This window comes from Schleiferilactobacillus shenzhenensis LY-73, assembly GCF_000469325.1.
Lineage (GTDB): Bacteria > Bacillota > Bacilli > Lactobacillales > Lactobacillaceae > Schleiferilactobacillus > Schleiferilactobacillus shenzhenensis.
Map to the genome: position 1 here is coordinate 1 of NZ_KI271589.1, position 57,671 is coordinate 57,671.

General features: G+C 56.3%; 52 protein-coding genes and 1 pseudogene (1 of these 53 running past the window's edge). 20 read left to right on the plus strand and 33 right to left on the minus strand.

From position 1 onward, the window contains the following. Window positions 1-70: 70 nt before the first annotated feature. The 3 genes from L248_RS07485 to L248_RS07500 form a co-directional block, all read right to left on the minus strand. Window positions 71-364 (minus strand): hypothetical protein, encoded by a 294-nt coding sequence (locus L248_RS07485; RefSeq protein ID WP_022529550.1) that lies wholly within the window; start codon window positions 362-364, stop codon window positions 71-73. Window positions 365-427: 63 nt separating this feature from the next. Beyond that, entirely contained in the window at window positions 428-1,900 is a 1,473-nt protein-coding gene (locus L248_RS15160; protein ID WP_022529551.1) for a TMEM175 family protein, read from the minus strand. 140 nt (window positions 1,901-2,040) lie between these two features. Beyond that, the gene (locus L248_RS07500) at window positions 2,041-3,330 is read right to left on the minus strand and encodes an MFS transporter (RefSeq protein ID WP_022529552.1); all 1,290 of its coding nucleotides are present in this window, start codon (window positions 3,328-3,330) and stop codon (window positions 2,041-2,043) included. A 100-nt stretch (window positions 3,331-3,430) separates the two neighbouring features. On the opposite strand from L248_RS07500, the gene L248_RS07505 reads away from it, so the two are divergent. Beyond that, window positions 3,431-4,432 (plus strand): Rgg/GadR/MutR family transcriptional regulator, encoded by a 1,002-nt coding sequence (locus L248_RS07505; RefSeq protein WP_022529553.1) that lies wholly within the window; start codon window positions 3,431-3,433, stop codon window positions 4,430-4,432. Here the strand turns inward: L248_RS07505 and L248_RS07510 are convergent. After that, window positions 4,429-5,865 (minus strand): alpha-L-fucosidase, encoded by a 1,437-nt coding sequence (locus tag L248_RS07510; protein ID WP_022529554.1) that lies wholly within the window; start codon window positions 5,863-5,865, stop codon window positions 4,429-4,431. The genes L248_RS07505 and L248_RS07510 overlap by 4 nt on opposite strands. 192 nt (window positions 5,866-6,057) lie before the next feature. Continuing rightward, window positions 6,058-8,775 (minus strand): SLAP domain-containing protein, encoded by a 2,718-nt coding sequence (locus L248_RS15600; RefSeq protein WP_155828598.1) that lies wholly within the window; start codon window positions 8,773-8,775, stop codon window positions 6,058-6,060. A gap of 336 nt (window positions 8,776-9,111) precedes the next feature. On the opposite strand from L248_RS15600, the gene L248_RS07520 reads away from it, so the two are divergent. From L248_RS07520 to L248_RS07555, 8 genes and pseudogenes are all read left to right on the plus strand, one after another. Next, window positions 9,112-10,077: a glycosyltransferase family 8 protein gene (locus tag L248_RS07520; RefSeq protein ID WP_022529556.1), complete on the plus strand. Its 966-nt coding sequence runs from the start codon at window positions 9,112-9,114 to the stop codon at window positions 10,075-10,077. Between the two features lie 36 nt (window positions 10,078-10,113). Then, a pseudogene (locus L248_RS07525) lies at window positions 10,114-10,910 on the plus strand (trans-sulfuration enzyme family protein). 220 nt (window positions 10,911-11,130) lie between these two features. Further along, window positions 11,131-12,090 (plus strand): GH25 family lysozyme, encoded by a 960-nt coding sequence (locus L248_RS15165; protein ID WP_022529558.1) that lies wholly within the window; start codon window positions 11,131-11,133, stop codon window positions 12,088-12,090. A 28-nt stretch (window positions 12,091-12,118) separates the two neighbouring features. After that, window positions 12,119-12,586 carry a hypothetical protein gene (locus L248_RS07535; protein ID WP_022529559.1) on the plus strand — a complete coding sequence of 156 codons (468 nt, stop codon included), beginning with the start codon at window positions 12,119-12,121 and terminating at the stop codon, window positions 12,584-12,586. Window positions 12,587-12,987: 401 nt separating this feature from the next. Beyond that, window positions 12,988-14,943, plus strand: a complete 1,956-nt coding sequence (locus L248_RS07540) for a sucrose-specific PTS transporter subunit IIBC (RefSeq protein ID WP_022529561.1) — start codon at window positions 12,988-12,990, stop codon at window positions 14,941-14,943. 21 nt (window positions 14,944-14,964) lie between these two features. Then, entirely contained in the window at window positions 14,965-16,440 is a 1,476-nt protein-coding gene (locus L248_RS07545) for a sucrose-6-phosphate hydrolase (RefSeq protein WP_022529562.1), read from the plus strand. A gap of 8 nt (window positions 16,441-16,448) precedes the next feature. Then, entirely contained in the window at window positions 16,449-17,441 is a 993-nt protein-coding gene (locus tag L248_RS07550; protein WP_022529563.1) for a LacI family DNA-binding transcriptional regulator, read from the plus strand. A 146-nt stretch (window positions 17,442-17,587) separates the two neighbouring features. Next, window positions 17,588-18,604, plus strand: a complete 1,017-nt coding sequence (locus tag L248_RS07555; RefSeq protein ID WP_022529564.1) for a tagatose 1,6-diphosphate aldolase — start codon at window positions 17,588-17,590, stop codon at window positions 18,602-18,604. Between the two features lie 213 nt (window positions 18,605-18,817). Here the strand turns inward: L248_RS07555 and L248_RS07560 are convergent, their stop codons facing one another. The 16 genes from L248_RS07560 to L248_RS07630 form a co-directional block, all read right to left on the minus strand. Continuing rightward, complete coding sequence (locus L248_RS07560; protein WP_022529565.1) at window positions 18,818-19,627, minus strand: Cof-type HAD-IIB family hydrolase; 810 nt, start codon at window positions 19,625-19,627, stop codon at window positions 18,818-18,820. 74 nt (window positions 19,628-19,701) lie between these two features. Next, the gene (locus L248_RS07565) at window positions 19,702-20,550 is read right to left on the minus strand and encodes a CPBP family intramembrane glutamic endopeptidase (protein WP_040535557.1); all 849 of its coding nucleotides are present in this window, start codon (window positions 20,548-20,550) and stop codon (window positions 19,702-19,704) included. A gap of 270 nt (window positions 20,551-20,820) precedes the next feature. After that, window positions 20,821-22,287: a PTS transporter subunit EIIC gene (locus L248_RS07570; protein ID WP_022529567.1), complete on the minus strand. Its 1,467-nt coding sequence runs from the start codon at window positions 22,285-22,287 to the stop codon at window positions 20,821-20,823. A gap of 18 nt (window positions 22,288-22,305) precedes the next feature. After that, window positions 22,306-23,211 (minus strand): alpha/beta hydrolase, encoded by a 906-nt coding sequence (locus L248_RS07575; protein ID WP_022529568.1) that lies wholly within the window; start codon window positions 23,209-23,211, stop codon window positions 22,306-22,308. A 181-nt stretch (window positions 23,212-23,392) separates the two neighbouring features. Further along, on the minus strand, window positions 23,393-24,037 hold the full coding sequence (locus tag L248_RS07580) for a bifunctional 2-keto-4-hydroxyglutarate aldolase/2-keto-3-deoxy-6-phosphogluconate aldolase (protein ID WP_022529569.1): 645 nt from the start codon (window positions 24,035-24,037) through the stop codon (window positions 23,393-23,395). A 55-nt stretch (window positions 24,038-24,092) separates the two neighbouring features. Continuing rightward, complete coding sequence (gene hxlB / locus L248_RS07585; protein ID WP_022529570.1) at window positions 24,093-24,638, minus strand: 6-phospho-3-hexuloisomerase; 546 nt, start codon at window positions 24,636-24,638, stop codon at window positions 24,093-24,095. Then, the gene (locus L248_RS07590) at window positions 24,635-25,261 is read right to left on the minus strand and encodes an orotidine 5'-phosphate decarboxylase / HUMPS family protein (RefSeq protein WP_022529571.1); all 627 of its coding nucleotides are present in this window, start codon (window positions 25,259-25,261) and stop codon (window positions 24,635-24,637) included. The genes hxlB and L248_RS07590 overlap by 4 nt, the downstream gene beginning before the upstream one ends. Window positions 25,262-25,337: 76 nt before the next feature. Then, window positions 25,338-26,294, minus strand: a complete 957-nt coding sequence (locus L248_RS07595; RefSeq protein ID WP_022529572.1) for a sugar kinase — start codon at window positions 26,292-26,294, stop codon at window positions 25,338-25,340. A 42-nt stretch (window positions 26,295-26,336) separates the two neighbouring features. Further along, window positions 26,337-27,605: a hypothetical protein gene (locus L248_RS07600; protein WP_022529573.1), complete on the minus strand. Its 1,269-nt coding sequence runs from the start codon at window positions 27,603-27,605 to the stop codon at window positions 26,337-26,339. A gap of 18 nt (window positions 27,606-27,623) precedes the next feature. Further along, window positions 27,624-27,875, minus strand: a complete 252-nt coding sequence (locus L248_RS07605; protein WP_022529574.1) for a hypothetical protein — start codon at window positions 27,873-27,875, stop codon at window positions 27,624-27,626. A gap of 25 nt (window positions 27,876-27,900) precedes the next feature. Further along, window positions 27,901-28,653 (minus strand): sugar phosphate isomerase/epimerase family protein, encoded by a 753-nt coding sequence (locus L248_RS07610; RefSeq protein ID WP_022529575.1) that lies wholly within the window; start codon window positions 28,651-28,653, stop codon window positions 27,901-27,903. Window positions 28,654-28,844: 191 nt separating this feature from the next. After that, window positions 28,845-29,843 (minus strand): LacI family DNA-binding transcriptional regulator, encoded by a 999-nt coding sequence (locus L248_RS07615; RefSeq protein ID WP_022529576.1) that lies wholly within the window; start codon window positions 29,841-29,843, stop codon window positions 28,845-28,847. A gap of 42 nt (window positions 29,844-29,885) precedes the next feature. Beyond that, on the minus strand, window positions 29,886-31,865 hold the full coding sequence (locus L248_RS07620; protein WP_040535560.1) for a beta-galactosidase: 1,980 nt from the start codon (window positions 31,863-31,865) through the stop codon (window positions 29,886-29,888). A gap of 250 nt (window positions 31,866-32,115) precedes the next feature. After that, the gene (locus L248_RS16525; RefSeq protein ID WP_425423448.1) at window positions 32,116-32,310 is read right to left on the minus strand and encodes a putative holin-like toxin; all 195 of its coding nucleotides are present in this window, start codon (window positions 32,308-32,310) and stop codon (window positions 32,116-32,118) included. Between the two features lie 90 nt (window positions 32,311-32,400). Continuing rightward, window positions 32,401-33,384, minus strand: a complete 984-nt coding sequence (locus L248_RS07625; RefSeq protein ID WP_022529580.1) for an AEC family transporter — start codon at window positions 33,382-33,384, stop codon at window positions 32,401-32,403. Window positions 33,385-33,390: 6 nt separating this feature from the next. Beyond that, window positions 33,391-35,040: a malolactic enzyme gene (locus tag L248_RS07630; RefSeq protein WP_022529581.1), complete on the minus strand. Its 1,650-nt coding sequence runs from the start codon at window positions 35,038-35,040 to the stop codon at window positions 33,391-33,393. Between the two features lie 123 nt (window positions 35,041-35,163). Between L248_RS07630 and L248_RS07635 the strand changes: the two genes are divergently transcribed. From L248_RS07635 to L248_RS07645, 4 genes are all read left to right on the plus strand, one after another. Next, window positions 35,164-36,039 (plus strand): LysR family transcriptional regulator, encoded by an 876-nt coding sequence (locus tag L248_RS07635; RefSeq protein ID WP_022529582.1) that lies wholly within the window; start codon window positions 35,164-35,166, stop codon window positions 36,037-36,039. A 58-nt stretch (window positions 36,040-36,097) separates the two neighbouring features. After that, window positions 36,098-36,787, plus strand: a complete 690-nt coding sequence (locus L248_RS07640; protein WP_022529583.1) for a helix-turn-helix transcriptional regulator — start codon at window positions 36,098-36,100, stop codon at window positions 36,785-36,787. Window positions 36,788-36,914: 127 nt separating this feature from the next. Then, window positions 36,915-37,109 carry a WCX domain-containing protein gene (locus L248_RS16320; RefSeq protein WP_483826411.1) on the plus strand — a complete coding sequence of 65 codons (195 nt, stop codon included), beginning with the start codon at window positions 36,915-36,917 and terminating at the stop codon, window positions 37,107-37,109. A 242-nt stretch (window positions 37,110-37,351) separates the two neighbouring features. Further along, window positions 37,352-37,987, plus strand: a complete 636-nt coding sequence (locus L248_RS07645) for an HAD family hydrolase (RefSeq protein WP_022529585.1) — start codon at window positions 37,352-37,354, stop codon at window positions 37,985-37,987. 1,241 nt (window positions 37,988-39,228) lie between these two features. Here the strand turns inward: L248_RS07645 and L248_RS07660 are convergent. Beyond that, window positions 39,229-40,107 carry a helix-turn-helix domain-containing protein gene (locus tag L248_RS07660; protein WP_040535568.1) on the minus strand — a complete coding sequence of 293 codons (879 nt, stop codon included), beginning with the start codon at window positions 40,105-40,107 and terminating at the stop codon, window positions 39,229-39,231. A 315-nt stretch (window positions 40,108-40,422) separates the two neighbouring features. On the opposite strand from L248_RS07660, the gene L248_RS07670 reads away from it, so the two are divergent. The 6 genes from L248_RS07670 to L248_RS07690 all read left to right on the plus strand — a co-directional run bounded on the left by L248_RS07670 (window position 40,423) and on the right by L248_RS07690 (window position 46,202). Further along, window positions 40,423-41,064: an NUDIX hydrolase N-terminal domain-containing protein gene (locus L248_RS07670; protein WP_040535573.1), complete on the plus strand. Its 642-nt coding sequence runs from the start codon at window positions 40,423-40,425 to the stop codon at window positions 41,062-41,064. Between the two features lie 162 nt (window positions 41,065-41,226). After that, the gene (locus L248_RS07675) at window positions 41,227-42,057 is read left to right on the plus strand and encodes a DegV family protein (protein ID WP_022529589.1); all 831 of its coding nucleotides are present in this window, start codon (window positions 41,227-41,229) and stop codon (window positions 42,055-42,057) included. 70 nt (window positions 42,058-42,127) lie between these two features. After that, a complete protein-coding gene (locus L248_RS16050) occupies window positions 42,128-42,274 on the plus strand; it encodes a putative metal homeostasis protein (protein WP_022529590.1) in 147 nt (48 codons plus the stop codon). Between the two features lie 322 nt (window positions 42,275-42,596). After that, complete coding sequence (kduI, locus tag L248_RS07680) at window positions 42,597-43,442, plus strand: 5-dehydro-4-deoxy-D-glucuronate isomerase (protein WP_022529591.1); 846 nt, start codon at window positions 42,597-42,599, stop codon at window positions 43,440-43,442. 31 nt (window positions 43,443-43,473) lie between these two features. Further along, window positions 43,474-44,295 (plus strand): 2-dehydro-3-deoxy-D-gluconate 5-dehydrogenase KduD, encoded by an 822-nt coding sequence (gene kduD / locus L248_RS07685; RefSeq protein ID WP_022529592.1) that lies wholly within the window; start codon window positions 43,474-43,476, stop codon window positions 44,293-44,295. Between the two features lie 107 nt (window positions 44,296-44,402). Beyond that, window positions 44,403-46,202, plus strand: coding sequence for a DUF2264 domain-containing protein (locus L248_RS07690; RefSeq protein WP_051999914.1), 1,800 nt, complete (start codon window positions 44,403-44,405; stop codon window positions 46,200-46,202). Window positions 46,203-46,252: 50 nt separating this feature from the next. On the opposite strand, the gene L248_RS07695 is transcribed toward L248_RS07690, so the two are convergent. Genes L248_RS07695 through L248_RS07710 form a run of 5 tightly spaced genes read right to left on the minus strand, consistent with a single transcriptional unit; the run spans window position 46,253 to window position 51,827 of the window. Beyond that, window positions 46,253-48,442, minus strand: coding sequence for a glycoside hydrolase family 36 protein (locus L248_RS07695; RefSeq protein WP_022529594.1), 2,190 nt, complete (start codon window positions 48,440-48,442; stop codon window positions 46,253-46,255). 18 nt (window positions 48,443-48,460) lie between these two features. Then, window positions 48,461-50,059, minus strand: a complete 1,599-nt coding sequence (locus tag L248_RS07700; RefSeq protein WP_040535575.1) for a glycoside hydrolase family 43 protein — start codon at window positions 50,057-50,059, stop codon at window positions 48,461-48,463. Window positions 50,060-50,068: 9 nt separating this feature from the next. Then, window positions 50,069-50,641, minus strand: a complete 573-nt coding sequence (locus L248_RS15175) for an RNA polymerase factor sigma-54 (protein ID WP_342665173.1) — start codon at window positions 50,639-50,641, stop codon at window positions 50,069-50,071. Further along, window positions 50,574-51,380, minus strand: coding sequence for an RNA polymerase factor sigma-54 (locus tag L248_RS15180; protein ID WP_022529597.1), 807 nt, complete (start codon window positions 51,378-51,380; stop codon window positions 50,574-50,576). The genes L248_RS15175 and L248_RS15180 overlap by 68 nt, the downstream gene beginning before the upstream one ends. A 39-nt stretch (window positions 51,381-51,419) precedes the next feature. Next, window positions 51,420-51,827: a PTS sugar transporter subunit IIA gene (locus tag L248_RS07710; protein WP_022529598.1), complete on the minus strand. Its 408-nt coding sequence runs from the start codon at window positions 51,825-51,827 to the stop codon at window positions 51,420-51,422. 134 nt (window positions 51,828-51,961) lie between these two features. On the opposite strand from L248_RS07710, the gene L248_RS07715 reads away from it, so the two are divergent. Continuing rightward, window positions 51,962-52,750 carry a hypothetical protein gene (locus L248_RS07715; RefSeq protein ID WP_040535577.1) on the plus strand — a complete coding sequence of 263 codons (789 nt, stop codon included), beginning with the start codon at window positions 51,962-51,964 and terminating at the stop codon, window positions 52,748-52,750. A 62-nt stretch (window positions 52,751-52,812) separates the two neighbouring features. Here the strand turns inward: L248_RS07715 and L248_RS07720 are convergent, their stop codons facing one another. From L248_RS07720 to L248_RS07745, 6 genes are all read right to left on the minus strand, one after another. Beyond that, the gene (locus L248_RS07720) at window positions 52,813-53,577 is read right to left on the minus strand and encodes an HAD hydrolase family protein (protein ID WP_040535580.1); all 765 of its coding nucleotides are present in this window, start codon (window positions 53,575-53,577) and stop codon (window positions 52,813-52,815) included. 79 nt (window positions 53,578-53,656) lie between these two features. Next, window positions 53,657-54,517 (minus strand): PTS system mannose/fructose/sorbose family transporter subunit IID, encoded by an 861-nt coding sequence (locus tag L248_RS07725; protein WP_022529601.1) that lies wholly within the window; start codon window positions 54,515-54,517, stop codon window positions 53,657-53,659. Then, window positions 54,510-55,325: a PTS mannose/fructose/sorbose/N-acetylgalactosamine transporter subunit IIC gene (locus tag L248_RS07730; protein WP_022529602.1), complete on the minus strand. Its 816-nt coding sequence runs from the start codon at window positions 55,323-55,325 to the stop codon at window positions 54,510-54,512. The genes L248_RS07725 and L248_RS07730 overlap by 8 nt, the downstream gene beginning before the upstream one ends. A gap of 2 nt (window positions 55,326-55,327) precedes the next feature. Continuing rightward, window positions 55,328-55,822 (minus strand): PTS sugar transporter subunit IIB, encoded by a 495-nt coding sequence (locus L248_RS07735; protein WP_040535583.1) that lies wholly within the window; start codon window positions 55,820-55,822, stop codon window positions 55,328-55,330. A gap of 75 nt (window positions 55,823-55,897) precedes the next feature. After that, complete coding sequence (locus L248_RS07740; RefSeq protein WP_040535671.1) at window positions 55,898-57,016, minus strand: glycoside hydrolase family protein; 1,119 nt, start codon at window positions 57,014-57,016, stop codon at window positions 55,898-55,900. A gap of 99 nt (window positions 57,017-57,115) precedes the next feature. Further along, window positions 57,116-57,671, minus strand: partial view of a sigma 54-interacting transcriptional regulator gene (locus L248_RS07745; RefSeq protein WP_022529605.1) — the 3' end only. 2,066 nt of this gene lie beyond the right edge of the window; only the last 556 of its 2,622 coding nucleotides appear in the window; the start codon falls outside the window, past its right edge; the stop codon is at window positions 57,116-57,118.

Sequence of the window (57,671 nt, forward strand, 5' to 3'; positions counted from 1 at the left end):
AAGCTGTGCCGGCCACGTTCCACGCCCAGCCAGCCGGAGGGCCCAAATCGCCGGGCCACGCGCAAATTGGCTACTTTCCTAACTGCCGGCTCAATATCCGCACCCAACTGAACGTCGAGATTACCGTGGCGAGGGCTAGCCCGCTGACGGTGTAGATAGTGAGCTGGAGGGGATAGGCGAAGGGATGGAGCAGCGTTAAGACGATGACGACCACGGCGAAGACGAAGTAGGCGGTGCCGATGATGGTGATCAGCTGCTTGCGGCGCAATACCGGAATGGCGGAGATGAAGTAGAGAATCATTTGGCCGACTATCCAGATCATGGTGATGGCTATGAAGACCACCACGAGCGTTTCCACCTCCATTGGCTTTCGTTCCTTTCTTCTCAGGCGCAGCGCATGTGAAGTGCTGCGCCCTTTTTCATGCGGTTAGCTCTGCTTCCCACTATTGCTATCGTCAGATGAGGCATCCGCGGCCGCGGAATTCGGTGTCTGCTCTGCCGCAGCTTGCTCAGCGGGTTGATCGGCAGCATTCTTATCCTGATTCTTGGCTGCCTTTTTCTCTGCCTTGGCTTGGTCGTGGGCAATGTGGGCAGCGGCTTTGGCTTCGCGGCGCTGGCTCTTCAGGTCGATCTTGTGCTGCTTCGCCGCCAGCTTGGCGTCGGCCAGCTGGGCATCGCGTGCTTCCGCCCGGCGGTTGGCTTCCGTCTCGGCCGCAGCAGCGCGGGCGTCTTCTTCGGCTTCCCGCTTCTGCTCGGCGGCCTTGGCTGCGGCTTTAGCCGCTGCCTTTTGCGCCGCTTCATCGTCTTGGCGCTTCTGCTCGGTGGCTTTGGCGGCGGCGCGCTGCTCGGCGGCTTCGGCATCCCGCCGCTGGGCGGCAATTTTGGCCGCATTATCAATGGCGGCTTGCTGCAGCTTCAGTGCCCGTTCAGCGGCATCGGCATCTTGTTTCTGCGTATCCCGAGCGATGTGCCGCTGGTCGTGCTGGGTTTGGCGGGCAGTGTGCTGGGCACTGCGAATCGTCTTTTGCTGCTGCACGAATTGTTCCCACTGCTCCTGCCGTACTTGGCGGATTCGGTCAACGTCTGCCGTACCGGGCGCGCCGGCTTCGGACCGGGCGCCAATCCGAGAATCCAGCCAGTGACTCAGGACGCCTGTCCAGTCCGTGGCGGCCGGTTTGGTCGCGGCTGTTTGGCCATTCGCCGCCGCGGTGGCCGCGGCAGCATTTTGTTCATCCACCATCTTGCGGTAGGCCTTCATCTGCTCCCGGGGCAGCTGCAAGTACTCTTTCCGCTGGGCCGGGGTCAGTTGGGCGACATCATACATCTGCTGACGGTCCCGGCTGCTCAGCAGCAGGTTGGTCACCGGATAAGCCAGGTAGAACCAGACCACGACGGTGGGGAAGAAATACGCCAGCACCAGCAAGCCGATATTGAGAAAGGCATAGAACTGGTTGTGCTCCCCGTATATCTTGCCGTAAACCTGGCGCATTTCTGACTTATCGGTGTACTGGAAGTGCAGCACTGCACGCGCTAACAAGCGGAAAGTGAAGGAGACCACCGCGCTGAGCACGCCATAAGCGATGACCGTGATACGGGTGGTGTTGCCCGCCATCATATTGGTCGCCAGCGGGGTCAGGGAGAGCACCGCCAAGTAGAGAAAATCGTAGAGCATGATCCGGTAGCTCATGTCGTCGATTTCGTTGAACGTGGTGGCGTGCTGGTACCACATGTTGGCCACCAGGGCGAAACTGATGAAATACACGCCGATTTCCTTGGCCAGCATCAAATAGTTCGTCCAGTTGTCCTTCATCACCGGCGTCAGATCCAAGACCATGATGGTCAGGATGATGGCAATGACGGCGTCGCTGAACGCGTCAAGCCGTAACTTGAGTTTCTTCAAATTCCTCGCCCCCCAATTTCTCTCCTGAATTATACCCCGTCTGGAGACGATACTTGACATGAAAAGCCTTGGCTAGTGCAAAAAATCCTCATTGATATGAGGATTTCTCTGCGCTGCCTTTGTTTCACGTGGAACACACTTCATTTAACCGGCTCCGGGACGGTTGCCGCCAAGCGCTTCAAGTAAGCTGCGATGTAGAGACCGAACCCGGATACCGCCAGTGCCGCCCCCGCGAAGAGCTGCCACGCTAAGACGGGTGAGCCGGCGTTGGCAATCGTGAGAAACACGGCCTGACCCACCGGCATACCAATCAAGCTGAGGGTCGAAATGACACTCATGGTGGCGGCGATACGGTCGCCGTCGCTTTCGCCAATCACCAGCGCGCTGATCTTGGGATTGACCTTGCCCACCAGATAAGCCGCTGCGGCCAGGGTACCGACCATCACATAGGGATTCTGGATTGTCACCATGTTCAGGCCGAAGAGCACGCTGATGGCCGTCGCGCCGGTGATCAAGGTGGCCAAACTCAGCCGCTGTAAGCCGTCGCGGGTGAACAGTGCCCCGGCAGTCATGGCAATCGCTGAACTCATGCCAATGATCGCCACGGTGTTACCAAAGTTGCCGAACCACAAGGCTTTCTGGCTGGTCAGGGTCACGTTGACCAGTCCATCCAAGGCCGTGAACAGCATGTTCACCAGCAGCGTCAGCATCACCAGAGCGAAGAGCGGCTTATTTTGGTAGACCGTCCGCAGGGAGTGGCCGATGCTGGCGAAGAAGCCCTCCTTATCAGCCGCTTCTGGAACGGCCGCGACCGTCACGGGACTGTCTTTCTCATCGGCCTGCAGAAAGGCCCGGCGCTGAGCCCACAGAACCAGGCCAGCGACTAGAAAGCTGACGGCATTGATGATGCCGAACAGCGCGAAGTTGTGGTGCAGCGCGACGATCAGCGCCGCCCCGACGCCCTGGAACACGATCTTGATGATGCCGCCCACCCCTTGTTCAAAACCGGTGGCGTCCCCCAGCTGGTCCTTGGCGATAAAGTGCTTGTAGTATGGCAGAACTAAGCTGCTGGTGTAATCCGCGATGGTGTCCGAGGCAATGTTGATCACCAGCAGCACTACAAAGGCCCAGAAGGCTTGGCTGGACTGGATGATCACCGCTAACAGCAGATACAGGGCAAACTGAACGAACTTGAGGACCGTCATCATGCCGAACCGCCGGCGGGTGTGATCCGCCAGGTAGCCGTTGGGTATCTGGAAGAAGCTGGGCACCAGGTTGGCCACTGCCACCAGGGACACGGCCAGCGCCTTGTATGGCAGCGCGCCGGCATAAATGATGAACACGATGTTGAACAGGACGGAGCCGATCATGCTGAGAAAACTGGACACCGTCAGGACACGGTAGGGTTTGTTATGCAGAAAAACGTTCATAATGAATTCCTCCTCGGATAATGGTGAATCGACCGCTCTGGCTTAAGCACACCTTGACTATACGAGGACAGACCCCTATGCTGAGAGAAATTCGTTATATATGCAGAAAGAAGTGGCCGTCATGATCGACACTCTGTACGGAACGGTGTTTCACCGTTTGCGAACGAACAAAAACATCACTTTGCAAACCATCGAGAACGCCACGGGCATCTCCAATTCCTTCGTGTCCCGGTTTGAACGGGGCAGAAGCGATATCACCCTGACCAAGCTGATGCCCTTGCTCAAAGCGATCCACGTCCCCTACCCGGAATTTTTCTTCGAATACACTTACGGCCGGCTGGCGGATCCCGCCGATTCGCCGGCCGCCATCCGGGCAAAACTCGCTGCCTTTCTCACCCCCCTGGACGACAACTTGACCACCGGCTTCACCTTGCGGTCTGAACATTACGAAGAAGCCATCGCACTGGCGGCCAAACAAAAAGCCCGGTTCCAGGCAGAACCGAGCCAAACGAATCTCTTGATGCTGGCCTTCTTCCGGGGGTTAGCCCACTACTTGCAAACCGAATACACGACGGCCCACCCAGCAGCGGCGGGAGCTATTCCGCCGGACACGGGGACACCGATCCTGCGCCATTACCTGTTGACGGTGGACGACTGGGGCAGCTATGAAATCACGCTGTTCGTTATGGCCGCCGTGCTCTTTACACCGGCAGAAAATCTTCAGCTGCTCCGCCAGGGCTACCGTAAGAGTCAACGGTTAGGCATCAGCCGCACCTTCACGACCCTGCAATTCCAGCTCCTCTTCAGCGACTTCACCGTGCTGCTGGCCCGCCGTGCCTGGCCGGAAGCGCAAGCGGTTCTGACAATGATGACGGAACGCCCCAGCGACGACTTAACGGAACGTAATCTGACGCTTTTTGCCCGGGGCTGGCTGCAGATTCGCCAGGGTCAGCGGACGGCTGGGGAAAAGACATGCCGCCAAGCGTTAGCCATTTTCCGCATCTTAGGCGCTGACGAGTCCGCTGCCCTCTGGGAAACATACCTCACCGGTATTCTGGCAGAACCGCCGTCGCAATTCATTCTGCTGAATCTGGACTTTTAATCCTGCTGGCACAAGTCGGTGGCGCCCAGATAGGACACCAGCGGCAGCGCCCGGAACTGTTTGAACCGCACTTGGACCGCCGTGATGGCTTGTTGCGGGACGCACACGATGCGCTGGTACCCCACCGACCCGACTTGGGCCACGGTGTACCAGCGGTCATCGTCCGGCAATTGGACCGCAATTTCGGTGTCTTCGATGCGCTGGCCGGCAGTGAATTGCTCCCGCAGGACGAACGCGTTGACAGGCGTCGGGACTGGTAATTGCACCGTAATGGCAGGGGCGGGATCGTCAGCACTGGGCGTCCAGACCTGCTCCAAGTCTTTGGTGAAAAGAGCGGTGCCAGAGACCGGCGTCGGGTTGGAAGAATACGTGACCCGGCTGTCCGCCAGCAGGTTTTCGGCTTGCAGCAGCCGCACCCGTCTTCCTAAGCCTTGCAACGCTCGGCGGTCCGGGGCCGCAATCTGGCCGCTGGGATCCGGGGGCACGTTCAGCAGGAAGGTGCCGTTGCCGCCCACCGCGGCTTGGTACAGCTTAAACAGCGCGGCCGCCGACTTCACCTGGTCGTCTTCCACTGGATGGTAGAACCAGCCCGGGCGGATCGAGGTATTCACCTCGGCCGGATACCAGACCAGCGGCCCCTCGTATTGGGCTAACGCCGTCCGACTGCCCAGGTCGTCGTCCGTGGCCGAGAAAACCCGGGCAAAGTCTTCGTCGTCTTCCTGCTGGGACTTGGCGGCGATGGCGTCCTGATCGCGTAAGCTGGCCGGCACGACGCTCCACTCGTTGGGCCGCACATGGCCGGCTTCGTTGCCGACCCACCGCACGTCCGGACCGCTTACAGCGATGCAGGCATCCGGCTGCAGCCGGCGGACCGTTGCGTAGATCCGCTCCCACTCATAGTGCTGTTTCTTCCCATTGGGGCCTTCGCCGTTGGCACCGTCGAGCCACACTTCAAAGATCGGCCCATACTGGGTGAGCAGCTCGGTGAGCTGATTGATATAGAAGTCGTTATACGCCTTACCCTGGCCATAAGTTTCCTCGGTCCGGTCCCAGGGAGAAAGGTAAATACCAAACTTCAGCCCGTACTGGGCACAAGCCCGGGCCACCTCGGCCACCACATCGCCGTGGCCGTTGCGCCACGGCGAACGGGCGACGGTGTGCTCAGAGAACCGGCTGGGCCATAAACAAAAGCCGTCGTGGTGCTTACACGTCAAGATCAACCCGCGCATCCCTGCTTCGTTGGCCACCCGTGCCCATTGGCGGGCATCGAAGGCCGTAGGGTTGAACAGCTCCTCCGGCTCGTGACCGGTACCCCACTCCCGGTTGGTAAAGGTGTTCATGCCAAAATGGATGAAGCCGTAGAACTCAGTCTCTTGCCAAGCAATCTGCCGCGGCGCCGGCCGCACGGCCACCGCGTCTGCAATTGTGCTCATTTCTTCACTCCCTCGCTAAGCTATCTTCAGTTTAGCAATAAAGTAACCGCTGTCAATAATAGGCTACGAAAGAGGTGATTCGCCGGCAAATCACCAGCCAACCACCTCTTTAACCGCTCCAGCTATTTCTGTCCTATTGTGTTACAAATAGTGTCGCTGTCTTGCACGCATTAATAATTATTCATCACATCATCATTGAGTAATCCAGACCCCGTAGTCAGTCGGGACGTACTGATTACCGCCAAGATGATAATAAACACGTCCATCTTTCAATGTGCGCAGTCCAAATGTCTTCCAACGGGAACCGGCTGGAATCAATTTAACAACCTGTAAGTCCTTGGTCCAAACGGCAATGGACCAGTGCGGTGAGGGTGCGTAATGAACTGTAAAAACACCATGAACTGAGTTGTCGACGATAATCACGTCTGCCGCTCGAACGAATTGGTCACCGCCAAGATGGTAAGCGACAATTTGTCCTTTTGAATTCACAACTTCGTTGAAATACTGCCAACTCGTTTCGAATGGCAAAACCCGGTGAGTAGGTTCTCGAGTTTCCTTATCACGATAAAGAACTGCTCCACTCTCCGAATGAACCGATACGGCCCCACGAGCTGGCCGCAATGTGAACAAATCTAGAATCGGCGGTGTAATCACTGGCGGTTTTGGTGGTTTTGGCCGTTCTGGTACTTCCGGCGGGCCCACAGGTGGTTCTGGCTTTTCTGGCACCTCCGGTGGATCCACAGGTGGTTTTGGCTTTTCTGGCACCTCCGGTGGATCCACGGGCGGTTCTGGCTTTTCTGGTACTTCCGGCGGATCCACTGGCGGTTCTGGCTTTTCTGGTACTTCCGGCGGTTCTGGCTTTTCTGGTACTTCCGGCGGTTCCGGCTTTTCTGGTACTTCCGGCGGGTCCACTGGCGGTTCTGGCTTTTCCGGCACTTCCGGCGGGTCAGGTTTCTCTGGAGCGGTTGGCGCTACTAACGTGACGAATGCTGGGGCCTCACTATCCAGAACTATAGTGTCAGGATTCGCGATATGATCAGCATATTTTTCTGGTAAGGGTGTTGTAACCTCTTCTCCCCGCTGACCTGTAACGTTGCCCGTAGCCACTTGTTTTCCGTCAAGTAAATATGACAATGAGCGTGTCACTTTAGTTGATAAAAGTGTGAGTACCAGCGAAAGTGGATTTGCACCCATTAGTGAATGGAACTGATTGTTATCATGAATCGTCGCATTCTTCATAAACAAGCCGCCAAACGCATTACGATCAAAGTTTCCAAACTCTGAAGAAGGAATTGCTGCCACGCGGCTACGCACAGAAGCCCATAACTGGGCACCAGTATATCCAAAGGCACCATCACGGAATTCTGGCGTGATTGAGATTGGCTCCTTTATGCTGAACGTGATGGGCTGCCCATCTGTCGTTTGATATGCTAACGGCATGTTGGTCTCGCGCGGTTGCACATTGATGTCGATTCCCTCAGTAATCGTTTCTTCGGTAATGGGATAATGATTATATTCCATTGTTTCCCACACCTCATCGGTTTTGACAAAACTGCCTGAATCGTAAATCTTGCCAACTTCCACAACAATCTGTCGCACATCAACGACTGCCCCTTGATATTGTAAGCGTATCTCCACAGTTTTCATCACTCGGGGGACAACCATTAATTGATAATGCTCGACCTTGTCCATGACTATGTCAACCCAAATCGCCTGCCCATCCGGAAAACGATATCCAGTGGGCAACTTGACCTGCTGCGTATTGACTTGCTGAGTTGTACCATAACGCCCAGTAATCGTAGTTTCTCCTACCACCCTATTGTTCTCAGCCGGCGATACGAATTGTATTTTTCGGTCCATCCAGATTGGGGCAGTTTTTACATCTACAGTTAGATTCTGGGGATCTCTCGTTGCGGGCTTAAAATACAGTTTGTTGTTGCTCGTTGAAAACTGTGCCGGCAAGTGATCGTCCAGTATCTGCTCATTCTCTGCGCCGACATAACTGTCGTCTAGAAGGACCGATCTGTTGGGGATAAGATCATAGAACTGTTTGGCAACTTTACGTGACTGCCCGGTCAACACGTTACGGTATGAGACATTGATCGTCGTTCCTTGCTTCTTCTCCAGCAACAGCGTGTATGGTTTCGAGTCGTCTAGTGGAATCAGGTTGACAGTCGGCTGAAAACCAATGGGTATTTTGCTCATACTGTACGTTACACTGCTACCATAACTGCCGGTTACGGTAAAGAAACCCCGATTTTTCCCCCCTGGATCTACCATTTGCACTTCTCGTGAAACACTCGCCGGTAAATAATCGACAGAAACTGTGCAACCATTGTACCAATCGGCATGACGGTAAAAGCCAACATCAACCCATGGCGATTTTTTCACGACGTACGGATTGTTCGACGACACACTTTTTATATTATACTTATTCAGGAATGAGGAACGGAATGTGCTTGCAAACAGTTGATTAGGAATCACTTCTGACTGCTCAGTTTCTTTGCCATCCCAAGTGCTGCGCAGTTTCCATTTAACCTGTACATTTCGGGTGGTGTTCTCTGCGCGCTCCAAAAGAACATCCTCGACGGAATGCCCCTTTATTGTAATTTTGAGATCCGTCGCCAACACGTACCCTTTGGGAACTTGGCTTGTTGGTAGCGATACCCGACTACCCAGCCGGCCACGAATCGAGCCTTCACCGACGACGATTATTCCGTACGGATTCGGGCTCTTAAAGATAAGCCGATAGTTCTGTTCCACTTCATTGGCAACAGTAGTAACTTGGGATGCAGCATCGCTTGTCCCTAACACAATCGGCACAGTTATAGTGCTAAATTGTGCCGCGACTAGCCCTGTGGCAACACCCACTTGGGCTGCTTTCCTCCATTTCGCTATTTTCCTAGTCATGGTCATCTCCTCCATCTTATTGTCACCGCTTACTAGATAAGTGTAGCAAACATCACCCACCCCGCACGAGTCTCCGGCGCTATATTTCTGTTTCTTTTTTCACACCAAGATGAACAGAAATCTGATAATACTCTGCCAGCGGCCACACGGGTGTGCCCCCTCAATTTCTGAAAACGAGCAATGCCTCCTTGACGTAACTTACTCCTAAACGTCAATACCGCACTAAGAATGCAGAATCATTGACATGTGGGAAATACAGCTTATACTTCTCTTTGAGTGAGCACTCAATTTATTTCAGAAAATTGCTTGCCTAATAAACGAAAAGGTTGTGATCCAATGGCCCAAACAAGCACGCGGATCCCATTATTCTTCTCCGTCGACGACCGGTATGTTCCCTTTCTCTCTGTGGCTTTGACCTCCATCGAAGCCCATGCCAACCCGGCCGACCAGTACGACGTCTACATTCTCCACGAAGGCATCGCGCAGACTTATCAAGAGCGGTTGCTCAAGCTGGCCACATCGCAGTTCAACATTCGCTTCATGAAGATGGACGACACCAGCCTCGGCAAAAAAATGGGTGGTGATCAAGCTAAACTGCGGGGCGATTATGTCACGCTGACCATTTACTTCCGGCTGTTCATCGCGGACATGTTCCCCCAATACGATAAGGCACTGTATTTGGACGCCGACATCACCGTTCTGCACGACATCGGTGACCTGTACCGCACGGATCTCGGTGATAAGCTGATTGCAGCGACGGAAGATACCTTCCTTTCTCACGATGAACGCGGTACTCGCTACGTGCTGGAAGCCTTGGGCATGCCCACCAACGAGTACGTGAATTCCGGCGTCATGGTCATGAACTTGAAGGCACTGCGGGAAACACGTTTCAGCGATGTTTTTCTGCAAATGATGAATCAGTACCACTTCCACACCATTGCCCCCGACCAGGATTACTTAAACGTCATCACCAACGGCCACATCAAGTATTTGGACCCGAGCTGGAACGATCTGTCCCGGACCCCGCCAGAATTGGTGCCGAATCCCAAGCTGGTACACTACAACCTCTTCCGCAAGCCCTGGCACTTCGATAACGTCAAGGACGGCCAGTACTTCTGGGAATACGCGAAGGACTCGGACTTCTATCCAGACATCCTGAAGATCAAGGCGGACTTCACCCCGGATCAGCAAGCGGCAGAAGCTAAGAAGCTGGACGAGATGCTGGATTATGCCATTCAGATCACCCAGGACAAGGTTAATTTTCGGACCGCCGGTGTGAAGAACGCCATCCCGATGGCCTGACATTATCTTTTTTAATTCAGAAGGGACTGGGACAAAATTCTCCCTCGACGCCGTGCCAAAGCTGTCTTCTTAGAAACGCCGGCCAACCCCACGCTGCGCGTCTACGACATCCCCAAACTGGCCGACCTCGCCCACCGGCACGGGGCCTTGCTTATCGTGGACAATACGTTCATGACCGGTTACCTGCAAAAGCCGCTCACCCTGGGCGCCGACGCGACCGTGTATTCCGCCACCAAGTTCTACGGCGGCCACGCCGACTTGAACGCTGGCTCCATCACCTTGAACGATACCGATCTTTACAACGAGTTTTTCTTCTATCAAAATACGCTGGGCGCGACCCTCAGTCCCTTCGACAGCTACACCTTGCTGCGGGGCATTCGCACCTTAGCCATCCGGCTCGATCGCCAGCAAGAAAACGTGGCTGCCGTCATTGCCGCCCTCAAGCGGCATCCGGCGATCGACCAGGTCCTCTATCCGGGCTGGTACTCCCCTGCCGAAGCGGCCATTCAGAAGAAGCAGGCGCGGGGGTTCGGCGCGGTGATTTCTTTCTCCGTCAAGCCTAGCGTTGACCTGGGCGTCTTCTTCGAGAAGCTCCAGCTCATCGACTTGGCCGTCAGTCTGGGCGGGGTGGAATCCCTCGTCTGTCGGCCGACCACCATGACCCACGCCCCTACCCCAAGGACAAGCTGCAGAAGATCGGCGTCCGTGACAACCTGGTTCGCTTCGCGGTCGGGATCGAGAACAAGGACGACATCATCTATGATCTTTCTCAGGCCTTGACCATTGCCCAGGCGAGTGGTCAGGTATTGGATAGAAAGGCGGACTTGCAGTAGTGGTCCAGATTGTTTTCAAATCTCCCTTTTCGGCGAAGACACTTCCGCTAAAAAAAACGCGTGTTCCGCACGCCGCGCCTCATCGTGAAATAATTAGTTCCTGCGAGATGTGGTCCAGGCAAATTTCTGGTATCCTTAACGGTGTAAATATTCGTAAAACAACGAGTGGCCCACTCGACGCCCGCCGAACACCGCTCCATGATATGAGGAGGAATTCCACTTGCATCATTCGCATAGAATCGTCCAAAAGCTGGGGATCGCTCTGCTGCTTGGTCTGGGTGTCGGGGTCGCTGTGACGACACCGGCCGCTGAAGCTGCTGCCTTCGCCCAATTCGCCGATGTCGCCAGTTACCAACCGGACGATGTCGTCTTCTTTAAGTCCTTGGCTACCAACGAGGTCGCCGGGGTCGTTGTGAAACTAACGGAGGGTAGTGCCGACGGGGATGCTTACGTGAATCCAAAGGCTGGTGCCCAAATCAAAGCCGCCCAGGCATCTGGATTGAAAGTCAGCCTGTATCACTATGCCCGTTACAATAGCGCGGATGAAGCCCGTGATGAAGCCGACTTTTTTGCTGATACAGCGGATCAATTCGGACTCGGAAAAAACACGGTCGTTGTGGATGACGTTGAGGATTCATCTTTGGCGGACCCTTACAATGATACAGTGGCTTTTCAATCCGAGCTGGCCGCCCGCGGTTTCAACAACCAGGTCACCTACTCGATGGCTTCCTGGTTCTGGAATAATAAGGTGCCGCGTAATTATCCTATTTGGGTGGCCAATTATGGCGTTGACTCACCGCAAGTGGATAATGCCGCCGCCTGGCAGTACACTAATAACTACCAAGGCAAAAATGTCGATATGAGTTATGATTTTACCGGCATCTTTACCAATAGCACCAACAACAGTTCAGGGTCATCAACCAATAATAATCAGCCGACGCCGACCGTCACCAAAAACGCGGTCGCGCAAATCAAATACGTCCCTGGATACAGTGTTGCCCTATGGAATGGCTACGGTGCGGCCCGTACTTTCTCCGGACGCAAATTACCGCATAATTCCCGGTGGAAGGTTGTCAAACAAATCCAAGTCAATGGTCACTATTGGTACAATGTGGGTACCAATCAGTGGATTGACGCGCAATATACCGACCATCCTAATGGCTTCAGCAACCTTTCGTAGTACAATAGTTTTTTGAGGAGGTTACACCATGCATAAGAAGATCGCATTACCGTTACTCGGCTTGGCCCTGCTGCTCACCCTTGGCGCCTGCAGCTCGGGCAACAAATCCACTGCTGCATCAAGCAGCAAAGCGAAGACAGAGACGGTCGCTAAGTCGAGCAGCACGGACAGCAGCAGCACCACGTCCAGCAGCTCGTCCAGCGAGAGCAGCAGTACCAGTTCCAGCAGCGCCTCTGGTCAGAGTTCGAGTTCATCATCCAGTTCCAGTGCCACCCAGATTACCAGCTCCGACGCCGCCATCAATGCGTTGAAGCCCACTGCCGCAGCTAAGTTTGCCAATGACGCACCGCTGGTTTACGCGTTCGACAAACAAGTTACCGTAAACGGCAAATCTGCTTACCAAATCGAAGTCGGTAAAAACAATGGTCGCAGTACGATTGCTCTGTACAATGTCTTCCCCGACGGTACCATTCAACTGGTTAAAACATACAAATAGTCAGTACAATTTCACGATGTGCCAGCGGTCCTCTGCAGAGGGCCGCTTTTTTGTATCGGGCGGCGCTGAGCAGCTTGGCCGCCCAAGCTCAGTGGCACTTGGATTTGGGCTTTGCGTCTGTAGCTGCGCCGTCCTGCTCGGCAGCATCCGCTTTGTCGTTCGATGAACACAGTGCGGTCAGCAGCAAGCCCAATGTCGAATTTTGCTTCCCGTTAATCATATTATCTGAATCTCAAAAGTCTTGATAAACAAAGGGTTTATCAAGACTCGATCGTGGTTTCCTCAGCCCTCAACAAATAAAAATTGTCAAGCGCTTGACAATTCATCTGGCACCGGTTACAGTATAACCGTAGAAATGAAAAGGCTTTTAGGGATGCACCACCATCAAGGAGGATTTCACCATGAAACATGCAGAAGTGGCCAAACGCGTGCTGGCCGACATCGGCTCGGACAACATTCAAGCCGCCGCCCATTGTGCCACCCGGTTACGGCTGGTCTTGAAGGACGACAAGAAAATTGATCAAAAGGCGCTGGATAACGATCCGGACGTGAAAGGCACGTTCGAAACCAACGGCCAGTACCAGATCATCATCGGACCCGGGGACGTGGATAAGGTCTACGACAACCTGATCAAGCTCACCGGGCTGAAAGAAGCCACGACGGATGACTTGAAGAAAGTAGCGGCGACCAACGCCAAAACCAACCCGATCCTGGACTTATTCAAACTGCTTTCTGATATCTTTATCCCCATCATCCCGGCCCTGGTCGCCGGCGGGCTGCTCATGGCCCTGAACAACGTCTTGACCGCCCAGAACCTCTTCGGTGCCCAGTCGGTCGTGCAGATGGTGCCTGGCATCAAGGGCTTCGCTGACATGGTGAACGCCATGGCCTCTGCCCCGTTTGCTTTCTTGCCGATCCTCATCGGCTACTCGGCCACCAAACGCTTCGGCGGTAATCCTTACTTAGGCGCGACCATGGGCATGATCATGGTCTTGCCCTCCCTGGTCAACGGCTATAACGTGGCGGCGGTCACGGCGGCCGGCAAGATGACCTACTGGAACGTCTTCGGGCTGCACATTGCCCAAGCCGGCTATCAGGGTCAAGTCCTGCCGATCCTCGGCGTGGCCTTCATCCTGGCCACGCTGGAGAAGTTCTTCCACAAGCACCTCAAAGGCGCTGTGGACTTCACCTTCACCCCGATGCTGGCCATTGTCATTACCGGCTTTCTCACTTTCACCATCGTGGGGCCGGTCCTGCGTACCGTCTCGGACGGCTTGACCACCAGCCTGGTATGGCTGTACAACACCACCGGCTGGGTCAGCATGGGGATCTTCGGTCTGTTCTACTCGGCCATCGTCATTACCGGCTTGCACCAGACCTTCCCGGCGATTGAGACGCAGCTGCTCGCGCAGAAAGCCACCACCGGCGGTTCATTCATCTTCCCGGTGGCTTCCATGGCGAACATCGCCCAAGGCGGTGCCGCTGCGGCCATCTTCTTCGCCACGAAGGACAGTAAGCAGAAGGCGTTGGCCTCTGCTTCCAGTGTTTCGGCCATGCTCGGCATTACTGAACCGGCCATCTTCGGGGTCAACTTGAAGCTGAAGTTCCCCTTCATCTGCGCGGCCATTTCTTCTGGGATCGCCAGCGCCCTGCTCGGTCTGTTCCACGTACTGTCCGTTTCCATGGGACCGGCCGGCTTGATCGGCTTCGTCTCCATCGCACCGCAATCGATTCTCTGGTTCATGCTCTGCGCCATCGTTTCCCTCGTCATTTCCTTCAGCACCACCTTCGTCTACGCGAAGCGGGTCCTGAAGGCACCAGTGGCCGAAGAAGCTGCTGACGACACGACCGTTTCTGAACCGGCTGTCAGCGACGAAGTCATCATGGCCCCCGTTACCGGCCAAGTCGAAGACATCAGCAAGGTCAATGACCAGGTCTTCGCCACCGGCATCATGGGCCAAGGCATCGCCATTATCCCAGAGTCCGACCAAGTTGTGGCCCCGGCCGCTGGGACGGTCACTGTCAGCTACCCCACGAAGCACGCGTACGGCATCAAGTCCGACTTGGGCGCCGAGATCCTCATTCACTTGGGCATCGATACGGTCAACCTCAAGGGCGAGCACTTCACCAGTAATGTCCAGCAGGGGGACCGGGTCAATGCCGGCGACCTCCTTGGTACCTTCGACCGGGCCGCGTTGAAGCAGGCCGGTTACGACGACACCGTGATGGTGGTCATCACCAACACCGCCGCCTACGCCGATGTCCAGCCCATTTCTCAAGACGCCGTCACGGCCGACAAGCAATTGATTGCCCTGACCGCTCAGAGTGCCAACGCGCCTGTTGCCGCCAACATCTAATCAGGAAGAAAGGGACTGCCCATGATCGCAGAATGGAATCGCGACTTACGTTACCGCCCGTATAATGAATGGCCCGCCAGTCAGGTTGCCGGGCTGCGCCGCCAAGTCCAGGCTTCGCCCTGGCGGCTGCATTACCACATCCAGCCCACCACGGGCCTGCTCAACGACCCCAACGGTTTCAGTTTCTTCAACGGCCGCTGGCAGTTATTCTATCAGGCCTTTCCCTTCGGCCCGGTGCACGGGCTGAAGTCCTGGGTGCGGATGAGCAGCACAGACCTGATCCACTGGGAGAACGACGGTGAAGCCGTCATTCCGGACACCCCGTATGACGCCCAAGGGGCCTACTCGGGTTCTGCGCTGCCCCTGGCCGACCAGCTTTTCTTAATGTATACCGGCAACGTGCGCAATGGCAGCTGGCAGCGCCATGCGTACCAGGTAGGTGCGTGGATGGACCAGACGGGGCGGGTAGAAAAGCTCGCCAAGCCGCTGATTCAAGCGCCGCCTGCGGGCTTCACGGATGAATTCCGCGATCCCCAGCTGACCTTGGCCGACGATGGTCGTTTCCGGGTCCTCTTGGGCGGTCAAACTCGGGCCAAGCAAGGGATGCCGCTGATCTATGAGGGGGAGACCCTGTCTGACCTGCACTTCCGGGGCACCCTGCGCACCGGCATCGAGGGGCGCAGCGGGTATATGATCGAATGCCCCAATCTGGTCACGGTGGACGGTCACCCAACGTTCATCTTCTGTCCCCAGGGCATGGCGCAGAGCGTCGCGGCCTATGATAATATCTTCCCGAATATGGTGATCACCGCCGCAGGGGTAGACTGGGAGACCTTGACATTACAGGCGCCCAGGACCCCCGCCAATCTGGACGAAGGCTTCGACGTGTATGCTTCCCAAGCCTTCACGGCACCAGACGGCCGCACCCTGCTGAGCAGCTGGATCGGTCTGCCCGATGTCACCGCCCCGGATAGCCGGGACGGCTGGGCCAATTGCCTGAGCCTGGTCAAAGAGCTGCATTACCGGGATGGGCAGCTGTACCAGTACCCCGTGGCCGAGACTAAACGGCTGCGCGGGGAAGCGCGGCCGCTGCATATTGCCAGCGGCACCGACAGCTTTATCGGCACGGGCGACCACTATGAATTGGCGCTGCACGCCGACGCAGACACGCCGCTGACCTTGACGATTGCCGGCGTGCGCGTCACATTGGACACAACGACTGGGCAGGTCCTGGTCGACCGCAGCCGCGCTGGCGTCCCCTTCGCCACCGACTGGGGCACCACTCGGCGTTTCACCCTGCCGGCTCACCAGCCGGTCACCCTCAACGCGTTCGTCGATACCTCGGTGATGGAGTTATACTTTAATAATGGGCAGAAAGTCTGCACGGTGCGTTTCTTCCCCCAGACTCCGACCGATACGCTGCAGCTGAATACGGCAGCACCCGAGGCCGTCCACGCCACGCTGTACCCGCTGACGGCACTCGACATTAATAACTAGGAGAATGCATGATGGCGACATTGAACGACGTCGCGGCGGTAGCCGGGGTCTCCCCCACCACCGTGTCCCGCGTGATCAACAATTACGGATCATTGAGTGAAAAAACCAAGACTAAGGTCTTCGCCGCCATGCGGGAGTTGAATTACGCGCCCAATAACTTGGCCCGCTCATTATCCGGGAAGAAGACCCAGCTCGTCGGCTTGATCTTTCCCTCCGTCAGCAACCCCTTCTTCGGGGAGCTGGTGGCCACGCTGGAGAACACGCTGTTCGCTGCCGGGTACAAGACGATCCTCTGCAACTCCGCCAACAACGCCGACAAGGAACGGGCCTACCTGCGCATGCTGGCGGCCAACCAAGTCGACGGCATCATCACCAGTACGCATAATCTTGGGATCACGGAGTATCAGAAAATCGCGCTGCCCATCGTGGCCTTCGACCGCAACTTGGCGCCGACGATCCCCATCGTCAGCAGCGACAACTACCAGGGCGGGCGCATTGCCGCTGAAGCCCTGGTCAGCCAAGGCTGCCGGCATATCGTCATGCTGGTCAGTTCCGCAGAGACGCCGGAACCGACCAACGACCGTCAGCGGGCCTACGCGGATGTCTTGCAGCAGCACCACCTGACGCCGCAGGTCACTCCCCTGGGTTTCACCACGGATGTTAGTGTGAAGCGATTGACCATCCGTACCTTGCTCCAAGACGATCCGACCATTGACGGGGTGTTTTGCAGTGACGATCTCACCGCGCTGCTGGTTTTGGAAGAAGCGGAGCAGCTGGGCAGAAAGGTGCCCGCTGACCTGAAGATCATCGGCTACGACGGCACGCCGTTCATGCAGGCGTATCATCCAGAGCTGGCCACCATCCAGCAGCCGTTCAATGCCTTGGGCCAGCTGCTGATTGCCACATTGACCGCGTGCATTGACGGACGGCCGCCGAAAGTATTGGCGCCGCTGCCGGTGCAGCTGCGGCCGGGACGCACGCTGACGCTGGACTGGGCATAAGAAAAGAGACAGATTCGCACTTTGAATCTGTCTCTTTTCTTATGCCCGGGTATGTAAGCACCCGCCTGTGACGTCTGCCAATTTCTGTTCTATAATAGAGGCGGTTTGAAAAATCAAACGAAACACAATAGGAGGCTATTTTATTCATGAGTGTCAAATTGAATGCGTCACAGTTGGAACACTTGAAGAAATTGTCAAACGACAGTAATGTCATTTCTGCCTTAGCCATTGACCAGCGCGGTTCGATCAAGCGGATGATCGCCGAAGCAGGCAACAAGCCGGCTAACGAAACAGAAATCGTGGACTTCAAGAAGGCCGTTTCTTCTGAATTGACCAAGTATGCCAGTGCCATTCTGCTGGACCCTGAATACGGCCTGCCCGCGACCAAGGTTCGCGACCCGAAGTCTGGTCTGCTGCTGTCCTACGAGAAGACCGGCTACGATGCCACTGAACCTGGCCGCTTCCCAGATCTGATCGACAACCAGTCTGCTCTGCGGATCAAGAACGAGGGCGGCGACGCTGTTAAGTTCCTGCTCTATTATGATCCCGACGAACCCGACAGCATCAACGACCGCAAGTATGCCTTCGTTGAGCGGGTCGGTGCCGAAGCCAAGGAGAACGGTCTGCCGCTGTTCTTGGAGCTGGTCACTTACGATGGCAAGAACGACAAGGGTTCTGCTGAAGAATTCGCCAAGGTTAAGCCCCACAAGGTCATTGCCGCGACGAAGGAATTCAGCAAGCCGCAATACAACGTTTCTGTCCTTAAGTTGGAAGTACCCGTCAACCAGAAGTTCGTTGAGGGCTACACCGACGAAGGCGTCAAGCCTGTCTATACCAAGGCGGAAGCTGCCGGCTACTACAAGGAGCAATCCGAAGCCACTGACCTGCCCTTCATCTTCCTGTCCGCTGGTGTATCCAACGAACTGTTCTTGAAGGAACTGCAATTCGCCAAGGATGCCGGCTCCACGTTCAACGGTGTCCTTTGCGGCCGTGCAACTTGGAAGCCCGGCATCAAGCCGTTCGCTGTTGACGGCGAAGCTGCTGGCCGTAAGTGGTTGGAGACCGAGGGCCGTGCAAACATCGAGCGGTTGAACAAGGTCTTGGCTGACACGGCTACTCCTTGGACTGACAAGGTCGAAGAAGAGAATACCGTTAACGCCTAAGCACATTAATAATCTCCTTAACGACAAGAAGAAAGGAAGCTGCGAAAACCGCAGCTTCCTTTTTTGATGCCTTGAGCACCTTTTCCTCTCTATCGTGCGCGACGAGACACAGATGACCGCGACGCTTCAAACCTATCGGATGCGCTGAGCTGCTCGGAAACCAAGTGACGGACACCATTAACCGACGCTACTGGCGTAAATTTTTTCTGCCAATTATAGATAAAAGTACTTCTTCAAGAAATTGGCGACACCGTTCTCTTCGTTGGTATCGGTCACCCGGTCGGCGATGGCCTTGATACTGGGGATGGCATTGCCCACGGCGACGCTGAGGCCGGCGAAGAGCATCATCTCCCGGTCGTTCTCTTCGTCGCCGAAGACCATCAGGTTCTCGGTGCCGTAGCCGAGATGCTTGAGCAGCCGCTCCAAGCCGACGCGCTTGTTAATGCCGGCGGGCATCAGCTCCAGCAATTGGCGACGGGAGCGGGTAATGTCGACACCCTCAATATTCAAATTGCTTTGGAGCTGGTCGACCAGCGTCGGTTTCACGGCGATGGCGCCTTTGTAGATAGCCTCCGTCTTGGCGTCGCGATACTCGTCTGCCCGGTAGAATAAGAAAGGCATACCGTGGGGCGCCACCAGCGGATACTGGGATTCGCCGTGATCTAGCAGGGCGTATACCGCATTGGCGGCAACGAGATTGACTGGCACCTTGTACTGCCGGCCAACATCCACGACGCCGGCCACGGCCTGTTCCGGCATAGTCTGGCTGAAGATGACGGTACCCTTGTTGTTCTCCCGCACCAGCCCGCCATTGAAGTAGATGGAGAAATCGCCTGGACGGGTCAGCCCCAGCTGCTGGTTCAGCTTAGTCAGACCCGGCACCGGGCGGCCGGAGCAGAGCACGATCTTCATCCCGGCGTCATGGAGATGGGTCAGGACAGTAATCGTCTCCGGGGCGAGGGTACCGTCTTCTTTGAGCAGTGTATGGTCTAGATCGAATGCCAGCAGCTTGAATTGTTGCATGGTGATGCTCCTTCCGTGGTGAGTCAATAAATCTATTATACGCCACGACGGACAGTATCACCGGCCAATTCTGGCTAGGCAAACGTCAGGACCCACTGGGGATGCCGGCGGCGAATCACCAAATAGACTACCATATAAACCAGTGCAATGACGACGCCCAGCAGCATGAATTCGCCGGCGGCAGTCAACTGGGCCCAACTGAAGGGGTGGTCCTCGAGGTTATACATGCCGCCGGGAAACGCAAACTGCCGCGTCACGGGGTAAAGATCAGTTAAGAAGTGCACGATCATGCCCGGCCAGAGGGAACGGGTCAGCAGCATCACCATCGTCACCGCCAATGCCCAGCCGAAGACGGTCAGCATGTTGTAGATGGTGGGAAACAAGAAATTCGGTGCCCCAGCCGCATTATTCAGGTGCATCAGAGCAAAAAGCAGGCTGGTCAGAACGACCGTGCTAAAAACAGGCCAGCGCGTTCCCTGTAAGACATGCCGCAAAAGCTGAAAGACGACGCCGCGGAAAAGAACTTCTTCGGCCACGGCAATCAAAACAACTTGGAGGATACTCCAGGGAATGAGGGCGTGAAAGTCTTCTAAGCGCCACATGGTTTGAACTTCCGGCCAAATGTCCGGCAGTGACTGGCCGATGTTGAGCCATATGATTGGGGCACTCAACAAAAGGCCCCATAACAAGGTCCGTCCAGCGAAAGGAACATGAATGTGCAACCAGTGTTCAGCAGCCCATAACAGGGCTAAATTCACGCCGGTTTCTAAGAGGATCAGCTCGACGTGGTAGCCGCCGCTGGTGATCAATAACGGCCACCAGCCGGCGATCATCAGAACAATTTGCTCAATGATCAAGACGACTGCCACAGCTAACCAGTAATATTTGCGGGTAATAGAACGCCCTGTATGTCTTTCTTCCATGGCTCTCATCGCCCCTCTTTTACAGATTGCAGTTGATGTGAATTAACAGCCAATACATCATACACAATTGCTTGTAGGTAAGACGCTCACGGATTGCACTAATCATGAGATTTTCTTCACTGTCAAGCCATTAATTGAAGAAATTATACTTTTTTGCCAAAAAGGGTCAAACAGATCAGCCCTCTTTTTTCTGCGCAAATAAAAAGCAAGGTCAGGAGCCGCGTGGCTGACGCTTCCTAACCTTGCAAAAACGGGTATTACATCGTGGCACTACTGCTCCGGATAGATCTCATCAATCCGTCCTTCATCCACCCCAAAGAACCAGGTGACAACGAACCCGCCCAAATACGCGACGGCCATCGCCAGCAGATAGCTCAGCTGCTGCCCTGGCTGCATGATCAGCAGGCCGAACAAACCAGAGACACCCTGGGAGACAGCGCCCAGATGGAACAGTGAAGCAACCACCCCGCCGAACCCAGCGCCGATGCACGCCGTCAAAAACGACCGGCCCAGCGGTAAGGTCACCGCGTACATCAGCGGTTCGCCGATCCCCAGAATGGCCACGGGAATCGAGCTCATCACCATCTTTCTGAACCGGGCATTCTTGCTCTTGAAGTATAGAGCAAAGCCGGCGCCGACTTGCCCGCCGCCAGCCATCATCAGGATGGGCAAGAGGTAGTTGATGCCGTGGGTCGGGCCGGTGGGGTCATTGAGCAGCACGTGGATCGGCGTCAACGCCTGGTGCAGGCCGACGGAGACAAGGCCGAGGAACGTGGAGGACAGGATGAAGCCGCCGAATACGCTGAGCTTGCCGTAGACGAAGTCCATGACCAAGTAAATCGCGTTGGTCAGCCAACTGCCCACCGGCTGCAGGAAAACCACCGCCACCAGGGCGCCGATGATCACGGTCAGCAGCGGTGTGAAGAACGTGTCCAGCACCGTCGGCATCCACCGCCGAATCTGCTTCTCCAGCCAGGCGAAGAAGATGCCCATGAACAGGGCCGTCAACAGCCCGCCGACACCGACCACGTAAGGCGTGTTGGTCAACGGCATCGTGATGGCTTGCGACCCCAGCGGGAAGCCGGGCACCACGACACCGAGGCACAAGGTCCCGCCTAAACCGCCAAGAATCGCGCTCCCGTGGAATTCCCGGGCCGCGTTCATACCGACGAAGATGGGCAGAAAGGTGAACAGACCCCAGCCCAGCGTCTTGATCGTCATGTACCACCAGTCGTTCACGAACGCGGAACCAGTCTGGTAGTCGATGACATTAGTCAGCCCGTTGATCAGGCCAGCAGCAATGATCCCCGGCAATAACGGGATGAACACGTTGGCAATATGCTGCAGACCGCGCTGGAGCGGCTTATCGTGTCTGGCCTTGTTCTCGGCTTTGTTTTCCTTGGCAATGTCCCGCACGTCACCGCCCGCGCGCTCGCTATCCTGGGCCACCGTGGCCTCATCCTCATCGTCGGCACCCAGCGGTACCTGGGTCAGCGAAGCAAACGGCTGGGCCACTTGGTTGACCTTGCCCGGTCCCAGGACGACTTGCAAGCTATCCGCATCGACCACGGCCAGGACACCGTCGATTTTCTTCAATGCATCCACATTGACCTGGCCCTTATCCTTGACGCCCAGGCGCAGGCGAGTCATACAAGCCACGTTCGACTGGATATTGTCCTTGCCGCCAACATCGGCCAGGATTTTCTTGGCCATTTCTTCATAACTCTCATTCTTCATGATGGTCTCCCCGCCTTTCTACTTGCCGACCTTGAACTGGTCGATGACCCATTGGTACCCCTTGGGCATGGCCTTGGTCCAATAGGTCCAGTTGTGATTGTCACCGCTGTCCTTGACGAACTTGACGCTGTTGCCGTTGGCCTTGACCGCCTTAACGAAGCGGGTCACGTCCTTGATGGGCACGGTGGTATCCGAGCTGGTCGATTCCACGTAGAACTGAACATTCTTGGACTCGGCGCTCAGATAATGGGTCGGGAAGACGCTGTTATAGACCTTGTCCGACCAATTCGTGTGGCCGTCAGTGAAGGCATGGAGCGACTTGCGGAAGATGTTATCGGCCGGCAAGTCATACCAGACCGCCGGGGAGACGAGGACCGCTTTAGAAAAGTAGTCCGGGTACTTCAGCGCCAAGCGAGCCGCCCCGTAACCGCCCATGGAAATGCCGCCGAGGGCGTGGTCCTGGCGGGCGGTGCTCACCTTGTAAGTCTTGTTGATGGTGGGAATTAGGTCCTTCATGATTGCGGTCTCCATCTGCATGCCGCCCTTGGCGTTGATGTAGAACGAGTTGAAGCCGTCGATGAAGACCACGATGGCCCTTTGGTTGGCCCGGTGAATAATACCGTCCAGCATCTGCTGGGAATTGAACCGCTCCAGCAGGTTACGGTGATTGCCGTACAGCCCGTGCATCATGTAGACCACCGGGTAACGCTTGCTGGCCGTCGGGTTATATCCCGCCGGCAGGTAGACGTCATAATTCCAGTCGATCCCCAGGGCCTTGGAATAGACCGTCGTCGTCACCACTTTACTGGTGGGAGAAACGGTGCTGGCCGCCTTGGGTTTGCTGTTGCCACACCCGCTGACCGCAATCAGCAGCAGGGCTAAGCCGGCCGCGAGAGCCAGCCAGCCGTGCGTGTGTTTTCTCATGTTTTCCGCCTCCAAAATAAGCTGAATAAGTGCACCTTGAAACCGATTTAATCGTAGCACGTGGGAAATCCCGTTTCAAAATATATCGCTAGATAATTTTGCGTCCAAAACGATGTTTCACAAGCAAACAAAAAGAGAGGCCGGCGTGCCGGTCCCTCTGTATAGTTCTTACTGAAAACAGTTAGCCGCGAATCTCCGCCAACTTAGCCTGGTACTTCTTGGCTTGGGCAGTCACCGCCGCGTAATCGCCAGTCTTGGCCCCTGCCGTCAGATTACTGCCGGCACCGACCAGGGCCACACCCGCGGCGAACCATTCCGCCATATTGTCGACGTTGACACCGCCGGTGGGCATGATGCTCAGGTACGGGAACGGCGCCAGGACAGCCTTGACCATGGCCGGCTTCATCACCGCACCCGGGAACAGCTTGACCAGATCAACGCCAGACTCCAGCGCCTGCTGCATCTCCGTGGGGCTCATGCAGCCGGGGGTGTACGGTGTCGCGTACAGGTTGCACATCTTAGCGGTCTCCGGGTTGAAGCTGGGGCTCACCACAAACTCTGCCCCAGCAATCATTGCGACCCGGGCGGTGGCCGGATCTAAGACGGTACCAGCCCCGATAACGACGCTCTTGTCATCGGCGTACTTCTTCGTCAGGTTGGCGATCACTTGGTCCGCATGGGGCACCGTGAAGGTCAACTCAATAGCGGTGACCCCGCCGGCAATAACGGCATCGGCGGTCTTCTCGGCCACCTCCGGACTATCCCCGCGGACAACGGCAACGACACCGGCCTTTTGCAGGCGCATCAGACGATCAACTTTTTGCATGGAAGAAAAGCTCCTTTTCTTTTGTGGACTGATATATTACTTGGTCAACACCATTCTACTCTACATTGACGTGGGCGTGAAGCGCTGCCGCGTTACTCGTATCATCCCGTTTAGCCAGCTTCAGGCAGAGGGCATCCAGGGTGATATGCACCGTCTGATCGAAGAGCGTCGACAAGAGCTGGATGGACTCGACGCCCGCCCCGGTCTTAGTCGCCCCGGGAACGACCACGACGGCATCGGCCAGTTTGGCCAGCGGTGATTCCGGGTCACTGGTGAACGCCACCACGTTCAGCCCCAGTTTTTTGGCCGCTTCCGTATCCGCCACAATGGTCTTGGTCGTGCCAGAACCGGACACCGCCACCCACGTGTCGCCCTTTTGAATCGACGGGGTAATGGTCTCGCCCATGACGTAATCGGTGTAACCGATGTGCATCAAGCGCATGGCGAAGCCTTTCGCCTGGAAGCCAGAACGACCGGCGCCGATGACGAAGATCCGTTTGTCTTTGGTGAGAAAGGGCATCGCCTGGTCCAGCTGTTTTTCGTCCACCAGGGCCATCACCGTGTTGATCTCGTGCATAATATCGGGTAAAACTGTTGTCATTTGTGAACTACCTCCATTAAATCGTGTGCTGCAGCCGCCGGATCGTTGGCTTTGGTAATCGCGGAACCGACGATCACGATGTCCGTCAGGCCCTGGGTTGCCAACGCGGCCGCCCCAGCCTGGTCGACGCCGCCAGCAATCGCCAAGTGCTTCAAGCTGGGGAATTGCTGGTGGAACGCTGCCACCGTGGCCGTCGGCGCCATCTTGTCCTGCCGGTCGGTACTGTGGTGCAGACAATAGATGGCCTCCGGGAAATCACTGATGGCTGCTTGCTTGTCCGCGGTCGTCTCCATCAGGTCGATCATCATGGTCCGCTGAGCGGCTTGGGTGACTGCCGCCACAGCGGCAATCGTCGCGTGGGAACTGGCGCCCATGACGGTCAAAATATCAGCACCGGCCTGGAATCCTTGGGTAAACTCATAGGCCCCTTCATCGATAGTCTTCAGGTCGACCAGCAGCCGACTGCGCTGCACGGCCGCCCGCATCGTGATCATTCCGTGGTACCCGTAATCCTTGACCAGCGAGGTGCCCATCTCAACGATGTCCACGACCCCGTCCAGTTGCTTGGCCAACGCCGCCGCATCATCCAGCGACAACCGATCAATGGCTGCTTGGAGTTGCATAACTGTCCCCTTTCTCGTCTTCATCAACGCAAAATACGTGCCAGCAGAATCATAGCACGTATTGGCGAATTGTCGTTTATCGCGGATTGGCGGCCAGGAATGCGGCCAGCTTCTCCGGTGTCGGGTAGCCGTCGTTGTCGCCCGGTGCTTGCACGGCGAAGGCCCCGACCGCATTGGCCCGGATGACTGCGTCCCGTAAGGACTGGCCTTCCATTAACGCGGTGACCAGCCCTAGGGCGAAGCCATCGCCCGCACCAACCGTATCGACCACCTGGTCGACCTTGAAGCCCGGCACCGTGTAACTATCGCCGGCCTTCGTCTGGACGTATGCGCCCTTCGCCCCCGTCTTCACGACCACCGTTTGCGTGCGGTCGCTCTGACCCAGGTAGAAGTCAGCAATCGCCTTAGGGTCGTCGCTGCCCACCAGGATCTTCCCCTCGTTGTCCCCAGGCAGAATGATCTCGGCTTCCTTGGCCAGTTCGTTCAGCGTACCGGCCATCTTCTCCTGACTGGACCATAGCTGCGGCCGCAGGTTAGGGTCGAAGGTGGTGCGGATGTTGTGTTCATGCAGCAGTTGAATCAAGTACTTGAAGGCGTCCAAGGCTTGGTCAGAAATCGCCGGAAAGATGCCGGACAAGTGGGCAAACTTGACGCCGGAGAAATCGATCTTGTCCAGCATGCGCTTTTCAAAGTGGGCCGCCGCCGAGTTGCGCCGGAAGTAGAAGATGCTGGGGTCGCCATGGGAGACCCGGTCCTTCAATTGGAAGGCCGTCCAGTAGTCCGGGGTGGAAGAAATGTAATCCGTCCCAATCTGGTTTTCAGCCAACTGATCCTTAATGAAGTCGCCGAAAGGATCTTCCCCTAAACGGGTGATGTACTGGGCGGAGTGGCCCAGGCGGGAAACCCCCACCGCCACGTTCACTTCGGCACCGGCCAAGAACTTGTGGAAATGGACGGCGTCTTTCAGCGACTTGTCCATATCTTCTGAAGCAAAGAGGGCGATGGGTTCGCCGATGGTTAAGAATTCTGACATGGTGATAACCTGCTTTCTAAAATAATCTTCTTATGGAAGAGTTTACATTAATACGTAAGCGACAACCAGGTTGAATGCCGTCGCGATCCAAGCCCAGGGCAAACCCGTGAGCAGGAACGTCTTCGTGTCGAGCCCGGCATACTCCACTGACCACAGGTTCCAAGACTGGGTGATGTCGGCAGAAACAGCCATCATCGTTGGCACCACCAGCAGGCCATATAAGAAATACGGCGGGAACATCCCCGTGGCAGTGAAAATCGCCGCGGTGGCGGCACCCGCACCATAAAGCATGAGTGGGCCACGGAAGTAAGATAACGGGGCAATGACCATCATGATGATGACCAGCAAGAACCGGTTATTCGGGATAATGCTCTTGAACAGGCTGGTGAACTGGCCCATCGTGTGCACGGCGGCACTCTGGAACATGGTCAGCACTAACAGCATGATGAGCAACCCGGCGATGTCGCCAATGGCCGTCTTGGCCGTATCGTTCATCATCGTCACGAACCCTTTGTAAGTCTTCATGTTGCCGGTCATCGCAAAGGCTAGCAAGGTCGCCAGCAGCAAGGCCGGAATAGCATCCCACTTGAAGAAAATGCTCATTGCGACCGGGACCACGGGCAAGATATAGGTGATCCAGTGCACTTCTTGGACTTCCCCTTCTTCTTCAGCAATCATTTCAGGCTGGCCATGACGGATTTTCCGGGCGTAGAACAGAATCATCGCCATCACGATGATCATCTGAATTGCCGCAGCCACGAAGCCGAAGCGGAGGTAGTGATCATTCCACTTGACGCCTTTGAAGAATACCGTGAACTGATTGAACAGGACGGGGTTAATATACATCGCCGCCCCAATCGAGAGGGTGAAAACTGAAACGGCCACCCGCCGCGGGACGCCCATCGAAAACATGATGGGGAAGAGAATCACGCCGACTGCGATGGCGGAACCAACACCGTAGGCACTGGAGAAAATCAACGCGGTAATCCAGGCAATCAGGATCGTGGCGAAGACGGGCGCATTCTTCCCGATTTTCTGCGTCCGCCGACTAATACTGCCGGCAATCCCCGTATCCACCAGCACCCGGCCAAACCAGGAACCGAGGATGATATAAAGGGCCGTCTTCCCGTACCCGAGTACGGGGTCGGTGAAAATTTCTTTAACGGCCACATTCAGCGGCACCAATCCAATGATTGTCCAGGCCACGGCCATCACCAGGAAGCCGACGGTCAGATTGCCGCCCTTCATGGCGTAAACGACGAAGCCGATGAAGGTGGCGATGAGCAAGATGCCGGTTATTGCTGTTCCCATAAATGTCACCCTCCTCGCTTAATAGTCGTTCAGTTCGCTCAAAATCCGCTGGTAGCTGGACTTGATGCCTTGGTTGCCTTTGTCCACGAAGAAAGTATTCTCCGTTGAATTGAACCGCTCCGCCAGGAAGTAGGCCGACAGATATGCAGCCAGGGCCTGCTTGGCGGCACTTTCTAAATCCTGGTCACGGGGTTGGACATCAATGTTCAGTGTGCTCAAGAATTGCTCGGCAAACTGCTGCGGATCGATCTGTACGCGTTCTTGTGGCATGGTGGATCACTCCTTGATTGTGGGTTTACTTCGCTGCGTAATACTGGGCAAGCTTCTTCTGCCCAATCGTGATGACGTCGTGTGCCCCGGTCGGGTATTCCAACGCTACCGGCACATCCTGGGGCAGGATGTCCAGGATGTCGCGCCACGGCAGGTCGCCCTCATCCAAGGGGACAGTCACCGGATGGGTGCCCGTGGTCACGTCGTCCTTCACGTGGATGTACCGCACGAACGGTGCTAGCGATTGCGCTGCAGCGACCGGGTCGGCACCGACGAAGGGCCAGTTGCCTAAGTCGTAGACATACCCTAAGTCCACATGGGCGGCTTTGATAGCAGTGAGAAAAGCGGTAATGGGCGCCAACGTCCCGCTGGTCTGGGTTTGGTCGTTTTCAATATTGATTTCGATGCCTTGGTCAATCAGCGGAGTCAAGACGGCAGCCAAATCGCCGGTGAAATGGGCGAAGTCGCCGGTATTCCACTTGATCTTCTTGATCCCTAACTGCTTGCCCTCGTCCAGGTAACCCTGCAGCTTCGGGTTCACGGCGCCGTCGACGAATACTTCGTCGGGGACGCTGTAGTACAAGGTCACGCCGTGGGCGCGGGCCAGTTGGGCCACGGCTGGAATTTCTTCCGTCATATTGCGGAAGTACTCGCGGCGAATCTCAATCGTGTCAAAACCCAGGTCGATCAACTCGGGCATCAGTTCTGCTTGGGACCGGCCGGCTTGCCATTCGTCGGCCAAGAGCAAAAAGTTAGCGGCAATCATTGGTGTGGTCATGGGACATCCTCCTTCGGATAGGGACCTGCGGGGCTGAGTAAAAAGTGGGAAACCGATTTCCCAATCTCTATGGTCAATATAGTAAACCGGTTTCCCTAATCCGTCAAGCGCTTCCAGAAACTTTTTTGAAGACAACAAAAAAAAACGCCAGCGGACGCTGGGTAACGTCCGTTGGCGCAATAATGAATGGCTTAAAGTGAGTGGCGCAAATCGAGGGTCGCCGGAATTTCGATGCGCGTCGCCGGGGCCGGGGTGCCGTTCACGGCCTGGTACAAAAACTCAGCGGCCTTCTGGCCAATCTGCTGGGGATGCTGATTAACGCTGGTGATCCCCGGCCCGGCTAACCGCGCCCAGTCCCAATCATCGTAGCCGCAGATGCCCAGGTCCCGCGGCGTCTGCAAGCCCTGATCCTGCATCCAGAACAAGGCGGCCATCAGCAGCCGGCCATTGGTGGTGAAGACGGCCGGCCGGTGTCCCGGATGGGCCGTCAGCCAGGCGCCGATCATACTGACATCGGCCTCGGCGGCACTATCGCCGTGGGTCTCCAGCAGTGTCACGGGAATATGGTGGTCTTGGCCCACGTCCGCAAAGCCGCGGTAGCGCAGCATCCGGGACGACACCAATTGCACCGGATTGGCGAAAACGATGATGTCCTTGTACCCGGCCCGAATCACCGTTTCCGCTAAGGTCCGGCTGGCGCTGTAATCACTGGAGGCCACGGTGACATGGCGCCGAGGCAGACTGTCCCGGTCCACGATCACCATGGGGATACCGGCGAGACGGACAAAGTCGTACTGGTGAGAATCCTGACTCATCGGCTGCAGGATGATGCCGTCGACGCCTTGGCCAATGAGCAGGTGGAGCACCCGTTTCTCCTCCGCCAGATCATTCCCGGCCCCCGCCACCAAAATCTGGTCCCCTGCCTCCTTGGTCACGTCATTGATCCCCGTGATCAGCAGGGTGGAATAAATATTAGCCAGGTCGGCCACCACCACGCCGATCAGGTGGGTCCGCCGGGACTTCAAGGCACTGGCCTGGCGGTTGGGCACGAAACCCAGCTGGGCCACCACCGCCGCGATGCGGTCCCGCGTGGCGGCTGACATGCGTTCAAAGTGCCCGTTTAAGTAACGTGATACCGTGGCCTTAGAGACATTTGCCGTCTTGGCCACGTCGTCGATCGTGGGTCGCACTTTTCTCCCCTGCTTTCTCGTATGATGATTCCTACGATACCATTAATAGGCAATCATCGGCAGCTCCGTGACTAGCGGCGCAGTGGGCTGGGCCTCACCGGCGTTGATGGCGTCGATGTGCTGGGCCGTGGCGCGCACCGCCGCGCCCAGTGCCTCGTAGGGCTGACTGCAGATATCGAACAGACCAATGTTGTAATTCTCCCCATCGAAGCGGCCCAGGGCGAACTGGTCATAGGCCTGGAAGTAGTGGCAGCCGACGCCGTTGGGCGTGGCGGCCACCGCTTCGCAGTAATGGCGGAAGGCGGTGCCCCGGTCGGCCTGGCTGCTGACGGCTTCCAGGCCCGTGGCGGTTGGTCCAGCGTCCAGCGCGCCGAAGTGAAATTCGCCGATCATCACCGGTCGATCCACCCCCAGCGCCCGAATCTGGTCCAGTTCCTTGGTGGGATCCATGGCGTAACAGTTGATCGAAAAGACATCGTAGTCTTCCCACCCAGCGATCAAGTCCGGATCAGAGACCCAGGCCCAGCGCATGCCCAGAATCAGGTGGTTCGGATCCACCGCCCGGCAAGCGGCCGCCGGCACACTGACGTACTGCTTGACCATCTGGCGAGAAAAGGCCCGCAGGTCTTGGTCCGCCGCGGCCGGTACCGCGGCCGTCGTGTAGAGCTGGTCGAAACTGGTGAAGTCCGTGTGCCAAGCAGCGTTCAGGTCCACAATCTTCCCGTGGTATTGGGCTGTCAGTACCGCCACCAGTTTTTCCTTGGTGGCCGTCCGGGCCGGGTTGGCCAATACTTCGGCGCCCAGGTTCAAGTGGTCAACGAACGCCCAGCTGGGTTCATTTCTCAAGAAATACCCGATCATCCAGGGGTCATCCTTCTTGGCCGCTAAGGCCGCGGCGCTCTTCTGCGCCTCGGCGGTGTACTCCGGGGCGAAAACGTCCGGAAAGTCGCGGAAGATGTGGACGGCCGTATCCGGGAACTGCGGCAGCATCGTCACGTAAGGTAGCGCCTGCCGGCGGAGCAATGCCCGGTCGCTCCAGTTGCCAATGGTGTTGATGCCCAATCCGCGCAGCTGGTGCAGCATCATCTCCTGCCAGCGCTCGTACCAGTGACTGCCAAACGCCCGCTGGAGGTTGGCCTGGGTGAAGGCGAAGCTCTCCACCGGCTTGCCCGCTGGCGTGTGCCCAGTGGCGAAGAAATGGGTGTACTCCGGGTCGCTGTGTTCCGGCAGCCACTCTAAGTAATTATGGATGCCCTCAATGCGGCAGTCGTTAGCCGCACCGACGCAATCCACACCCAGGCTGAAGAAGGCATTGCCGGCAGGGTCGGTCAGATACCAGCGGTCGGCCGCCTTCTTGGTGGCGAAGAACCCTGTCCCGGGGGTCAGCGGCTGGGTCAAGCTGCCGCCGTACTTATCCCAGCTGCTGACCGGCAGCGCCGGCTCCTCGTCAGCAGCCTTGGTCAGCCGCTGCTGCAGCTCGGTCTCCGAATGGATCTTCTCGGGCCAGTCCTTGTTCGCGTTCTGGCCGAACTGATCCACCAGCACCTTCTGGTCCAAACCGATGCGCGGATAGTCATTCGTGTACCGCAAGTTGGTGACGTGCAGCGTGGTCACTGCCGCGGTGGGCAGCGGGGCCAGTTCCATCCGCGTAATATCCGCCAGAGCCACCGCGTGGCCATGGCAGACGACCTTCAGACCGCCGACCGGCGCATCGGGGAAGAGCACGTCGCCGCGGAACCAGGCTTTGTCGATTACTATCGTGCTGCGCACCTCAGGCAGGATACCGAAGCGGATCGTCATCGCCGGGTCTTTCTCCCCCGTCGTGTAGATCAGCAGGTTCAAGGCCATGCTGTTCGCAGAAGCCGGCCGCAGCACTGCTGTGAGGTAACGTTCTGCGGCAGAGGCGAAGCCGGTCACGTCAATGCCCCCGCCCAGCCGGCCAGTCAGGCTGAAGCCGCCTGTCTCCGCGGTGAACTGAGTTTGGCCGACGACGTCTGCCGCCGTCATTTGAATATGGGTCATGGATTCAATGCATTCCTTTCTTCAGTAAGAAATGAAGCGCTTAACAGTCTTATCTTACCATGCAAACGGCGGGGATTCGCGCGGCTTTTCCCATTTGCGAACCAGAAATGTACTTGTTATAATGTAGATACAAAAGAGGCCGGTGTGCGTGAGAACACCGACCAGTGCAAACCGCTTTAAGAGCGGCGACCAAGTTTCAGACGGTAAAGCCTGCCTTCAACCTGCTCAAGTTAAGGGACAGGCTTTTTTGTTATTTTTCGTTGTGCTTGTCGCTCATAATGGTTGCGATGAGCATGCCAAACGCAATCATGAGCGACAAGACCTGATACAGATCCACGCTGTGGAAAACCTTTCTTTGGATTGGTTCCAATCCCCATGGCGTCACTTCCTCCAGGGCTAACCCACAGCCGCCGTCCATAAAACTTCTGCTTAGATGGTATATCATAGTCCATTTTTTACATCGACAACAAAATAGCCGGCCAAAAAGTGGGAATCCCACTGATTGGCCGGCTTTTCTTAACCCTTCATCAAATCTCTAAATGTTCTGTACCAATACCATCACGATTGGTACCACAATGGCGAAGAGTACGGTCGACGTGGTGACCACATTGGTCGCATACTTCACATCACCATGACCGTTATCCGCCAAAATCGGTAGAACCGCGAGCCCGGGGGCTGACGCTTGCACGATCAGCGTCTGGGCCTCCAAACTCGGTACGTGGAAACCCAGCTGCATGCCGCCGAGGATCAGCAGCGTGATGAACGCCGGCGCCGCCACGAAGCGGCCCAGCAACGCCACCACCGTATCCCGGTCGAAGCGGATGGACGTCAGCCCAGCATCGGCCAGGATGATCCCGATATAGACCAAGGACAACGGGGTCACCAGACTGCCAACGTAATCCAGCGCGTTGATCAGGAAACTGAGCCAGCTGACCTGCATCACGTCGAAGGGCAGAAACATGAAGACAAGTGCCACTAAGAACCCCAACAGGGGCGGCGGCAGCAGTTTCTTCCAGTTGAACGCCGCCTTGGTGCCGCTGCCGGCCACCTTGGTCGGGTCGTCCCAGGACATCAGAAACGCACCCAGGGTCCAGGTGGAAACGGTGTTGACGACGTAGTACATCAAGAAGTACGCCGTCGCCTTGTCGCCAAACAAGGCAATGTTCAGCGGCAGACCGATGAATATCGTGTTGGCGTTGACGAACATGTTGATGAACGTCCCCCGCCGGCCCGGCCGCACCTTGAGCAGCTTGACCAGGGCGAAGGCCAGCAGGTAGCCCAAGGCGACGCCGCCGAAGCCGTACACCAGGCCCGAGGAAAGACTGATTAGTTTACTAGCGGTCAGCCGCTTCAAGACGCTGGTGAAGATCGACGCCGGCAGGGCGATCTGCATTAAGAGTTTAGAAATCGTCCCGGCGAAGTTGTCGTCGAACCATTTCTTCTCCCGCAGAATATATCCCAGCGCAATGATCAGGACGATGGTGAGAATGCTTTGAACGGAAGTGAATAGTGCCGTCATAGGGCTTTACTCACCCGCCTTAATTGGTGCGTACGCTGGAACCCAGGTGCTGTTGCGCACCGCTTGAGCCACGTCGGGGATGGCTTCCTGGTTCAGCTTCTCCGCCACCGCTTCTTTGGCCGTGGCCACCGCCACGGTCTGGCTGAAGGCCGCCAGCTGGGAAACCGGCGGCAATACCGCGGCCCCCGGCTGACTGGCATCCACGATCCCGCCCAGGCTGTGGGCCGCCGCGGAGATCATGCCGTCGGTCAAGAGCTTGGCCGTCGACGCGATGGTGCCCAAGCCCAGGCCGGGGTAAACCAGGGCATTGTTGGCCTGGCCGATGGCATACGTCACCCCGTTGTATTCTACCGGTGCCGCCGGAATGCCTGTGGCGACTAGGGCTTGGCCGTTGCTCCAGCGAATCAGGTCGGCCGCCTTGGCCTCGGCCAGTTTGGTCGGGTTGGACAGCGGAAAGATGATCGGCCGCGGCGTGTGAGCGGCCATTTCTTTCACGATGTCTTCCGTGAACGTGCCTGGAACGGTGGAGGTGCCGACCAGGATGGTCGGATGCACCGCCCTGACCGCCGCCGCCAGATTCGTCAGTTCAGCGGCGTTGGCGAACTCGCTGCGGGAACGGGCGAAGGGCTTCTGCTCCGGCGTCAAGTCGGTCATATCATCGAACAGCAGACCCTGCTTATCCACCAGGTAGAAATGCTTCCGGGCTTCCGCCGGGGCCATCCCTTGCTGGATGAATTCTTCGTAGATCCGTTGGGTGATCCCGGCGCCGGCGGTCCCGGCCCCGAAGCTCATGTAGACTTGGTCGGTCATCTTTTCGCCAGAAATGTTCAGTGCCCCAAGGATCCCGGCCAGAGTGATAATACCGGTCCCTTGAATATCGTCGTTAAACACGGTGATTTTGTCCTTGTACTGGTTCAAAATATCAGCGGCGTTGCTGCGGCCGAAGTCTTCGAAGTGCAGGTATAACTTGGGGAAGAGTTTCTCGGCAGTCGTGACGAACTGGTCAACGAAGGCGTGGTACGGCTTACCGTAGACGCGTTTCTTTCTTAACCCCAGGTACAAGTCGTCATTGAGCAGGGCCTCATTGTTCGTGCCCGCATCGAGGACGACGGGGAGCACCTGGCTAGGGTCGATGCCGGCCGCGGCGGTGTAAACCATCAGCTTGCCGACGGCGATATCGACACCCTGAGTGCCCCAATCGCCGATGCCGAGGATGCCCTCACCGTCCGTGACGACGATCAGGCGAATGTCCCGCCCGGCCGCGCTGTTCGTCAGCGCCGCTTCGATGTTCTCGGGATGATCGATGTCCAAGTATGTGGCATTCTGCGGTTCCACGAACAGCGCACTGTAATTCTCAATCGTGTCCGCAATCGTCGGATCATAGACGATGGGCATGAACTCGTTAACGTGTTCGCTGAACAGCTTGAAGAACAGCACGTGGTTGGTGTTGAAGATAGTCATCAGGAAGATGCGCTTCTCCAAGTCGGTCTGCTTATGCTGGTACTGGGCATAGACCTGCTTCAGTTGCTGGGCCAGCGTCTGCACCGCTGGCGGTAACAGGCCGTTCAAGCCTAACGCCGTGCGTTCCTCCGAAGTGAAGGCGGTGCCTTTGTTCAGAAAAGGGGTGTGCAGTAATTGTTCCGGTGTGTATGTCATAGTGAATAAACCTCCCAATTTGTCTGTCTCTTGATCACACCGATGACTCTACACCCCGGAATTTCTTATTGTCACACGGCCTGGCCGTGATAAGATACCCTTATAAGAGGGGAGCCGCTGACCATGAACACGCGTGACTTAGCATATTTTGTTCAACTCGTCGACCTGGGGAACTTCACCCAGGCCGCCCACCATTTTGGGGTCACCCAGCCGACCATCACCCAGGCGGTGAAGCGGCTGGAGGATGAATTCGGGACCACGCTGATCCACCGGGATCAGAGCCACGCCGCCCTCACAGTCACGCCGGCGGGCCGCCAGTTGTACCGCCACGCCCAGACCATCGGCCGGGAACTGACCCTCGCCCAGACCGAGATCGATCATTTGCAGGAAGAAAAGATTCGGTTCGGTCTGCCGCCCATCATCGGGACCTATTACTTCCCTAAAATCGCCGGCCGGCTGGTCGCTGCGGGCTTGACGGAACACCTCGTGACCCAAAGCGGCGGCTCAGACACGCTGCTGGCGATGCTCAAAAACGGCAGCATCGACATCGCCTTGCTGGGCAGCAGCGGGCCGCTCACGGTCCCGGGACTGACGGTCACACCGTTGGCTAGCGCGCCTTTCACGATCATTGTCCCGGTGGGTCATCCCCTCGCACAGCAATCTGCGCTTAGTTTAGCGGAACTGGCCGACCAGCCTTTCGTTGTCTTGGCCGAGGGCTTCGTCCACGACCAGGCGTTGCGTTGGTTCACCGCCGCGGACAGCATCCGGCCCAATATTGTCTACCGCAGTGGGGACGTCGGCACCGTCAAGCAGATGATTGCCCAGGGGGTGGGCATCGGTTTTCTCACCGCCATGGCGGTCGCACCCGCGGACGGACTGGTGACGATCCCCATCCGCCAGCCGGACCAGCCCCGGTTCACGATCTCCGCCGTGCGCCGCACGGACTTGGTGCTGTCGCCGACACTGCGGGCCTTCCAAGACGAATTGACCCGGGACTAGGCAGAATGAGCCTAGCACTGATCATAGAATGCTGAATATAATGGGGAGGGAATAGCTGATGGGCAGCCAAGAACGGTTGATGACCATCATGTGGCGGCTCTTGGCCGGTCAGACGCTGACCAAACGGGACCTGATGGCGGAATTTGGCAAAGACGAGTCGATCATCCGGCGGGATATTGCCGTGATCAAGCATAGTTGGCAGGCCGCCCAACCGGCGGACGGCGCTGGGGAAGGCACGCTCATCGTCAGTCCGGCCCCCGGCCAATACCGAATGCAGCAGCAGCTGGCCGGCACCAACGTCCACTTCGACGACAGCGAACTGCTGGCCATGCTCTTGATTCTGACCAACAGCCGGGCGTTGAATAATAGCGAGATGTCGCCGTTATTGGCTAAATTAGTGGCCTCTGGCCAGGACCACACCTTGCTGGACTGGGTGACGAAGAACGACCGGGTCTTTTACCGCGGGGTGCCGGCGCGTCCGCTGCTGGATCGTCTGCTGACCCTCGGCCAGACCATCCGCCGCCACGAGACCATCACGTTCACCTACACGTATGAGGGCCAGGCCCAGCATTTCTCGGCCCTCACGCCCACCGGCTTGTATTTCGGCGACCTGTTTTTCTACCTGGTCACCGGCAGCGACCACCAGCCTGATGATCCCGATCGGGGGACGTTCACCCGCTTCAGGATCAGCCGCATCAGTCACTTAATGGTTACCCCCCCCCAGAAATCGGTCTACCTCATACACTGAGCGGTTCGAAGCCAGCCGATTACGGGCCCAGACCGGCCGTTATCCTTATTTAGGCGAACCAATCATTTTAGAAATCGAATACCACCACGACCCGCAATACGTCATCGACCGCTTCCCCGACGCCGTGGTGGAAGCCGCCCTGCCCCAGCCAGACGAACAGGGCCGGCCAGTCCACCGTATCCGCATTCCCGCTAACGACGGGTACGGTCTGCGCATGTGGCTGCTCGGTCAAGCCGGCTTGGTCCGGGTCCTGAGTCCCCGTAACATTCGGGACTACGTGGTGGCCTGCTTGCAGGAAGCATTGGGGCGGTATGACGGGTAAGGGGAACCTTTCTTCAATTCGTGGATGTAGGCAGATCATACCTACTCCGCGTGCCATCCTTGTTAATGCCAGTGGGCCGCACCATGAACGCGGTTCATTGCGTGATGCATCACCGGCCTCTGATCAAGGCGTCATCCGAATAGAAACCAGGAAACGGCTGCCCGCCAATGCGCGCAGCCGTCTTTCTTTGCCTGTATGCGGTACCATCGAAGCAGGTCCAATTCTGACAGGAGGTTTTACCCATGTTTAATACCGTCATCTTCGACGTCGATGGCACCCTGATCGACACGGAATACGTCTATGTCCACTCCTTGCAGCAGACCCTGCGGGAAGAAATGAACATGACAGTGGCCGAACAGGACTTGCTGTTTATCCTGAGCATCCCGGGCATGGCCGCGCTTACCCGTTTCACCGCCGATCCAGCCCGGCAGCAGCACATGTACAACGTCTGGCTGCGGCACGCGGCCGCCCTGCTGGATCGGGCAACCGTTTATCCCGGCATCATGGCGCTGCTGCACGCACTGCACGCGCGCGGCGTCAAGGTGGCCGTTGCGACGTCGAAAAACCAAGCCGAGATGGACGACGTCATCACCCGGTTCAGCTTCCAAGGTCTCTTCGATGTCGTCATTACAGCAGACTCAACGGCCCAGCACAAACCTGACCCCGAACCATTGCTGACTGTCCTCAAGCAGCTGCCGGCAGGGGCCAACGCGATTTACATCGGCGATGGCACGCCTGACTTGGAAGCCGCCCACGCAGCGAAGATGCCCTTTGCGCTGGCAGGATGGGGCGCCCACGACGATGGTCAGTTTGGTGCAGCAGACTATCGGTTGGCTGTGCCGGATGATTTGCTGGCTTTGGTGACTGTTGCTGATTAGACGGGAACTGCGCGTTACTGCCTTGGACGTTGGCAGAAATCATCGCGGCACTCCGCACCATTACCCAGTCTGTCTAGTGTATTTATTCCAGGCAGGCTTATTTTATTTGGCCACAATCTTATTCAGCACAATTGAATCCAGCTGTTTCCGTTATGCAACGGCAAGACATTGTTGCGTCTAGGAAACACGTTAAATTTCACAAGACACCTGTTTTCCTTCACTCCACTCACGAATCTTACTTGATTGGCCTTTTGTCCCCGTTAATATTAGGAAACATGTCGCCAAGTGTATCGATAATCTGATATTCTAGCTTTCATAGGCCACTGAAGAGAGGAGGATCTAGCAGTGAGCTCGCCGCGACGCCATAATCGATGGTGTGCCCAAAAGAAAAAAATAGGCCTCCCATTGTCGTCAGCAAATAATCGAAATGGAGGACGATCACATGAACCGCATGACTTTCTTCAAGAAACTTACAGGGAAGACAGCAAGGGACCTCGTTCTGGAATTGGCTGAGATCACGAGCGTGAAGACTGCATGCTTTTAACGATATGCGTCGCAGTACTCGCTCTCATCAACTTGGCTGTATACTCGATTAATGAGCGCCGCCAACATAAGAAGCTCCAACAGTTGCTGCAGTCCAAGGACGTAGAGAATCAATTATGCCAGATGACAAAACAGGTGTCCGATGTTTCTACCCAAATTCGCATTGTCCGCGAAAAGTACCATGTGGGGACTGCGGCAGCCATCGAATTGATAACCAGAATACAGTCGCGTTGACGCGTTCTTCAATTATACGAATGGGACACCTCTATTGATTGCCGGAATGTGTTTTCAACCAAATAAAAAACAAGCTTCGACATTTTCAATTCTTACATTGGCAGCAAGACGGATATGATTGTGCAGCTTCACTGGTAAAAATGATCGTATGTCAGGTGCTGCTCCAGTACCCATCCTCAAAGGCGTCAACAGCAAGCACCTAGGCAAGCTTAAAGAAATGGGGGTAAAGGTCATGTCGAGAAATATCGTACACTTTGCTTACAATGTTCTGTGGGTGATTCCAATCCTCATCTTGGATCGCTATGTATGGCCAGTGGTGATACATTCGCGCGTGCTTTCACTCCTACTCACCTGTGCCCTCGTCGCCACCGTTGCCGTTTTCCTAGCTGATCCCCTATGGAATCAAATACACAAGAACAGCAAGTAATGCATCCTTTGCGGTCCCGTTAGCTAGTTTTGAAGCCCTAATCACCATAAAGGGCTTGCCTAGTCAAGTCTTCCCATTGATCATTCAGCTGCCCGATTTCCCAGTCGATACCAAGCCAACTGGCAGTTTCAACAACGCGGCGGCACTCAGCCAAGCCTTTCTCTCTTTCGCCCGACAAGTACTGCAGCACTGCCTCGAGTTCCTTCAAGTTGAGGGAGCTGCCTAAAGAAAGAGACAATGCAGTATTCGGTTCGATCATCCCCAGGGCACTTTTGGCATCGGCCAGGCAGCCGTTGTCAAGCATCGTGGCGAGTATGCTTAAGTATGTCTCCGCGCCAAAATCCGCGTTCCCACCCAGAGAGAGAAACTCGCGACCGCTTCTGAGCATTGTTTTCGTCAACAAAAGAAGCCGATCCGGAGGGTAAAAAGGGATGACGTAACGAAGAAAGCTGAGTTCGTACTGCATCCAGTTGTCTTGATCGAAAAGATAGTCAATGACAAACTGGATATCGGTACCGGCGACCTCAGTCTTCTTCAACAGCGCCAGCACACATTTCGCTGTAATGGCGTTGATCTGGTGAAAACGGAGGTCAGACTCGCCTTCCGCTGCCGCCGTTTCCTGACGAATCATTTTCATCACTGTGACTTGGTTTTTGTTCAAATACGCATTGGTCAAGTCTCGGAAGAACGCACCATTGGCATTCCATGCGTAATCGTTGGCGGCATGCAGGAACTCAGAAAATGTGATATGCAAACGGTTTAACAGCGGCAGCAGGTTTTCAAATAGAATCGTGCTGTGACCGTTTTCAAACTTAGATAAGGCCGACTTCGTCATGATGCCTTGACAGGCTTCACTTAGACTAAGATGGCGGCCTTGTCTCAATGTGCGAAAGGTAGTTCCAAATTTTGAGGACATCTGACAAGTTCCTTTCTTTATGGAGGTGAAAGTTATTGAAACCACTAAGGAACGTATTGATTGGCGCCGTGGTTCTTATCACTCTCGCTGCACACAGTGGCCCAATTGTACATCCTTCCGACGATAACCGAACACATTCGATCGAACAGCCAGTTGAACAGCAGCTCAAATAACTCAATGACCAACCAGTCTTGGTGTGCCAACGACATACCAATCATCAACAGCGGCATTTCTAACTTCTGGAATGCCGCTGTTTTTGTTCCAATAACGCGTATGATGGACGTAGAAACCACTTACAGAAAGCAGTTGATACTTATGGTAACACAACGGCCTGCTGAAAATCTCGCAGAAATCGTCGCCAAGCTTCAAGCCATTGCCCAGTCTGGCAGGTTCTACGCCCATGACGTGTATGACCAGGAACGTTACACCCAACTCAGCGAATTGACCGGTGACCTTATCCGCCTAACCAGCGATGCCTCGCCCGATCAGCTCCGCCTCTTCCTCGACAGTGACACCGGCTATGTCACCCCGAAGGTCGACGTACGCGCAGCAACTTTTATTAATGACAAACTGCTGCTCGTCCAGGAGAAAAGCAGCGGCCAGTGGTCGATTCCCGGGGGCTGGGCCGATCTGGGCTATTCTGCCGGGCAAATTGCAACCAAGGAAACCCATGAAGAGGCGGGTATCACCGTCCGCCCCATCCGTTTGGCGGCAGTCTGGGCAATGCGGCAACACAGTTATGCCAAACAAAGATTGAACGATATCTACAAGATGTTCTTCGTATGCACCGCTGAGACGACGGATTTGCATCCCGGTGTAGAAACAGCGGCGGCCCAGCTCTTCACCCAGAGTGAGGCTTTAGCAACCGATCTGTCCTTACAACGGAACCTGCCTGCCGATATCCAAATGCTGTTTGAATGTCACGCGGCCGCACAGTGGGAAACACGATTCGATTGATGACAATATTGGATGGCTAGTAGAACTTCGGCAAGCAGCACGAGTCCCTCGCAAAAATCCGCCCCCAGCCCCTCGACGGAACCTAGTCTTGTCGACTAGAATAGAAGGTGTTCAGTTCCATATTCTCGGCTTCGCATATATTGTCCGAAAGAAGGATTTTTGATGATTCATATTGTCACCGATTCCACGGCGCAACTGACGCCGGAAGAAATCAAGGAGAACAGCATTACGGTGGTTCCCCTGCAAGTCACCCTGGATGGGAAAACCTACCGGGACAACATCGACATCACCCGCCAGCAGTTTTCTGACCACCTGGCCCAAGATGACGAGTTCCCGAAGACCAGCCAGCCTTCCGTGGGCACGTTCGTCGAGGCCTATGAAAAGCTGGCCAAACCCGGTGACAGCATCGTGTCGATCCACATCGGCTCCGTTCTCAGCGGCACGCCCCAAGCGGCCCAGATGGCGGCCGACCAAGTGGACGTCCCCGTGGAGGTCCTGGACAGCGGCCTGACCGACCGAGGCCTCGCCTTCGTCGTCCTGCAAGCGGCCAAGCTGGCCCGCACGGTGAATGACGCCAAGGCCATCGTCGGCCAACTGACCGAGTACATGAAGAAGATTACCCTCACTTGCTTCGTCAACAGTCTAGATTACTTCGCTAAGGGCGGCCGCGCCCGCCGCGCCATCGGCTTCGTCAGTTCCATCATCAAGCTCAAGCTGGAACTGACCATGCCCAACGGCAAGCTGGACGTGGCTCACAAGGCCCGGGGTGAGAAAGGTATGCAGAAGATGATCAAGGGCGTGGTGGACGACATCATCGCCGACCACAACGTCACCCAAGTCGGCCTCTCCTATGTGGACAGCCACGAAGACACTGACGCCATCGCCCAGACCCTGAAGGAACAGCGGCCCGACCTGCACATCCTCAACCGCCTGACCAGCCCGGTGATCATGACCCACGTTGGCCCGCGGGGGTTTGCCATTATCTACGTGTGATTACCACTTACCTTTTGTAAGCAATCGTGCTATGATGATGGCACCACTTTCAGAAAGCAGGTGATCTCCCATGGCAGAAAAGATGGATCTCGCCAGTGCCCGCCGGCAGCTGCACAGTCCCAACAAGAAGACCGCAGCCCGGGCATTGAAGACGATCAAGGCCGAGAAACGGCTCCAGCAGCACGCCCGGTATACGGCCCAGAGTGAAGATAAGTAATCCACTGCGACCCGGATATTTCCGGGCCTTTTTATTATCCAATGGGTTCATTTGGCCCGTAATTTGCGTAAAGAATAGTGGAAAACAGGCGAACCCCCTTGCCTTTTTCCAGCCCTGCATCATTACCGCCGCATTCCGGAAAAACGGCGGCTCCTCTCTTGGCCCTCAGACCACATCCCTCCTCGAATGTGGTCTGAGGGCTTTTGGCATCCTTTTTGCTTTTAGATAATTGAACTGGTCACCGGTTAAACGCAATGAACAATAAGGGCGTTGAACACTCACCGGCCAGTGTTTAAGAAATCAAAGAAGGAGCTCGACAGCAATGACATTTTCGATGGTCACTCGGTACGCGCATAGTCCCGAGGATATTCAGCACGATGATACAGAGCAGTTACGGACACAGTTTTTGATGCCCAAGATTTTTGACCCCGGTAATATTTTGCTCACGTATACCTACAACGACCGCATGATCTTTGGCGGTGTGACGCCGACGGGAGAACCGCTGGAGATCAAGCTGGACAAGGGCCTGGGCGTGGACTTCTTCCTGCAGCGGCGGGAACTGGGCGTCATCAACATCGGCGGGGCCGGGACCATCACCATCGACGGCCAGACCGAGGAGATGGTCAAGCAGGACGGCTACTACATCGGCATGGGCACGAAGCACGTCGTCTTTGCGTCCAAGGACGCGGCGACGCCGGCGAAGTTCTATGTTGTTTCGACACCGGCGCACAAGACCTACCCAAACAAGAAGCTGCCGTTTGCCAATGCCCTTTCTAAACCCATGGGCGACCAGGCGCACATGAATAAACGCACGATCTACAAATATATTGACGCAAGCCAAATGGATACGTGCCAGCTCCAGATGGGGTATACTGTCCTTGAAAGCGGTTCCGGATGGAACACCATGCCTGCCCACACCCATGCGCGGCGGATGGAAACGTATATGTACTTCGACTTCAGCGACCCTGATGCCCGCGTTTTCCATATTCTGGGCACGCCGACGGAGACCAAGCACATCGTTCTCTCCCCCGAGCAGGCGGTCGTCAACCCCAGCTGGTCCATTCACTGCGGTATCGGCACCAGCAGCTATTCGTTCATTTGGGCGATGTGCGGCGAGAACCAGACTTACGACGATATGGACATGATTCCCATGGCGGAACTGAAGTAATTTTCTCATTTCAGAAAGGAAGTTTTTACACATGGCACTTGATCAATCACCAGAAGAAATCGCAGCCCATGAAAAGGAACTCGACCAATTTAAGATGAGCCAGTACAGCCTGGCGGGCAAGGTCGCCGTCATCACCGGCGGCAACACCGGCTTGGGCCAAGGCTATGCCGTCGCCATGGCGGAAGCCGGCGCGGACATCTTCATTCCCACGTTCGGCAAGGACGAATGGGATAACACCCGCCGCCTGATTGAGAAGCGCGGGCGCAAGGTGGAATTCATGGACGTCAACTTGACCGAACCCGGCATCACCGACAAGGTCGTGGCTGAAGCCGTCGAGAAGATGGGCCATATCGATATTCTGGTCAACAACGCCGGCATGATTCGGCGCAACCCGTTGCTGGAGTCCAAAGACAAGGATTGGGACCAGGTCATCGCTATCAACCTGACGGCCGTCTACCACATGTCCCTGTCCGCTGCGAAGGTCTTTGCCAAGCAGAAGCACGGCAAAATTATCAATATTGGTTCCATGCTGTCCTTCCAAGGCGGCAAGTTCATCCCCTCTTACACCGCCAGCAAGCACGGTGTCGCTGGTCTGACCAAGGCCTTCGCCAGCGAAATGGGCGCCTACAATGTGCAAGTCAACGCCATTGCCCCCGGCTACATCAAGACCGCTAACACGGCGCCGATCCGCCGTGACCCAGCGCGCAACAAAGAAATTCTCGACCGGATTCCCGCCGGCCACTGGGCTGACCCGTCCGAGCTGATGGGCGTCGCGGTCTTCCTGGCCAGTGATGCTGCTAGCTACATTAACGGGGCGATTATTCCGGTTGACGGCGGCTACCTGGTCCGTTAATTTCCAGCGCTTCATTCCAATGTGATATTCATGCGTGTATACCTTTATTAGCCATACATTTTTGCCGATGTATGGCTATTTTTGTCAATCCAGAAAGGAATCTTGCCATGCTTTCCCGTGACGATTTAACCGCTTGGCTTACCCGTTTAACTCCGCCCGACGACACCTACGTGGCCAGTTTTGGTGCCGCCTACGATTCTGACATTCGAGTCTTAGAAGCCGCGTTGCGCCCCTTGTGGGGGCATCTGCCTGCCGCCGCTGGCAGTGGCCGACCATTCAAGGAAGATCCCGTGATTCAGCACTTCTATGATATCGTGCAGCACCGGCAATTACCGCCAGTCGACCGCAGTCGCCGCCAAATTGTCGTGGAGACCGGTCCCATCAGTTACTTTCTTGGCTTCTGGGGCGACCAGCTGGCGGCGGACCTGGGCCCGGCGAATATGGCCTATTTGGTCCAGTGGCTGACTACGATGACCGCCATTCCCCTGCCGCCCGGCAACTGGTACTTCTTCATCGTTCTGCTGAATGCAGCGTTGCGTAAACAAGGCTATCCCTATGACCAGCATGTCCTGGCTAACGCCCTCGCGCAATTGGACACGTTCTACCTCGGGGACGGCGTGTACAGCGACGGCCCCACGCAGCAGATGGACTACTACCTAGCATTTGCGTTCCACTTCTACGGTCTGCTGTATGCGCAATTAACGGATGACGACCACGCCCAGGTGTTCAGACAGCGCGCCCAGGATTTTGCGGACCGCTTTATCTATTGGTTTGACGAATCTGGCCGGAGTATTCCCTTCGGCCGTTCCCTGACCTATCGTTTTGCGCCGATTGGTTTTTGGTGCCAGTTCTATCTCAGCGGTGCGTACCGAGGGACAGCGTTCACGCCGGCCCTAGTCAAGGGCCTGATCGACCGAGCGGCACACTATTGGCAGCAGCAGCCCATCACCAGTCTCACCGGTCAAGGACCGTTGACGGTGGGCTACGGATACAATAACTACCTGCTTTCTGAAGACTATAATGCGCCCGGTTCACCCATGTGGGCGTTCAAGCTGTTCGGCATTCTGCAGCTGCCAGCAACCGATCCGTATTGGCAGCTGCCGGCGGCCCCTTACCCCGACGATTTGCCTGGGCTTTCTCACCAGCCGGCAAGCGGCATGCTCTTCCGTATTACGCCTGGGGCGGGTCACCACGTCTTCCTGTCCAGCAAGCAGATGGCTGCCCACGCGGCGCTCTACCACGGGCAAGAGAAATACGGCAAGTTCGCCTACTCCTCCCACTTCGGCTTCAACCTCTCCCGGGATCTGACCGGCATTGAGACATTCGCCATCGACAACACCCTGGCCTTCAGTATCCCGGATCAAGACCAATACGCTGGCAGAAAAGTCATCACGGCCAGTCACATGGCCGCCGATTATGCCGTCAGTGCCTGGCACACTGGCACCGCACGGGTCATCAGCTACCTGATCCCGTTGACTGCCAACTTGCACGTGCGGATCCACGAGGTGACCACCAAGCAGCCGCTGATCAGCTATGAAGGCGGGTTCCCGCTGGCCCCCTGGAATCCCAAACATCAGAAACCCGTGATAGTAGGTGCCGCCACCATTGCTACCAACGGGAATGGCGAAAGCGCCATCATCGACTTGCTGAATAACCGGCAAGCCGCTGCAGTGAACCAGGGACCGAATACAAATCTGCTGTCACCTGAGAAGAATGTCGTCCCCGTTCTCACGACATCACTCTCCCCTGGTACCACTGTTCTGGCGTGTGCGGTCGTGGGTGACCCGCAAGGTTGCACGCGGGTGGACGGACTGGTGCAGTTTCTAACGACAGCAACCGGATACGCCATCGTCACCCAGAAGCAGACAATTGATGTGCCCCGCTGGTCTCCCACAGTGAAAGATTAAGGCGTATCGAAAAAGGCGGTCTCTGCGGAGACCGCCTTTCTTACCGCCGACTAGCGTTGAAACGCCACCGCTCGGGCCACAAAGCGGCCGGCGGGGATGGTGACTTGTCCCGGCGCCAGTGTGATGTCGGGGCTGCCCACTGTGCCGCTTTGATGCCACGCTGGCGGCACATTCATGGCCACCGTCTGCGCCTCGGGCAGATTGAACCCGAAGAACAGGTACAGGACCTCGTCGGGTAAACGGAACCCGGAGACTTGGTAGCCCACTGGGTCGTGGTAACTGAGAATATCCGGCCCTGAGCGGAACGGTCGGCCCTGCGCAATCAGGTCGCTATGCGCCCGATAGAAGGTCAGGCATTCATCGATGATTTGCCATTGCGGCGCACTCAACTGACGGATGTCGCCGGAGAGACATACCCGGCCTAAGAATGTCGCGATCAGATGATAGTAGAGCGCATCAGCACCATCGTCCGGGTGGACGACGCACCAAATCAGGTTCTTCGCAGCCGGCACAACGTTTAGTTCGTTGGCGGCAATGATTGGGATACTGGTCGTTTCGTGGGCGTCGGAGAAAGAGGACAGGTCGGTGGCGTTGATCCAAGCCGGCGTCAGGCGGTGGCCACCGGAGGCGCAGTTCTCAATCTTAATGTTGGGAATCTGCTTACGTACCTCCTTGAGGATGGTCATGGTAGCCGCCGTCAGCCGCTGCAGGCTCTCGGCCGGGGACGCGGCCCCGGCCACGTCCTGCACATCCAGGCCCAGGCTGTCGTTATAGTCCACTTTCAAGTAATCGAAACCCGCAGTTTTCAGCAAATCGATCATCCGGATCTGTAAGTACCGCCGCACGATTGGTTGGGTCAAGTCCAAGAAGCGGCGTTTGACCGTGCTCACCGGCCGGTGCACGCCGTCACGGTCATGTTCCCGCAGCAGCATGGTCTTTTCTGCTTTTTCTTTCTCCCACTCAGCCTCAGCGTGCGGTGCAGAAAATCCGGCCATTGGAAACAAATAAAGGCGCTTGGGCGGTTCCGCGTCATGATCGTTACCTAGTAAACTATGGCGGCCGGCCGTCTCGAACTCGAACCACAGACCCGCCTTCATATTATGCTGATGGATGTCCTGGACGACAGGGGCGAGTCCTTCAGGGAAACGTTTGGGGTCCACCACCCAGTCGCCGTGACCGCCGTCCCATTGGTTCAGGGCGCTCTGGTACCAGCCCGCGTCAATGACGTAGGTGCCGATCGCATGCTGCTGCAGCAGGGTCAACGACTCATGGATCAGGGTAGCACTGGGATTGCCCCAGGTCGTGCCCCACTCGTTGTAAATAATCGGCAGGTCCGTGTTGTGCACCGCTGGCTGCAAACGGTGACTGACCCGGGCCAAGTCTCCGTGGGCGACCGTGAGATAGGCGACGGGCGTCTGGTATTTTTCATTCCGTTCCAAGTCCACGTACCATTGACCGTTATCTGCATCGGGCAAGCCGCCGAAGATCATCAGCCGATCGTCCAAGCGACCGACGTTCAGCTGCCAGGAGGCCCGGACAGCCAATTCTGCCAACCAGGTCACATCGCGGTGCTTGTCCCGTAAACCGACCCAAGGGAAGAACCGGCGCACCGGCATGGTGCCGTTCTGGCCGAACTGTTCCAGGGCCAGACCGGAGGGCTTCCAACTGGACTCTAAATCATAGTCTTCGACCGGCCTTTCTTCCAACCGGCCCTCCATGGCCCACTTCGAGCGGAGCCGCAGCAGGTCCAGGGTGCCGGCCGGGATGGCGTCGCTGTAAAACGGACTGATGCCGCTGAGGCAAAAGGACGCCAGCCAAAGGAAGCGCTGGCCTTGGTCATGGTTGCACTGCACGGTGGTCCAAGTGTGCAACCGCTGCTCCCCCGGCCGCCACAAGAGGTGGTGGGCGTAAAGGTTGCCGTGACCGTCCCGCATAGACGTGCGGATAATGACCGCATCGTCATCTTCCCGCACCCGCTTGGTGTGACGGATAAGTTTCAGGGACTGCACCGTGGCGTTGTTGTACATCGTCAAGCCATTCGTGAAGTTCTTGTCCGCGGCAGTCCCCGCCACTCGGGCTTGAATCAGCGAACAGACAGTCTTTTGGTGGCGGGGAACAGACACCAGCGGGGCATCTTCAACGGGATAGATCATCAGCTCCACATGGTGGTCCTCATCGACCAGGTAGTGGGCCACCATGTCCCCCAGCTGGTAACGGGCCAAATCAGTAAAGTGCAGCATCAGTTTGCGGTCCTTTCTTCACTCCGGGTCATGGACTTCGTCATAATTGAAGTACCGGAAGTCGGCGAACGAGCGGTGGGCGTCCATGTCCTGGGCACACAGCCCCACCATCGCCCCAGTGAAGCCCAGATGGCCATGGTCCTTCACGTAGTCATCGCTGAGCCGATCCGCCGCGTACGTCTCCCCTAGTATACCGTGGTTGGTCCCTTGGGTATAAGAAAAGAGACCAATATTCCGGTCGACTTCGACCTGAAGTTGAACCGGTTGCTGGGGATCAATCGGTACTGGGTCAGAAAGGTAGCGGTAATGATCCATGTCTGCGGTCTCCACCCGCAGGAACGTCTGCTGGCGGTGCTCGTCGTAAGAGACGTACAGATACGCCCAGTTCGCCGTATCGTAGAATGGGACCAGCCCGGCCGTCTGCTGGAAGTTCGTGGGCGCAAAAGTCATCTCGGTGCTGGCGGTGAAATGGAATGCTTGCCAGCGCCGGGCGAGCAGGGTCTGATTGAACAGACTGGACAGACTCTCCCGACCGTGGAGCCGGAGGTAACCGGGGCGTTCGGTGAGCGACGCCGTAGCCCCCAGAGGTCCGCGCAGTGTCTTCAGTTCCGGCGGCAGCTGTTTCAGCTCACTGAAATCGAGGTCTTGGGAGTAATCATCGCGCTGCGGAGCGGTCGCCAATGAGGGCGCGGTAATTGTTAAGTCCGGTACCGTCGTGTGGTTCGTCAATCGCGGCCAGCCGTCCTTTGCCCATTCGATGGGCGCCAGCCCCGTCTCCCGGCCCAGCGGGGTATTGGCCCGGCCCGTCGGCAGTAATGGCCGGGCGCATAAGAAGACGATATACCACTCAGTGGGACTTACTTCAACAAAACACGCATGGCCGCATTTCTTTAATGGCGCATACGGGGTGTAACGCGTCGAAATCAACGGATTAATTGGTGAGTTCTCATACGGTCCCCAAATATTGCGGCTACGGGCGACCGTCGCAGCATGGGAAAAACCGGTACCGCCGGCCGCGCACAGTAGATAGTACCAGCCGTCTTTCTTAATGATCTGGGGGCCTTCGCAGGTGCCCCAATCCGTGCCGGTATAGACTTTCTTTCTCTCCCCAATGACCTTCATCGTCAAGGGATCAAACTCTTGTAAAGCAATCCCGCTGAAACCGGGCTGATCTAACCGGTGGTCGTAGAGCATGTTCAAAATGTAGTGACGCCCATCGGTATCGTGAAACAGGGACGGGTCAAAACCACTGGCCGTGATGAAAGTGGGTTCCGACCATGGACCCGCCGGATCTGGACTAGTCATCACAAAATTCAGAGTGTCCTTAAAAGCCGTCGCTGACCGGACAATCGTCGAGACCAGCCAGTATTGGCCGTCCGCGTAACTCAAGTGCGGCGCCCAAATACCACCGGAATTGTAGACGCCGCGCAGAGGAATCGCTGCCTCGTCGTTGAGCGGTTCGCATAACAGGTCCCAATGGACAAGATCCTGTGAATGATAAATCTCGATTCCTGGCCACCATTCAAAGGTGGACGTCGCCAAATAATAATCGGCACCGACGTGCAGCAAACTCGGGTCGGGGTTAAATCCGCGCAATATGGGGTTCTGTATCTTCATCGTGGCTCATTATCCTTTCAATTTTGCGTTCCGCCGCCGTTGGGCAGAAGAGGGAAGATGATTCTCTTGGCGGTACTTGGCGACCGTCCGGCGGGCGACTTGGTAACCGCGGGCCGTCAGGGCCTGGGCAATCTGTTCGTCGCTCAGCGGCTGTCCGGGCGTTTCGCCGGCCACGATGGCTTTGAGCGCGGCCACCATCTGGTCGACCGACTGGTCCGTCGATTCGTCACCGCCGCTGTACCGCGAGAAGAAGTCCTTCAACGGGAAGACGCCCTGGTCGGTCTCGATATATTTATCATTGATCGCCCGGCTGACCGTCGATTCGCTGATCTGCAATTTCTGCGCAATATCCCGCAGCAGAAGCGGGGCAATCGTTTGGCGCTGTCCTGTGAAAAAGGCATATTGGGCGCGCCCGATTTGCCGACCGACCATCATCAAGGTATCCGTCCGCCGCTGAATGTTATACATCACGGACTGGTACTGGCTGTATCGGTCGGTGATGTACTCCTGGACCTCAGCATCGGTGGATTGCTTCAGCTGGATCGTACGTCTCCTGGGCGAATACCACCTGGGGCTGGTTATGCCGAATCAGTGTGAGCGACAGCTTGCCGTCTTGGCTCGTTACCCGCAGCTCCGGAATCACGTAACTGGTCTGGGTGTGGTTATACGGCAAGCCCGGATTGGCAGAAAGGGAGCGAATATACGTCATCGCCCCGCCAAACTCCGTATCATTGAGCCCCAGCTTCTTTTGAATGGCCGTCCACCGGTGGTCTTTCAACGCTTGAAAATGGTCCCGGAGAATGGAGGCTGCTGCCGGCACAGCGTCCGGGTCGTTTTCTGTCTGCAACAGTAAACACTCTTGCAGATCATGGGCGCCGACGCCGGGCGGGTCCAATTGCTGCAGCAAGGTCTTGGCGTCCATCAGCATCACCGGTGAAACGGCGACTTGCTGTAGAATCTGGTCATCCGTCAAGGGCAAGTAGCCGCTGGGCTCCAGCTGGTTGATCAAATAGACGACCAGCGCACGCAGCGGCGTCTTACGCATCGTCAGGTGTACTTGATCCAACAAATAGGCAAAAAGCGAGCCATGGGTGTCCCTGATTTGATAACTCTCACCGGTTCCCGTCGGCCGACTCGCCACCGGCTGCATCAATGGCATCTTGATGTTCATCAGGGGGTTCTCCATGCTGATGTTCTCGAGATAATCCTGCAGATCCAGCGCATCCAGCCGCAGCATGGCAATCGCCTGGCGCATCCCTTGCGTCAGCGCTAGTCTTTGGGTTTGCGTTTGGTTTAGAGAAAAGCCTTGATTCATCGTCATCGTGCGTCCCCTCCCCGGGCTGGCAACGGCGGGTGGGCGTCAGAAAAACGCCTCGCCGTCATTATTAACGACTTTCTTCAGTACCACGTGCTGAACGTTGGCTTGGGCCTGAGCAATCATCGTGGCGATGTCCTCATCATTCTTAGGCGGCGTCAACACGGTCTGCAGCGCCATGGCTAGGTTCATCCCGCCAATCAGCGTCACGTTGGGCAGGTTGAGCAGGGCCATCGCGGCGTTACACATACTGCCGCCCACCAGGTCAGCCAGAATGATCACATCCTGATCCGGGGTAATCGTTTTGCGCAGCGCGTTAATGATTTCGTCCGGCTTGTGCCCCGGCATCAGCCCATGGGCTTCCAAGTTGGTTTGCGGTCCAGCAATCATCTCGACGGCAGCCTTCATGCCGGCCGCCAGTTGGTTATGTGATAGAAAAATAATCCGAGTCATATTTCCGTCTCCTTGCAGTTTTGGGTTTTCGCCTTAGCTTACGCAATTGCCGTGCCAAACCCATGTCATCGCTATCATGGCACATTATTTGCTTGCAGAACAGGGAAAACGATTGAACACAAGGAGTCGATCATATGTCCCTCACGATCTGTTTAATGCATGGTCCGCAAGTGTTACAAGAAAGTAAGCCAGGTACTGAGGCTTATCTCAGTTACCCCCACCAATACGCCGCCGGTGACCAGCTCGTCGTTACCGTCAGCAAAGCCCCCGCCTATGTCTGGGTGCAAATGGATGCCGCCCTCAAACCGGCCCTGCTGTACCTCGCAGCCAAGCAATGGGCCTTCACCATCCCCTTCAACACCGAGCGGGAGTGGCCCTATCCTGACGGCGCCTTTCTCGGCCGCAATCACTATGCCTGGGCCCGTTTGGCCACCGCCGCCGAAATCAGCAGCGAGCGCAACTGGGCGGAAAACAGCCACGACCAGCATGCCGCCAGCGGTGCTTTCCCTCATGTCACTGCCAATGCCGAGACCCGGAACGAGCCGGCTTTCTACGCTCGCAATGCCATTGACGGGATGGTCGCCAACGAGAAGCACGGTAATTATCCATTCCAATCTTGGGGCATCGATAATCGGGACGACGCCGAGCTGGCCCTGGACTTCGGCCGGTCGGTAACGGTCGATCACCTTGCGCTAGTCTTGCGGGCAGACTATCCCCACGATAGTTATTGGACACAAGTCACTGCGGCCTTCTCTGACGGCAGCCAAGAAACGCTGTCCCTAGAGAAAACAGCTGCGCCCCAAGCCTTCCCCATAACACCCCGGACCGTCACCGGATTACGGCTGATTCATCTGATCAAGGATCAGGACTCGTCCACCTTCCCTGCCCTCACCGAACTGGCAGTTTGGGGCCATAACGCCTAATCCACCAGTTCAAAAAGGAGCGGTTACCGCTGGTCTCCCCCAGCAGCAGCCGCTCCTTTTGATTAGTTCTTTGTATCCAGCAAATCATTGACGATGTGACTGATCGGTGCATCCGTATTGGCCACGGTCAAGCGGTCCGCCACCGCCTTTAACCGAGCAGTCGCGTTGGCCACGGCATAGCCGATACCCACCTGCTTGATCATCTCTTCGTCGTTGCCGTAATCGCCCACTGCCGCGACTTGGGCGAGTGGACAAGCAGCACCCAGCGCCACCGTCAAGCCGCTGGCTTTGGTGACGCCCGGCCCAGTCACTTCCAGATAATCCGTGTCGGAATGGGTGGTCGTCACCGGCAGCTGATGCAGCGCTAACATAAGCTTTGCCCGGGTCTGGGGATCTTTAATGATTGCCGACAGCTTATCGATGCCCCGGCCGTCACCGGGCAAAGCCGCCGGATCAATGCCGGCGAAGCGGCCACTGTGCATGTCTAAGGGATGAGAAAGGCCCTGGAACGTCACGACGATCTCCTGCACGTTCGCCTGCATCATCACCGTAATCACCCGCGCAGCGGCAGCAGCGCTGAGCGGCCGTCGTTTTCGCTGCCTGTCAGCTTTAATGACCAGTGCCCCGTTTAAACAGACCACAAAATCCGGTCTGACCAATGTCCGCAGCGCCCGGGCCTCGCCCGTTTCCTGCCGCCCGGAGGTGATGCCAAACAATCGTCCCGTTGCCTGCCACCGTGAGATCGCTGCGACATCCGCCGGCGCAATTTCTTTCTGATTATTCAGCAGCGTCCCGTCCAAATCCGTACATAATACCTGTATCGCCATAACAGCCTCTCTTTCAGTGATAAGAAAACGCGGCAGACCGCCTTGTCCGGCTGTCCGTCGCGTATCGTTCAAAAACGTGCTAAGCGGTCTTGCCGCCAGTGATGCCCAGGAAGGTCAGGACCAGGGCCAACACCAGGATCGCGACCAGTACCCGGACCGGCCGGTTCTTCTTCCGCAGATAGGCGAAGCAGGCAAGAACCAGCACTAGCGGCAGCAAGCCAGGCAGGATCTGGTCCAGTACCCCTTGTAACTTAAAGGTCTGCCCGGCCATCTTGGCTTGGTAGGTGGTGGTGAAGGACACGTACTGTGCTGTCATCGCCCCAATCATCATCAGACCCAGGACAGACACGGCCTTGGTAATGATCTTGAAAATCCCGTTAGCCATAGTCTTGGCCACAAAGTCTTGGCCAACTGAGTACCCTAACTTGGCGCCATACCAGCGAATCAGCATGTTAGGGATGTTGTAGATCAAGAGGAACAACAGCGGTCCCAGCCACATCCCTTTCTGGCAGAACCCGATCGCGATCCCCGTGGCGATGATCCGTAACGCCCCCTGTTGCACCGAGTCACCTAACCCGGCAAAGGGACCCATCAAAGCCGCTTTGATAGCAGCGATGGAGGATACGTCGAAGCTGCCGCCCTTGTCATGATTCTCTCGCTCCATGGAGGTATTCAAGCCCATGATGAACGGCGCCATCATCGGGGTGGTATTGAAGAAGTCCTGATGCCGCAGCATGGCGTCGTAAAAGCCGTCGCTATCAGCACCGTAGATTTTCTTCAAGAACGGTTCTAGAACCCACGAATACGTGACCGCTTGCTGCTTTGTATAGGACGTACAGAACATCAGCCAGTTTTGGCGCCAGAACAATTTGCGGTAGAACCATTTCTCATCCGCCTTGTTCGTTAAGAAGCTGTCGGTCTTTTGTACTTGTTCAGTCATTTAAGAAATCCTCCTCCACACTCTCGTCCGACGCTGCTGCATTGATGGGTTGCTGGGGATGGCCATTGTTGCCGCTGTTGTGCCGGTTGGCCAGATCACCCACGGCCACCAGCACCGCGATACAAATACCGATGAAGGCCACTTCGATCATGGTTCCTTTGAAGAAGGCTACTAACCCAAAGCCCAGAAAGAACCACGGCGCTAATTTCTTATTCCACAACGTAATCATTAATAACGCAATCCCGACAGCCGGCAACATGCCCGCCGCCACTGTCAGACCATTCATAATCGGCTGGGGAATAGCGTTGACCAGCGCTTTGATGGCGTTGGTTCCGGCCATGATCCCAACGAACCCGAGGAGGAACCACATCGTTAAGTACACTGCCCGCTGAATTTGCCATAAACGGTTGAATGCCTTGATATTATGCTCTTTCAAATGGGCTTCAAAGCGCGGCACCAGTGCGGTCGCCCAAATCTTAAAGAGTTGATACAGCAGCGTGCCCAGCATGCTGATGGGCAGAGACAAAGCAATGGCTACAGAAGTCTTAGATGATAGCAGGATACCGAATGCAGTGCCGAAAACCGACCCCATGCCAAAGTCTTGGGGCATTACCCCGCCTAGGGAGATACTCCCTAAGTAAACCAGTTCCAGGGCCGCCCCAATCATGATCCCCTGGGTGGGATGGCCGAGCAGCAAACCCACGATCGTCCCGGCTACCATGGGCCGGTTGAACCCCAGACTGCCGTACCAGTCACCCCATTTTTGAATGGTGAGGGCGGTGCCCACCATCAATGCATTGACAAACATCGTTATGCCTCCTTCAGTAAGTTCATGAACGGAATCGCACTATCACCTGGCAGCGGCTGGTACACATAATTATCACTGTAGGCACCAATCTCCTTGGCCCGAGCAATCTCATCGGCGGTCAAATACACGGTATCCGTGATCTTCTTCTTGTTGTCCAAGTCGCCGCTTATCCGACCGACGTTAGCAATGTCCACTTTAGTGCCCGTCGTCGGTACCTCTTTGACGATCCGCAGCAGATCCGGGACGTTGTTGACGATTAGCAAAATCTTGAGCTTCGCCGCCCGGGGGTTGTTCAGCAAGCCAATGGCCTTGGCCACCGGCAGAATCGCCGCTTTGACACTATCTGGTGCCGCCATCAGCAGCGCACTCTTTTGAATCTCGTTCTTGGCGATTTGGTCATTAGGCACCCAGATGCGATCTACCTGCAAGTTCTTGGTCCACATGACCGCGACCTGACCATGGATCAGCCGGTCGTCGACACGCATCATTGCAATCATCATGCCACCTCCATTGTGTTTAGAAACGCTTCCATATTCATATAAGCAAACGGCATGCCAAATTAGCTTATTAGCTTACCAAATCAAAAAATCCTTGCCCAGTAATTTCACCAACGCTTCGACCAAGAAGAAATCAGAATAGATCATCCGGACTTCGTGTTGGGGATCATGATACGCCGGCGTCCCACCGGTAACGATGCCGTCCGTGGCCGGATCTAAGTCCAAGTAATCATCCGCTACCGCTTTAACAATTTTCACAGCAGCGTCGTAGTACAGAGATTGTTCTAGTGCAGGAACCTGGCGACTGAGGGTGATCAATCCGGCCGCAGCACACAATCCCGCAGAAGTATCCACAATTTTTGGTTCCGCCGGTGCCCGGAAGTCCACCAAGGGAACGTCCCCCGTATCGGCGATGTTGGCAAGAAAATAGTTGGCGACCCGCTTGGCAGTGTCTAAGTAGTCTTCTTTTTGGGTATGTGCATAGCTCAGCGCAAAGCCGTACAGGGCCCATGCTTGCCCCCGGGACCAGGATGACCCTTCACCATAGCCTTGACCGCCGTCAGTCTTCAACAGTTCTCCAGTGGTCGGATCAAAAATACCAATGTGGGCGACTGAGCCATCCGGCCGGACAATGTTGTTCATCACTGTATCCGCGTGGTCCTCGGCCATGTACCCATAGCGGGGATCGTTTTGTTCATCCCGCGCCCAGTACAACAGGTTAATATTCATCATGCTATCGATGATCACCCAACCCGGCCGATCCCGGTTCCAAGACCGCAGGTACTTGCCCCGAGGATTATAACGACCAGCCAGGAGCGTCGCTGCGTGCAAACCGCGCGCCCAGGCGCGATTGTTCTTGGTCAGCCGATAATCAGCCACAGCCGACAGATCCCACATGAACCCAACATCGTGGTGCAGCCCGATGAACTGGTCGAACGCTCCGTCAAGGACCGCTTCATTGGCCTCTGCCGTCGTTCTGAATTGGTCATCTCCCGTGGCATGATACAGGAGCCACAGTGTGCCGGCCCAGAAGCCGTTCGTCCACCAAATCACGTCTTTCTTGCCCATATCGATGTAGTGACCATCTTCTCCGGGAATGTAGGGAATGGCGCTGCCCAACCGTTCCGCTTCAGCCTTGGCTTTTGCGCTCACTTGGTCAAATAAGGGCTGTACCCATGCAGGGGTCTTCGTCATATTTTCTACCTCTTTCTTTTTCTGCTTCGTGTCTTCACCATGCAGGACGCAAAAAGCGTGCCAGAAATTGGCACGCTTACTGATAGGCATATTTCTTTCTTAAGCTGTTGGCGTATTCTGATCGTCGATAATCGCCTGGAACAGCTGGTACAGGAGCGATAGCTCATAGCCGTTAATATCGATGTGGTACTTGAGCTCCAGGGGCTTGCAGATACCCTTGGCCACGTCGAAGAACTCCTGCTCTTCCTTGCTCTCCGGAGCCAAATCATTGGCCCGGTCGGCCCCAGCGCCAGTCATCAGGCGCTCCACCATCAGAGAAATATGCATGTACAGGTTCAGCTTGATCTTGCCGTCGAGCTTAATGTGGTAATAATGCTCGAACTTGTAGATGACCGTCTCCACCTCTTGGATAATCACCGTCGGATTGAGGAAGGACAGCCGCTCGGTGACCCCTTCGATGGAGAGAAAGCGGACAATGCGATTGTACAGGTCATCGAAGGTGCGCTGGTCAATGTACTTCCTCAGGATATTATGCAGGAAAGTCTGCCCCCGCGGCGCCAGTAAATCATAAATATTAATATTGGGAATGGCGAATGACTCTGGCAAGTTGGTGGTGGTGATGACCAGTAAAGTGGATTCGAACTCGCTCCGGTCA

What these genes read in the sequence shown, in the direction of transcription:
- L248_RS07485 (WP_022529550.1), bottom strand. Translation starts at nt 364, where the DNA reads ATGGAGGTGGAAACGCTCGTGGTGGTCTTCATAGCCATCACCATGATC.
- L248_RS07500 (WP_022529552.1), bottom strand. Translation starts at nt 3,330, where the DNA reads ATGAACGTTTTTCTGCATAACAAACCCTACCGTGTCCTGACGGTGTCC.
- L248_RS07505 (WP_022529553.1), top strand. Translation starts at nt 3,431, where the DNA reads ATGCAGAAAGAAGTGGCCGTCATGATCGACACTCTGTACGGAACGGTG.
- L248_RS07510 (WP_022529554.1), bottom strand. Translation starts at nt 5,865, where the DNA reads ATGAGCACAATTGCAGACGCGGTGGCCGTGCGGCCGGCGCCGCGGCAG.
- L248_RS15600 (WP_155828598.1), bottom strand. Translation starts at nt 8,775, where the DNA reads ATGACTAGGAAAATAGCGAAATGGAGGAAAGCAGCCCAAGTGGGTGTT.
- L248_RS07520 (WP_022529556.1), top strand. Translation starts at nt 9,112, where the DNA reads ATGGCCCAAACAAGCACGCGGATCCCATTATTCTTCTCCGTCGACGAC.
- L248_RS07535 (WP_022529559.1), top strand. Translation starts at nt 12,119, where the DNA reads ATGCATAAGAAGATCGCATTACCGTTACTCGGCTTGGCCCTGCTGCTC.
- L248_RS07540 (WP_022529561.1), top strand. Translation starts at nt 12,988, where the DNA reads ATGAAACATGCAGAAGTGGCCAAACGCGTGCTGGCCGACATCGGCTCG.
- L248_RS07545 (WP_022529562.1), top strand. Translation starts at nt 14,965, where the DNA reads ATGATCGCAGAATGGAATCGCGACTTACGTTACCGCCCGTATAATGAA.
- L248_RS07550 (WP_022529563.1), top strand. Translation starts at nt 16,449, where the DNA reads ATGATGGCGACATTGAACGACGTCGCGGCGGTAGCCGGGGTCTCCCCC.
- L248_RS07555 (WP_022529564.1), top strand. Translation starts at nt 17,588, where the DNA reads ATGAGTGTCAAATTGAATGCGTCACAGTTGGAACACTTGAAGAAATTG.
- L248_RS07560 (WP_022529565.1), bottom strand. Translation starts at nt 19,627, where the DNA reads ATGCAACAATTCAAGCTGCTGGCATTCGATCTAGACCATACACTGCTC.
- L248_RS07565 (WP_040535557.1), bottom strand. Translation starts at nt 20,550, where the DNA reads ATGGAAGAAAGACATACAGGGCGTTCTATTACCCGCAAATATTACTGG.
- L248_RS07570 (WP_022529567.1), bottom strand. Translation starts at nt 22,287, where the DNA reads ATGAAGAATGAGAGTTATGAAGAAATGGCCAAGAAAATCCTGGCCGAT.
- L248_RS07575 (WP_022529568.1), bottom strand. Translation starts at nt 23,211, where the DNA reads ATGAGAAAACACACGCACGGCTGGCTGGCTCTCGCGGCCGGCTTAGCC.
- L248_RS07580 (WP_022529569.1), bottom strand. Translation starts at nt 24,037, where the DNA reads ATGCAAAAAGTTGATCGTCTGATGCGCCTGCAAAAGGCCGGTGTCGTT.
- hxlB (WP_022529570.1), bottom strand. Translation starts at nt 24,638, where the DNA reads ATGACAACAGTTTTACCCGATATTATGCACGAGATCAACACGGTGATG.
- L248_RS07590 (WP_022529571.1), bottom strand. Translation starts at nt 25,261, where the DNA reads ATGCAACTCCAAGCAGCCATTGATCGGTTGTCGCTGGATGATGCGGCG.
- L248_RS07595 (WP_022529572.1), bottom strand. Translation starts at nt 26,294, where the DNA reads ATGTCAGAATTCTTAACCATCGGCGAACCCATCGCCCTCTTTGCTTCA.
- L248_RS07600 (WP_022529573.1), bottom strand. Translation starts at nt 27,605, where the DNA reads ATGGGAACAGCAATAACCGGCATCTTGCTCATCGCCACCTTCATCGGC.
- L248_RS07605 (WP_022529574.1), bottom strand. Translation starts at nt 27,875, where the DNA reads ATGCCACAAGAACGCGTACAGATCGATCCGCAGCAGTTTGCCGAGCAA.
- L248_RS07610 (WP_022529575.1), bottom strand. Translation starts at nt 28,653, where the DNA reads ATGACCACACCAATGATTGCCGCTAACTTTTTGCTCTTGGCCGACGAA.
- L248_RS07620 (WP_040535560.1), bottom strand. Translation starts at nt 31,865, where the DNA reads ATGACCCATATTCAAATGACGGCGGCAGACGTCGTCGGCCAAACTCAG.
- L248_RS16525 (WP_425423448.1), bottom strand. Translation starts at nt 32,310, where the DNA reads ATGATATACCATCTAAGCAGAAGTTTTATGGACGGCGGCTGTGGGTTA.
- L248_RS07625 (WP_022529580.1), bottom strand. Translation starts at nt 33,384, where the DNA reads ATGACGGCACTATTCACTTCCGTTCAAAGCATTCTCACCATCGTCCTG.
- L248_RS07630 (WP_022529581.1), bottom strand. Translation starts at nt 35,040, where the DNA reads ATGACATACACACCGGAACAATTACTGCACACCCCTTTTCTGAACAAA.
- L248_RS07635 (WP_022529582.1), top strand. Translation starts at nt 35,164, where the DNA reads ATGAACACGCGTGACTTAGCATATTTTGTTCAACTCGTCGACCTGGGG.
- L248_RS07640 (WP_022529583.1), top strand. Translation starts at nt 36,098, where the DNA reads ATGGGCAGCCAAGAACGGTTGATGACCATCATGTGGCGGCTCTTGGCC.
- L248_RS07645 (WP_022529585.1), top strand. Translation starts at nt 37,352, where the DNA reads ATGTTTAATACCGTCATCTTCGACGTCGATGGCACCCTGATCGACACG.
- L248_RS07660 (WP_040535568.1), bottom strand. Translation starts at nt 40,107, where the DNA reads ATGTCCTCAAAATTTGGAACTACCTTTCGCACATTGAGACAAGGCCGC.
- L248_RS07670 (WP_040535573.1), top strand. Translation starts at nt 40,423, where the DNA reads ATGGTAACACAACGGCCTGCTGAAAATCTCGCAGAAATCGTCGCCAAG.
- L248_RS07675 (WP_022529589.1), top strand. Translation starts at nt 41,227, where the DNA reads ATGATTCATATTGTCACCGATTCCACGGCGCAACTGACGCCGGAAGAA.
- L248_RS16050 (WP_022529590.1), top strand. Translation starts at nt 42,128, where the DNA reads ATGGCAGAAAAGATGGATCTCGCCAGTGCCCGCCGGCAGCTGCACAGT.
- kduI (WP_022529591.1), top strand. Translation starts at nt 42,597, where the DNA reads ATGACATTTTCGATGGTCACTCGGTACGCGCATAGTCCCGAGGATATT.
- kduD (WP_022529592.1), top strand. Translation starts at nt 43,474, where the DNA reads ATGGCACTTGATCAATCACCAGAAGAAATCGCAGCCCATGAAAAGGAA.
- L248_RS07690 (WP_051999914.1), top strand. Translation starts at nt 44,403, where the DNA reads ATGCTTTCCCGTGACGATTTAACCGCTTGGCTTACCCGTTTAACTCCG.
- L248_RS07695 (WP_022529594.1), bottom strand. Translation starts at nt 48,442, where the DNA reads ATGCTGCACTTTACTGATTTGGCCCGTTACCAGCTGGGGGACATGGTG.
- L248_RS07700 (WP_040535575.1), bottom strand. Translation starts at nt 50,059, where the DNA reads ATGAAGATACAGAACCCCATATTGCGCGGATTTAACCCCGACCCGAGT.
- L248_RS15180 (WP_022529597.1), bottom strand. Translation starts at nt 51,380, where the DNA reads ATGACGATGAATCAAGGCTTTTCTCTAAACCAAACGCAAACCCAAAGA.
- L248_RS07710 (WP_022529598.1), bottom strand. Translation starts at nt 51,827, where the DNA reads ATGACTCGGATTATTTTTCTATCACATAACCAACTGGCGGCCGGCATG.
- L248_RS07715 (WP_040535577.1), top strand. Translation starts at nt 51,962, where the DNA reads ATGTCCCTCACGATCTGTTTAATGCATGGTCCGCAAGTGTTACAAGAA.
- L248_RS07720 (WP_040535580.1), bottom strand. Translation starts at nt 53,577, where the DNA reads ATGGCGATACAGGTATTATGTACGGATTTGGACGGGACGCTGCTGAAT.
- L248_RS07725 (WP_022529601.1), bottom strand. Translation starts at nt 54,517, where the DNA reads ATGACTGAACAAGTACAAAAGACCGACAGCTTCTTAACGAACAAGGCG.
- L248_RS07730 (WP_022529602.1), bottom strand. Translation starts at nt 55,325, where the DNA reads ATGTTTGTCAATGCATTGATGGTGGGCACCGCCCTCACCATTCAAAAA.
- L248_RS07735 (WP_040535583.1), bottom strand. Translation starts at nt 55,822, where the DNA reads ATGATTGCAATGATGCGTGTCGACGACCGGCTGATCCATGGTCAGGTC.
- L248_RS07740 (WP_040535671.1), bottom strand. Translation starts at nt 57,016, where the DNA reads ATGACGAAGACCCCTGCATGGGTACAGCCCTTATTTGACCAAGTGAGC.